Source organism: Bradyrhizobium sp. SZCCHNR1017, from assembly GCF_032381375.1.
In the GTDB taxonomy this organism is placed as follows: Bacteria; Pseudomonadota; Alphaproteobacteria; order Rhizobiales; family Xanthobacteraceae; genus Bradyrhizobium.
In genome coordinates this window covers 907,546-964,097 of record NZ_JAUHIR010000001.1, presented here as the reverse complement: position 1 = coordinate 964,097, position 56,552 = coordinate 907,546, and the positions used below count along the sequence as shown (strand labels likewise).

Genomic DNA, 56,552 nt, shown 5'->3' with positions numbered 1-56,552 from the left:
TTGCCGATCGCCGACGATGTGATCCGCCAATGCGCAACGGTCTCGGCCACGAGCGGATAGTCCTGCTCGTTCGCGGGCGGCACCACCACCGGTTCGGGCGCCTCGGTGTAGTTGGCGTAGAGATCCTGCTTGAGGCGCGGCAGGATCGGCGTGCCGGCGAAGGCCGGCAGATGGCAGAAATTGGTGAAGCGTGAAAACCGCCGGCGGAAGTCGATGGGAATCGAGAACGCGTGATTGTCCTCGGACAGCCAGGCGCGGTCGAACTGCTTCAGGCTGTCCTTCGGCTTCTCGACCACCCAGGGCGAGAACGAGGCGACGTCGATCTTGTTGGCCGTGAAGTCGAACTCGTACAGCCGCATCAGGCCGTTGCCGCCCTGATAGGCCATCTGATAGTCGACCACCATCTGGTGGACGGGGTTGTGGAAGTCGTTGATCTTCGTCAGCAGCGCGCCACCGTGATAGTGGCCGTTCAGGGTCATGAAGATCTGGTCGTTGCTGCGGATCAGCTTCTCCCACAGGTACTGGCCGTAGGCGACCTCGAGCGGGCTGACACCGTCATTGGCGATGTTCAGAAGCTGATGGTTGGCGAGGATCACCGGCAGCATCGGATGCCGCGCGATCATGCTGCGCGCCCAGGCGATCGCATCGTCCGAGGCGCGCCAGGACAGCGACAGCACCATGAAGCTGACGCCGCAGGCGTGGAACACATGCGCCTCGTGCCAGCCGCTCGGATGGCGCTCCAGGAAGGTCCGCTGCTTCGCCGCGCGGCTGGTCGGAAACCATGAGAGATAGGGCTCGGATGAAGCGCGCTGCGCATCGGTGCCCGCGCCCTGGCTCGCCGCGCTCTCGAACTCCAGCGCCGACAGCACGTCGTGATTGCCCGCGAGCACCGAATAGGGCCGGCCGGCATTTTCCAGCAGCTTCATCGCGGCATCGGCGACCACCCATTGCTGCGGATGCTTGGACTGGTCGACGACGTCGCCGAGGTGGATCGTGAACGGGATGTGGTACTTCGCGGCGTTGTCGACGATGAACTGCGTCTGCGCGGGGTAGGGCGTGCTGCCATATTGGCGCTGATAGGACTGGCCTTCTTCTGACGTCGCATAGCGCGAGTAGAACTGCGTATCGGGAAGGACGGCGAGCGCGAAGCTGGTCGTGACGTGACGATGGTGATGGTGCATGCGCCAATGCGCGTGCGCCGCCTGGCCGGGCAGCAGGCTGGCGCCGAGGCCGAGCGCCGAGACGCCCATGGCATTGCGCAGCAGGGTGCGGCGATCGACGCCCTGCGCCGGCTGCGGATCACGCGCCGGATGATCGCCTGCGGCCGCCTTGTTGTTCGATGAATCGTCTTCGAAAGACATCCTTGTCCCCACCTCGAGCGGCGGATCGCGCCGCGGTCGGGACGTGTTAGGGAGAGATGATCTCAAATTTGAGAAGGTTTCTTATCGTTTCGATGAGTGTTCGCCGCAGGACGGGAAACCATTGATTCCGCACGATGGGGCGCACAACTATCAATGAATGACGCTGTGCCGTGTACAATCAGGGCGGGCGGTCGCGCGGATTGCCCCGGCATTTTTGAATCCTGTTTGCAGATTTCTTGCGCAGCAATTTGCTGACGAGTTGTGCCGAGCTTTTCGAGAAAACTTGGTATCCCAGGCAAACCTCTTTCCAACAAACCGCCCGCTAGGTTGATCGCGATAAGGCCGCGCTAACCCTGAATTTCCGCGCCGCCGCAGCAAGCGAGGTGATCGATGGCGCTTGATAGCATGACGCTCGACATCGTAGCGACCATGGTCGCAGCGCTGCTTGGCGCTATGTTGCTCCACTTCGGCCGGCAGGAGAACACGCCGGCGCTGCGCTGGTGGGGCGCGGCCTACGTCCTCGGCGCGGTCGCGATCGCGCTGTGGACCTTGATCGGCGAGCTCTACGGCGAGGTGGTGTCGCTGTTCCTGAGCTCCATCGGCCTGATCGCCACCGCCATGGTGTGGAACGCCGCGCGCGTGTTCCACGGCAAGCCGGCGAGCGTGCCCGGGCTCGTGCTCGGCGCGACGGTCTGGATCGCCAGCGGCATGCTGCTCGATGCGTCGGCGCAGGCGCTGCGGCTGACGATCGGCGCAGCGATCGTCGTGATCTACGCCATGCTGACCGCGGCCGAGCTGTGGCAGGAGCGGCGGCGGACCCTGCACAAGCGCTGGCCGGCGCTGATCGTACCGGTGATGCATGGCTTCGTGCTGATGTTGCCGATCCTGCTCGGCAACATGCTGCGCGATTCCGACGGCGCCTTCGCCGCCGCCTGGGTCACGATCTTCTCGATCGAACTCGTGCTGTATGCGGTCGGCACCGTGTTCGTGATCTTCATGCTGGTGTCCGAGCGCATCGTCAGCGCCCACAAGCGCGCGGCGACCACCGACCCGCTGACGGGCCTGCTCAACCGCCGCGGCTTTGCCGAGTCCTGCGCGCAGCTGATCGAGCGCGAGGCGCGCGAGCAGCGCCCGGTCAGCGTGCTGATCTTCGACATCGATCATTTCAAGTCGATCAACGACCGCTTCGGTCACGCCGAGGGCGACGAGGTCCTGAAGCTGTTCGCAAACGTCGTGGTCAACAATCTACGCCTCACCGATCTCTCGGGCCGGATCGGCGGCGAGGAGTTCGCAGCACTTCTGCCCTGTTCCATCGAAGAGGCCATGGTCGCCGCCGAGCGTGTCCGCGAGGCGTTCGCGGCCTCCGGCGTGGTGTGCGAGGACAAGCCGGTCGATACCACCGTCAGCATCGGCGTTGCCGGCGGGCCGGGCGGGACCGATCTCGACGTGCTGCTCGCGGCCGCCGATACCGCGCTCTACAAGGCCAAGCGCTCCGGTCGCAACCGGGTCGAGGCCTCGGCGGAGCTGCCGCTGTCGCTCGACCGCTACCGCCGCCAGCGCGCTGCCGCGGCTGCCAGCCTGCCGCAGTCGGGAGAGGCGGTGTTGTCCAGCTGAGGTGCGGCTTTCGCTCTCCCGAGGTCTGGGCTAGACAAGCGGCCCACACCAGGGGAGGCCGACAGAACATGATCACGGAAATCGCCCAGATCGACGTCAAGCCGGGCACGGAGAAGGATTTCGAGGCCGCGGTCGCGAAAGCACGCGCCGCCTTCGGCCGCTCCAAGGGCTTTCACGGCTTCGAGCTGCACAAATCGATCGAGAAGCCGCAGCGCTACCGCCTGATGGTGAAGTGGGAAACGCTCGAGAACCACACGGTCGATTTCCGCGGCTCGGAGAACTTCACCGAATGGCGTGGCCTGGTCGGGCAGTATTTTGCCAATCCTCCGGATGTCGAGCACACCGAGACGGTCCTGACCTCGGCCGGCTGAGGCAGCGCGTCAGCGCTGCTCCGCCACGGAACACAACATGACGCACGACGATCTGGTCGAAGCCTACTCTGCCGGGGGACGGCACTACCACGATCTTCGCCACGTCCAGGATTGCCTGGACCAGCTCGATCGCGTCGCGGACCTCAGCGTCCGCGAGCGCGAGGTCCTGACGCTGGCGATCTGGTGGCACGACGCCGTGTATGATCCCACGCGGTCCGACAATGAAGAGCAGAGCGCCATCCTTGCCGAGCGTCACGTCGCGCCCGAGCTGCGCGACGAGGTCGGACGCCTGATCCGGCTGACCCGGACGCACCATGTCGCGCCCGACGATCGGCTTGGCGCGCTGCTCGTCTCGATCGATCTCGCCATTCTCGGCGCCGACGAGGCCAGCTACGACGTCTACGCGGATGCGATCCGGCGCGAATATGCGCATGTGCCGGACGACGCCTACCGCGCCGGGCGCGCGGCGGTGCTGGAGCGGTTCGCGCGGCGCCCCGTGATCTATCCAGATGCGGGCTTTGCCGCTGCGCTCGACCAGAAGGCGCGGGCCAACCTCGCGCGCGAGCTGCGCGGCCTTCGATCATAAGCAGGATCGGCTCAGGCGTTTCGCGCGGCCGCGTCGCCGCGGCAATGCAGGCTGCGCAGCATCGCATGTGCTGATAGCGCTTGTCTTTTGCCGTGGCCCGACATGCAATGGGATGACATGCGCGTCGCCATGACGTGCTCCTCATTTTCTGGAACTCCGTCATGCCGATCATCAACCGCGCCGCCGAGCTGGCGGAAGACGCCAAGGTCTGGCGCCGCGATTTCCACCAGCATCCCGAGCTCCAATATGAGGTGCATCGGACGGCCGGGCGCGTCGCCGAGCTCTTGACCTCGTTCGGTGTCGACGAGGTTGTCACCGGCATCGGCCGGACCGGCGTCGTCGGCGTCATCCGCGGCCGCGAGTCGTCGCCGCGGGTGATCGGCCTGCGCGCCGACATGGACGCGCTGCCGCTGCAGGAGGTCAGCGACATCCCGCACAAGTCCACCATTCCCGGCAAGATGCACGCCTGCGGCCATGACGGCCACACCGCGATGCTGCTGGGCGCGGCGCGCTATCTCGCCGAGACGCGCAACTTCGCCGGCACGGCCATCGTCATCTTCCAGCCAGCCGAGGAGGGTGGGGCCGGTGGCCGTGCGATGGTCGAGGATGGCCTGATGGAGCGCTTCGGCATCGAGGAGGTCTACGGCCTGCACAATGCGCCGGGCCTGCCGCTCGGAACGGTCGCGACGCGCACCGGCGCCGTGATGGCCGCGGCCGACACCTTCGAGGTGCGTCTGAAGGGCCTCGGCGGCCACGCCGCGCGGCCGAACAAATGCGTCGATCCGATCATCGCCGGCGCGCAGATCGTGACCGCGCTGCAGACGATCGTGGCGCGCAACGTCGATCCGGTCGAAAGCGCGGTGCTGTCGATCACGCGCTTTCACGCGGGGACGACCGCCGACAACATCATTCCGCAGACCGCTGTCATTGGCGGCACCGTGCGCACGCTCGATGAGGACATCCGCCGCTTGATGGACGAACGCTTCAAGGGCCTGGTGACGGCGCTCGCGAGCGGCATGGGCGTGGAGGCGGAGATCGACTACGAATGGGGCTATCCGGTCGTCATCAACCATGCGGAGCAGACTGCGTTCGCGGCCGACGTGGCGCGCAGCGTCGTCGGGCCGGAACAGGTCATCACCGACATGCCGCCCCGGCTCGGCGGCGAGGACTTCGCCTACATGCTGCAGGCGCGGCCCGGCGCGTTCGTCTTCATGGGCATCGGCGATGGGGCCGGCGTGCATCACCCGGAATATGATTTCAACGACGACGTGATTCCGCACGGCATCAGCTATTGGGCCAAGCTGGTCGAGACCGCGATGCCGGCCGGCTGAGCGGGCTCTGACCGGGCCTCAGATCGCGGCCGCGGCGTCCTCGGTGCGGCGGTCGCTCTTGAAATAGTCGATCATGACCTTGGCGATCGCCATCAGCGGCAGCGCCAGGGTCAGGCCCCAGACGCCGAACACGATGCCGAGCAGAATCTGGAACGCAAACAGCGTGGCCGGCGGGATGTCCAGCGCCTGGCGCTGGATCAGCGGCGTCAGCACGTAGCTCTCCATCGCGTGCACGCCGAGGAACAGCACGAAGGCGCTGACCGCAGCGACCCAGCCGGAGGCGAGGCTCGCCAGCACCACGATGACGCCGGCGATGATGGCGCCGACGGTCGGAATGAAGGCCAACAGGCCGGCCTGGATGCCCAGGATGAACGAGCTCTGCACGCCGATGATGGCGAGGCCGATCCAGGTGACGAGGAACACGGCGAACATCGTCGTGATCTGGGCGATCAGCCAGCGCTCCAGCGTGTAGCTGATGCGGTCCACGATCACGGTGGCCTGGTCGCGGTACTTCGCCGGCGCCAGGAAAAGCAATCCGCTGCGGTAGACCGCCGGCTGGGCCGCGAAGGCCAATCCCAGGAACAACACTATGAAGAAGTTGCCGACGGCGCTGACGGTGCCGAGCAGCAGCTTGAAGGTCTGGCTGACGATGGCGCCGCCGGAGGAGGCCAGCGCGCTCGGCGAGGGCAGGCCGCCCGGCAGGCCATGGGACGGCGTCTGGGTCGGTGTGGTCGAGCCGCCATCAGGCGCGGCAGTGGCCGTGCTCGCGGCGTTGAAGTCGAAGAAGCTGGTGTCGATGCCGTTGCGGTCGAGGAAGCCCTTGATGTTGCCGAGCTGCGACTTGATCGTATCGCTCAGCACCTTGGCCTGGTCCGCGATGGTGGTGCCGCCGAGGAAGACGATGCCGACGAGCACGGCCGCGAGCGCCAGGCAGACGATGACGAGCCGCGCCGGATGCGGCCAGGGCAGGACGCGGCCGAGCAGGCTGGTCATCGCGTTGAGCGCGACGCCGAGCAGCATGCCCGCGAACAACAGGAAGATCGCAGCCGCGTAATACCAGGTGAAGGCCATGCCGGCCATGAACAGGGTTACCCCGATGCCGCCCACGGCAATGGCCCAGGCCAGGTCGCTGCGGGCCTGGAGGCGTGGGTCGGCGGGGGCGGTCATGAGGCATCCTCTGTGCTGATCGGCCCCCACACATTGGCGAAAACGGCTGGCGGATCAAGCGCAGGCTTGGGGAAGCGGGGCGCTGCAGGACGCTTGCGGGGGTGTCCGGAATTGGCATTGGGGACCCGCGTGGCCATATGTTGATCCTGCCGTGCGACGCAGGCATGATTTGTGCCTGCCACACTGGCGGACGCGGCCGCCAACGGCCACATAAGAGGGGAGAGAAACAAAAACAATGAAACGTCCGGTGGTCGGCGTGATCGGCAACAGCCATCGCGTCGAGAACAGGTTCACCGTGCAGATGGTGGGCGAGCGCAACCTGAGCGCCGTGGCCGAGGTCGCGGGCGCGCTACCGCTGATGTTTGCCGGTGTTCCCGAGATCACCGACATCGCCGCGCTGCTCGATGTCGTCGACGGCGTGGTGCTGACCGGCGCCCGCGCCAACGTGCACCCGACCCGCTTCAACACCGAGCCGAGCCTCAAGCACGAGCCCTACGACGTCCACCGCGACGAGGTCGCGCTGCAGTTGTCGGAAGCCTGCGTCTCCAGAGGCATCCCGCTGTTCGGCATCTGCCGCGGCTTGCAGGAGATGAACGTCGCCTTCGGCGGCTCGCTGCATCCGGAGATCCGCGAGATTCCCGGCCGCATGAACCACCGCATGCCCAGGTTGGAGAACGGCGAGATCCATCCCGATCCCAACGTCGTGTTCGCCGATCGCCACGAGGTGCGGCTCACGCCGGGCGGTGCCTTCGCCAGCATCCTCGGTTGCGACAGCATCAAGGTCAATTCGCTGCATGGTCAGGGCATCCTGGAGCCGGGCGACCGCGTCGTGATCGAGGGCATCGCCGAGGACGGCACCATCGAGGCCATCCGCATCGCGGACGCGCCATCCTTTGCGCTCGGCGTGCAATGGCATGCCGAATATGACCCGCAGAAGAACCCGATCAATCGCAAGCTGTTCGAGGCGTTCGGTAAGGCGGTGAGGAAGCGGCATCTGTCATCCTGACGTCGGGGCTGAACCGGGTTTCCAAAACGGCAGACGAAGCTGCAGAGACGGCTCATCGTGAGCTCGTCACAAGGAAACCGTGATGCGCCACGTCCTGACTGTCGCCATTGTGCTCCGCGCCGCTCCGGCCTTGGCCCAAGGCACGCCGCCGATGGAAGGCCCGATCACCTGCTCGTCGCCGGTCGCGGCCACCGATTCGGCAAACAGCCTCAAGCAGCGCTATGGCGACGAGGCCGTGGTTCAGGATCTGCCGGGCGCCGAGGGCGAGACCTACAAGGGCCTCGTGCTGTTTCCGCGGGCGATGGACCGGCGCATCGAGGTCGGCTTCATCGACGATAAGGTCGCGACGGTGTCCGGGCTCACCTTGCGCGATACGGCCAAGACGAGCCGCTGGAGCGTGGCCGGCATCACCATCGGGGCCAGCCTCGTCGAGGTCCAGAAGGCCAATGGCAAGTCGTTCGTCGTGAGCGGCTTCGGCTGGGACTATGGCGGCTTCGTCACCGACTTCAAGAACGGCGCGCTGGGACGCATCCTGCCGGGCGGCTGCTCGATCACCGTGCGCTTCGGCAAGGACAAGGACCCACCGCGAGCGCTCTCGGGCGATGGCGTGAAGGTGTCGTCCGACAATCCGGCGCTGGTGAAATTCGCGCCCGTCGTCACCGAGATCGGCATCAATTTCGCCGCGAAGTGATGGCTTCATAGTCGCAGGACTGACCGGGATGAGCATGCGCCGAACGAGCTTGTTGTTGATGCTTCTGGCTGCGCCGGCATGGGCACAGACCGCGCCGCCTGCCGATGGGCCGATCACCTGCACCTCGCCGGTGTCGGTCACGGACTCCGCCAAGAGCCTGATGCAGCGCTACGGCCAGGAGGCGGTGACAGACGACCAGTTGTTCACCGGGGTGGAGGACATCACCTATCAAGGCGTCGTGCTGTCGCCAAAAGTGCCGGACTGGCGTATCGAGATCGGCTTTGCTGACGAGACGATGCGGCGGGTGTCACGTCTCACCTTGATCGCCTCCAAGACGAGTCATTGGAACGTTGCCGGCGTGACGCTCGGCTCCACTTTGGCCGAGGTGCAGAAGATCAATGGCAGGCCGTTTCTGATCCGCGAGTTCTTCACCGATGGTGGCGGCTTCGTTGTCGACTGGAAAGGCGGCACGCTGAGCCGTCCTTTGCCGGGTGGATGCTCCGTCAGCGTTCGCTTCGGCAGTGACGACCACGAGGGAAATCCGATCGGTGATCGCATCGCATCCGACAAGGCGGAGTTGCGCAAATGGGGACCGGTGGTCGAGCAGATCGTGGTGAGGTTTCCCGAGAAATAGCGGCTGAGTGCGCCCTCGGGCCTCATGGTTCGAGACGGCGCGCACTTCTGTCGGATGATCTCATTGACTCATGGGCGCGCGCCTCCTCACCATGAGGAGAAACCACGGCCTCGCGCGACCTCCATCTCCTCATCCTTAAGGAGCTTGGCGATAGCCGAGCGTCTCGAAGGACGAGTCCCGTTGGATCATCGCAGATGAGCAGCCACCAACAAAAGGCGCCCGGTGAAGGGCGCTGGGGGCAGGGGTGGTGCGGCAAGATCTCCATCAGGAAAGCTTGCCGCGTTTCTCGATAGCCACGACAACGCAGCGCTCGTCAATGGGCGCCGGTCGCAGGCGCGTCCGGCGGATTCTCCGAGAGCGGCCGTCTCCTACGGCCAAGCCCAATCCGTGCAGTTCGTCCCGCGCGTGGCGAGAGCGCAGCTCCGCTCAGGGCTTTGCGAGATGCCAGGCGTTGTTCAGGAAGCCGTCGCCTGTGATGTCGCCGGGCTTCTGATCCTTGGCGAAGGTGTAGAGCGGCTTGCCCTTGTAAGCCCACTGCCTGGAGCCGTCGTCCCGGGTGATGATGGTGTAGTTGGCGTCGGCCTTGTCGCTGGCTTCGGCTTTCAGGACCGGCCAGTTGGTCGCGCAGGGACCGTTGCAGGCTGATTTGCCGTCGACGTCCTTGTCGAACGTGTAGAGCGTCATGCCCTTGTTGTCGGTGAGGATGTCACCCTTCGTGCTGCTGCCGCTCTTGGTTGGAGGCGCCGCGCTGGCGGACGAGATCGCCGCGAGTGAGATTGCGGCGGTCAGGAAGAGGCGCGAGATCGAAAGCCTGGTCATTCGAAATCTCCCAATGCATGTGGATCACAGGGATAGAAACTCATTCCGGCCCGATCTATTCCTTGCGCCTGTCCCTATTCGTCATTGGGAGGAATGTCGTACCGCCGTTCTGGCGCTCATGCCGGCCTTGGCATTCGCAGCACGGCACTGCGACACCAATGAAAAGGGCGCCCCGTGAGGGGCGCCCTGGTGTCGTCATCCGCCGATCAATCGGGCTGTCAGCCCGAGTAGTACATGTCGAACTCGACCGGGTGCGGGGTCATTTCGAAGCGCTCGACCTCGGTCATCTTCAGCGCGATGTAGCTGTCGATGAAGTCGTCGTCGAACACGCCGCCGGCCTTCAGGAAGGCGCGGTCCTTGTCGAGGTTCTCGAGCGCCTCGCGCAAGCTGCCGCAGACGGTCGGGATCTGCTTCAGCTCTTCCTTCGGCAGGTCGTAGAGGTCCTTGTCCATCGCCGGGCCCGGATCGAGCTTGTTCTTCACGCCGTCGAGGCCGGCCATCAGCATCGCGGCAAAGCCGAGATAGGGATTGGCGAGCGGATCGGGGAAGCGGACCTCGACGCGCTTGGCCTTCGGCGACGAGGTGTAGGGGATGCGGCAGGACGCCGAGCGGTTGCGCGCGGAGTAGGCGAGCAGCACCGGCGCCTCATAGCCCGGGACCAGACGCTTGTAGGAGTTGGTCGACGGGTTGGTGAAGGCGTTGATGGCCTTGGCGTGCTTGATGATGCCGGCGATGTAGGACAGGCAGGTCTCCGACAGGTCGGAATACTTGTTGCCCGCGAACACCGGCTTGCCGTCCTTCCAGATCGACTGGTGGACGTGCATGCCCGAACCGTTGTCGCCATAGACCGGCTTCGGCATGAAGGTGGCGGTCTTGCCGTAGATGTGGGCGACCTGATGGATGCAGTATTTGTAGATCTGCATCTGGTCGGCCATCAAGGTCAGCGTGTCGAACTTCATGCCGAGCTCGTGCTGGGCCGAGGCGACCTCGTGATGGTGCTTCTCGACCTTGACGCCCATGCGGGCCATGGCGCCGAGCATCTCCGAGCGCATGTCCTGCACCGAGTCCTGCGGCGGCACCGGGAAGTAGCCCGCCTTGGTGCGGATGCGGTGGCCGAGATTGCCGCCCTCATATTCGGTGTCGGAGTTGGTCGGCAGCTCCGAGGAGTCCAGGCGGAAGCCGGTGTTGTAGGGCGACGAGCTGTAGCGCACGTCGTCGAATACGAAGAACTCGGCTTCGGGGCCGACGAACACGGTGTCGCCCACGCCCATCGACTTCACCATCGCCTCGGCCTTCTTGGCGATGCCGCGGGGGTCGCGGTTGTACGGCTCGCCGGTGGTCGGCTCGAGCACGTCGCAGGTGATGATCATGGTGGTTTCGGCGAAGAACGGATCGATCGTCGCGGTCACCGGGTCGGGCATCAGGCACATGTCGGATTCATTGATCGCCTTCCAGCCGGCGATCGAGGAGCCGTCGAACATCGTGCCTTCGGCAAAAATGTCTTCGTCGATCATGCTGACGTCGAAGGTGACGTGCTGCCACTTGCCCCGCGGGTCGGTGAAGCGGAGGTCGACGTATTTGACGTCATTGTCCTTGATTGCTTTCAAGACGTCCTTGGCGGTCTTCATGAATACCCCTCTTGGCTTATAACGTCACGGCCCGGCGCGGGACGGCGTCCGCGGGTCATGCTCCATAGCCTCGTGCGGGAGCCAAGACAACATCGGAAACGGCAAAACGGCCGCGTGCAAGCGCCTCGCAGAGGACACTCGAGCTGCCGTGGGGGCTGCTGGCGCAGCAAACGTTCCGTGGGGGGCCCGGAGCGGACGGTCCGTTGAGGCCCCCCGGTCAGGCTAGATCGCGTCCAGCCCGGATTCTCCGGTTCGGATGCGGATGGCTTCCTCGATGTTGGACACGAAGATCTTGCCGTCGCCGATGCGGCCGGTCTGGGCGGCGCGGCGGATCGCCTCGATCGCGCGCTCGACCAGGTCGTCGCCGATCACGATCTCGATCTTCACCTTGGGCAGGAAATCAACGATGTATTCGGCGCCCCGGTAAAGCTCGGCATGGCCTTTTTGCCGGCCGAAACCCTTCGCTTCGGTAACGGTGATGCCCTGAAGTCCCACCTCCTGAAGCGCCTCCTTCACCTCGTCGAGCTTGAACGGCTTGATGATGGCTTCGATCTTCTTCACTGAGCGCCTCCCGGGCATTCCGCTATAAACAACATGTGGGTCATCGTCAGGCTGCGCCCACGCGCAAGTCGTTCGATCATTTCGTTACCGGGCCCAACACTCTCCGGCGGAGGCCCGGTGATTGATTGCCCGACTTGCCCCGTGCCGAAGTGGCTCCACAAAAGCAGGGTCTATGCCAAGTCGTTAACGGGCCCAAATGGAGCCGATATTCAGGCATTTCACCAGCACCCGACGATTCCCTCAAGGAACGTCTAGAATACCGGAGCCTTGAGATTAGGCAAACAGATCAAACATTGTGCAAGTCTTGACGGCGGAGCCGCGCGCTGTCCGAAATGCCCAGGGAAAAGGCGACGTGCCGGGTTTCGTCGCGTCTTGCCAGATGTGCAGCGCCCTTGGAAGTTGCGGGCTGGCGCGGCAATAGGGAGCGCGGGATTCGCCCGCACCGGCTCCGAGGGACGGGGCGCCGACGTCCGCTGCGAGGCGACGGGGACGACATCACGCAGCCGGCGCAGGACGGCGGCTGGGGACGAGAGCGGTAATGGACATCTTGACCACGAGCGAAATGGAGCGCGCCGACCGGCTGACCATCGCGGCCGGCACGCCGGGCTTTTCGCTGATGCTGAGCGCCGGACAGGCGGTGGCCGAGGCGGCCATGGACCTGGTCGAGACCGGGCCGATCGTGGTCGTGTGTGGGCCGGGCAACAATGGCGGCGACGGCTTCGTTGCCGCGGCCGAGCTCGCCGCGCAGGGCAGGGACGTGTCGGTCATCCTGATGTGCGAGCGCGACGCGCTGCACGGCGACGCGGCCTCCGCCGCCAAGGGCTGGAAGTTTCCGGTGCTGCCGTTCACGCCGCAGGCGATCGGCAAGCCGGCGCTGATCATCGACGCGCTGTTCGGCGCAGGTCTCAGCCGGCCCGTCACCGGCGAGCCCCATGACGTCATCGCAGCGATCAACGGCAATGGCGCGCCGGTGCTCGCCGTCGACCTGCCGAGCGGCATCAACGGCACCACGGCCGCGGTGATGGGCATCGCGGTCCGCGCCACCGAGACGGTGACCTTCTTCCGCAAGAAGCCGGCGCACCTGCTGCTGCCGGGCCGCCAGCATTGCGGGCGCGTCCGGCTCGCCGACATCGGCATCGATCCCCAGGTGCTCGCCGAGATCAGGCCGCAGGCCTTCGAGAACGATCCCGAGCTGTGGCAGGGCCATTTTCCGGTGCCACGCATCGACGGCCACAAATACGCCCGCGGGCACGTGCTGGCGATGTCCGGCGACGTCACCGCCACGGGCGCGGCGCGGATGGCCGCGCGGGCCGCATTGCGGGCGGGCGCCGGCCTGGTCACGCTGGCCTCGCCGCGCGATGCGCTGGCGGTCAATGCTGCGGCGCTGACGGCGGTGATGGTGCGCGCCGCTGACACCGCGATCGAGTTCGGCGAGCTGCTCGGCGACAAGCGCTACAACACCTGCATCATCGGACCCGGCACCGGCGTCAGCGAGCGCACGCGCGACCTCGTCTACACCGCGCTGACGGCGCAGCGTCATCTCGTGCTCGATGCCGACGCATTGACGAGCTTCGCCGATGCGCCGGAGCGGTTGTTCGAGCAGATCAGGGCGATGACCGAGGCGCAGATCGTGCTGACGCCGCACGAGGGCGAATTCCCGCGGCTGTTCTCGGATCTCAGCAACAAGCATCCCGGCCGCTCCAAGCTGGAGCGCGTCCGCGCGGCGGCCGCGCGCTGCGGCGCCGTGGTGCTGTTGAAGGGCGCCGACACGACGGTGGCCGCGCCCGACGGCCGCGCCGCGATCGCCGCCAACGCGCCGCCCTGGCTCGCCACCGCCGGCGCCGGCGACGTGCTCGCCGGCATCATCGCCGGCTTGCTGGCGCAGGGTGTGCCGGCGTTCGAGGCCGCCTGCATCGGCGTCTGGATGCATGGCGAGGCGGGCAACGAGGCGGGACCGGGGCTGATCGCGGAGGATCTGACGGAGACCTTGCCTGCGGTGTTCCGGCGGCTCTATGACCGGTTCGGCGTCGAGTATTGATTAGGGGCGAGTCGTCGCCTCAACCACGCTGTCATGCCCGCGAAGGCGGGCATCCAGTACGCCGCGGCCTATCGATTTAGCCACCGATGTCTCGGCGTACCGGATCGCCCGGTCGCGGGTACGGGTGATGACAGTTGAGGGTGAGGCGGCGACGGCGCGTCCTGCTCTTGGCTGTGCTCACGTCACCTGATATTTCGCCACCGCGCTCTCGTTCCAGGCGAGGCCGAGGCCGGGACCTTTGGCTGTCACCTTGCCATCCACCACCCGCAGCGGCTCGGCGAGAATGGCGCCGGCGAAGTCCAGCACCTCGAGCCAGTGCGCCGTCGGCGTCACTGCCAGCACATGGGCGCTCGCCTCGGGCAGGATGTGGCTCGACATCGGGATCGAGGCGGCGTCGGCTTGCCCCGCGACGTTGAGCCAGCCGGTGATGCCGCCGACCTTCATCAGGTCGGGCATGATGAAGTCGGAGGCGCCGGCGGCGATCGCCTCGGCAAAGCCGCGCGGAAACCACCAGTTTTCGCCGGCCTGGATCGGGATCTCCGAGCGCTCGCGCACCCGGGCATGGCCGGAGAGGTTTTCCTGCGGCACCGGCTCCTCGATCCAGGTCAGGTCGTAGGCGGCAAGGTTGGTAATTCGACGTGTCGCCTCAGCGGGATCGAGCGACTGGTTGAAGTCGAGCATCAGCGCCATGTCCGGGCCGAGCAGGGCGCGCAGGCCCTTGATCATCGCTTCGTCGGTCGCGAGATCGCCATGACCGCCCTTGGTCTTGATGGCGCGGAAGCCGTGCTCGTCGCGCGCGGCGCGCAAGGTGCGCTCGTCGTCCTTGGCATCGAGCACGCCATAGCTGTCATAGGCCGGAATCGGCCGCGCCGTGCCGCCGAGCAGCTCGACGACGGGCTTGCCCGCGAGCTGACCGAGCGCATCCCAGAACGCCATGTCGAGGCCCGAGACGGCCATGCCGACGAGGCCCTGCCAGCCGAGCAGGCGGAATTTGGCGTCCATGAGTTTCATCAGGTCGAACGGGACCAGGGCTTGGCCCTTGAGCTCTCGGCCGATCTCCTCGACCAGATGTAGCAGCGGTTTCAAGGCGAGCCTGGTGTAAGCGAACAGGTAGGAATGGCCGGTAACCCCCTGATCGGTTGCGACGTCGATCAGCACCAGCGGTCCGGAGTCGATGATCCCGAACGCGTTGCGCAGGGGGCGGTTCATGGGCGTGATCACGGCGCGCGCCGTGACCCCGGTGATGGCGGCAGTGGTCATGGGGACTGTTCCCTCAGGTTCGTTTCCTCACCTGATCTCATACCACCGCAGCAGCCGCGGCGCCGCCCAGTTGGTCGCCATGCTCTCGACCAGGAACCGGCCGGATTGCTCGGCAAGGAATGCAATGCGCTGGGTCTGGCCGGCCTCCAGCGCCAGCGTGTCGAGCCAATAGGGCTTCCAGCCGTCGTCGAGCCGGTCGAGCAGCCGAAACGGCTGGCCATGAAGGTGGACCACATGGGTGCCGGCGGTCTTGTTCGCCAATGCCAGCACGACCACTTGGCCGGCCTTGGCCTGGAAGGTGGGGGCGCCGGCGGCGTTGAACGCGGCGGGCGGTTGCCAGCCGGCGCCGTCGAGCGCGAGCTCGGCCCGAGCGGCGGTCCTCAGGTCCAGCTTGTCCGGCAACCCGTTCGACGGCAAAGGCGGCGCCGGCAGCAGTGGGGCGGCACGGAGCGGCGGCTCGCTCGACGCCACCAGCCGGGCGAGGGGACGCGGATTGCTGCCGTCGTGCAGCAGCACGGCCAGCACCGTCTTGGCGGCGGGCATATCGATGAAGACGTCGGTGCGGCCGCCGGGCGGCAGCGCCACCGCGCCATTTCGAGCCAGGAAAGGCTCGGCCGGCTGGCCGTCGATGGCCATCACGCGAACGGCGTCGAGGTCGGCGATTTTGATCGCGATCACAGCGCGTTGACAGCCGTTGATGAACCGCAGCCTGACTCGCTCATGGGTCCGCAGCGCGATCTCGGGCTGGACGTGCCCATTGACGGTGAAGATGAGCTCGGTGTCTTGCGCTTCGGTTCCTGGCGCAACCGCGGTGCCGTCCGCCTTGAGCCTGAAATCCTCGACCAGGAAAATTTCGTCGCGGTCGACAGTTACCGTCGCGGCCTCATCGACGATGACAGGCAGCGGGCGGATCGGCACGGCGTCGGCGAGCAGCCGCAGGTCGAGCAGGCCGGTCCCGGCGCGCGACGCCAGGGCTGGAATGGTGGCCCGGCCGCCGGGGCCGATCTCCGCCTGCGCCAGCAGCGGTGCGGGCAAAGCGAGGCCGCGGCTGGACAATGCGGCCGGGATCGAAAGGCCATTCGAAAGGTCAAGATCGAGCGCCGTGCCGCGGGCGAGCCGGACCACCGGGGCCGGTGCAGCCAGCCGCCAGAGCGGGCTGGCCGAGCGTCCCTGGGCCAGCACCAGAGATTCGCCGCGAGCGTTCAACGAAACCGAGATTCGGCCACCGGCCCGAGCCGAGCGGGTAAACGAGGCCGCGCCGGCTGCCGCAAGGCCGCCGAGCAGGGCGCGGCGGCTGAGCCCCTCCGACGGTTCCGTCATGCGACAAAACATCGTGCGATGAGGGGGATGCGGATCATGCTGTTTTCCCTTATCTGTGCGTGCGACACGGTCGATCGGCCTGCCGGTGGTGCTTTCGACAGCCCATTTTTTTGCTGCGGACGGTTTCGTGCGTGGTATAAGCCGCGCCGCCCGCGGCACCGCGGCCGGGCTATCGATGCAGTTCACGCGGGCGTGGCGGAACTGGTAGACGCGCTGGATTTAGGTTCCAGTGACGAAAGTTGTGGGGGTTCGAGTCCCTCCGCCCGCACCAAGCGCTTCTCCGGCGTTTGCCCCAAGTTTTACCGGCAGACCCGCTCTCTCGCACAGAGAAGCGGGGCCGCCGATCCCACCGGCGCAAAGCCTTTTGCTGCGCGTCGTCCACAATTGAGTCAGATGTGTCCGGATCGCAAGGGTTCGGACCGAAGCGGAAGAAGATTGACGCCATGCAGGTCACAGAAACCTTGTCGGAAGGCTTGAAGCACGAGTTCCAGATCAGCGTTCCGGCGGCGGATCTCGACGCCAAGGCGGACGCCAAGCTGGTCGATCTCAAGGACAAGGTCCGCATCAACGGCTTCCGCCCCGGCAAGGTGCCGGTCGCGCATCTGAAGAAGATCTATGGCAAGTCGGTCATGGCGGAGACCATCGACCAGACCATCCGCGACACCAACACGCAGATCTTCACCGAGCGCGGCTTCCGGCTCGCCACCGAGCCGAAGGTGACGATGCCGACGGAGGAGGCCGAGGTCGAGAAGATCCTCTCCGGCCAGTCGGACCTGACCTACACCGTGGCCGTCGAGGTCGTGCCGGCGATTGCGCTCGCCGACTTCAAGACCTTCTCGGTCGAGAAGCCGGTGGCCGACATCACCGATGCCGATGTCGACGAGGCGATCAAGCGCCTGGCCGATGCCAACCGCAGCTACGCGGCGAAGGCCGAGGGCGCGAAGGCCGCGAGCGGTGACCGCGTGAAGATCAACTTCAAGGGCACGATCGACGGCGTCGCCTTCGAGGGCGGCACGGGTGAGGGCATCGACGTCGTGATCGGCTCGAACACCTTCATTCCCGGCTTCGAGGACCAGCTGATCGGTATCGGCGTCGGCGAGACCCGCACGCTGAAGGTCACGTTCCCGACCAATTATCTCAACAACGAGCTGGCCGGGAAGGCGGCGGAGTTCGAAACCACCGCCACCGCCATCGAGGCGCCCGAAGACAAGGTGGTGGACGATGAGTTCGCCAAGACGCTCGGCCTCGAATCGCTCGACAAGCTGAAGCAGTTGATGCGCGATCGTCTCGCCGGCGAGTTCAGCCAGGCGACCCGCCAGCGCGTCAAGCGCGCGCTGCTCGACCGTCTCGACGAGACCCACAAGTTCGATGCGCCGCCGTCGCTGATCGACGAGGAGTTCAACCTGATGTGGAACTCGGTCAAGGCCGAGATGGATTCCAGCGGCAAGACCTTCGCCGACGAGAACACCACCGAGGACAAGGCGAAGGAGGAGTACCGCACCATCGCCGACCGCCGCGTGCGCCTCGGCCTCGTGCTGTCGGAGATCGGCGAGAAGAACAAGATCACCGTGACCGACGACGAGGTCAGCCGCGCCGTGATCGAGCGTGCGCGCTCGATGCCGGGCCGCGAGAAGGAGGTCTGGGACTTCTATCGCAGCAACCCGCAGGCGCTCGCGCAGCTGCGCGCGCCAATCTACGAGGACAAGGTCGTCGACTTCATCCTCGAACTCGCCAACGTGACCGAGAAGAAGGTCTCCAAGGACGAGCTGTTCAAGGACGACGACAGCGACAAGGCGGCCTGATCAGGCTGTCCATCGTAGGGTTCGCGACATAAGCGCGAGATTAAGGTTGACCGGCGAAAGCGCCGGTCGTCCAGGTTCCGGCGCTGGCCGCCGCCGCGGGAATCAGCTTGAACAGGGCAACGACCTCGCTTGCGGCGGGCCAGGGCACCCGGTCTTGTCACCGGCAAATTGGTCCATATCTGTGGGCTCGGTCTTGAAGTTCTGCATCACGGGACACCTGTCCGTCGCTGCTCGTTGAAATGAGCCTCACCTGCGGCGGCCGGTCGTCTCAACTGCTGGTCCAACCCTTGGGTGATTCATGCGCGATCCCGTCGAAACCTATATGAACCTTGTGCCTATGGTGGTCGAACAGACCAACCGCGGCGAGCGCGCCTACGACATCTTCTCGCGCCTCCTGAAGGAGCGCATCATCTTCGTGACCGGTCCGGTCGAGGACGGCATGGCGACCCTGATCGTCGCTCAGCTCCTGTTCCTCGAGGCCGAGAACCCGAAGAAGGAAATCGCGATGTACATCAACTCGCCCGGCGGCGTGGTGACGTCGGGCCTCGCGATCTACGACACGATGCAGTTCATCCGTCCGGCGGTGTCGACGCTGTGCACCGGCCAGGCGGCCTCGATGGGCTCGCTGCTGCTCTGTGCCGGCCACAAGGACATGCGCTTCTCGCTGCCGAACTCGCGCATCATGGTGCATCAGCCGTCCGGCGGGTTCCAGGGCCAGGCGACCGATATCATGCTGCACGCCCAGGAGATCCTGAACCTGAAGAAGCGGCTGAACGAGATCTACGTCAAGCACACCGGCCAGCCCTACAAGGCGATTGAGGACGCCCTGGAGCGCGACAAGTTCCTCACTGCGGAAGCCGCCCAGGAGTTCGGCCTGATCGACAAGGTCATCGACAAGCGGCCGGAAGATCCGGCGGCGATGGGCAAGTGAGCCACCAGTAAGCGACGCGGGGCCCGATGGACGGGCCTCGGGGATGTAACGGCGGCTCCTTTACCGGCTTCGGTCGGCAAAGGTGCTGAGGTAGGGTCCCAAAAGAGCCGCAACCTTGCCGTGCGGCCGGCAAATAGGCGTGGCAAACACGCAACGCTCCGCTGATTTCGCGTGTTATTGCCGTGTCAAGCCCCAAAATCACGGTAATGTCACGGTCTAGGGTCTGTGCTCCGATTAGCGAATTCTTGATAGTCGGATGACAGCATGATTGGCTAGAGTGTCGAGTTATGGATCGTGGGGGATTCGCGTAGGTCGTGGGTGCACGACAGGTGAAGAACAAGGTGTTAATTTTGGTACGAAATTTGCTCTTTCACCAGTCTGGTCCGGCCCGTGCCGGATCGGGACGAACGAGCGGACAAGAGCGAACCGCGGACGGAGACAGGAATGAGTAAGGTCGGCACGAGCGACTCGAAGAACACGCTATATTGCTCGTTCTGCGGCAAGAGCCAGCACGAAGTCCGCAAACTGATCGCAGGTCCAACCGTCTTCATCTGCGACGAGTGCGTCGAACTCTGCATGGACATCATCCGCGAGGAGAACAAGTCCTCGCTGGTCAAGTCGCGCGACGGGATTCCGACCCCGAAGGAGATCTGCAAGGTCCTGGACGATTACGTCATCGGCCAGAACCATGCAAAGAAGGTGCTCTCGGTCGCCGTCCACAACCACTACAAGCGGCTGAATCACCAGACCAAGCACTCGGACGTCGAACTCGCGAAGTCGAACATCCTGCTGATCGGTCCGACCGGCTCGGGCAAGACGCTGCTCGCCCAGACGCTCGCCCGCATCCTGGACGTGCCGTTCACGATGGCGGATGCGACGACCCTGACCGAGGCCGGCTATGTCGGTGAGGACGTCGAGAATATCATCCTGAAGCTGTTGCAGGCGGCCGACTACAATGTCGAGCGCGCGCAGCGTGGCATTGTCTACATCGACGAGATCGACAAGATCAGTCGCAAGTCGGACAATCCCTCGATCACCCGCGACGTGTCGGGCGAGGGCGTCCAGCAGGCGCTGCTCAAGATCATGGAGGGTACGGTTGCGTCGGTTCCGCCGCAGGGCGGCCGCAAGCATCCGCAGCAGGAGTTCCTGCAGGTCGACACCACCAACATCCTGTTCATCTGCGGTGGTGCGTTCTCCGGCCTCGAGAAGATCATCTCGGCGCGCGGCCGGTCGACCTCGATCGGCTTCGCCGCCCAGGTTCTGGCGCCGGAGGACCGCCGCACCGGCGAGATCTTCCGTCACGTCGAGCCTGAGGATCTCCTGAAGTACGGCCTGATCCCCGAGTTCGTCGGGCGTCTGCCGGTCGTTGCGACGCTCGAGGACCTCGACGAGAACTCGCTGAAGAAGATCCTGACCGAGCCCAAGAACGCGCTGGTGAAGCAGTATCAGCGGCTGTTCGAGATGGAGAACATCGAGCTCACCTTCGCCGACGAGGCGCTGGGCGCGGTGGCGCGAAAGGCCATCGAGCGCAAGACCGGCGCGCGTGGTCTGCGGTCGATCCTCGAGAGCATCCTGCTCGAGACGATGTTCGACCTGCCGGGTCTCGAGGGTGTCGAGGAAGTGGTCATCTCGCGCGAGGTGGTCGAGGGCACCGCCCGCCCGCTGTACATTTACGCCGATCGCTCCGATCGCGCGGTGGAAAGCAGCGCCAGCGCGTGAGGCGCGCTGGTACGAGCGACAGAAGACCTCGATTTATTAGATCGGCGATCGCCGCGGACGTCATGTTCGCGGCATCGCAGCGTTTCAGCGTCCCGCCGCGTAAAGCCATTTTTGGCGGGTGTTTACCGATACTTGACACCCCCCGGGTCGATAGCCACCTAATGTCGCGTGGCGATACAAATCTCAATCCCGGGATTCGCCTCAACAACGATCCGAAACAAGCGGGCGATATCGACGCGTCAGTGATGTCCGGATCAGATCGCACCTTGTGGCGGTTGCGCACGATGGCGGACTGCGTGCAAGGGGGCTAAACAAAAGGAACAGGCCATGACGACCCCCAAACCCCGGCCGACCATCGTTTACGGCGAGAGCCACGCCTATCCGGTTCTGCCGCTCCGCGACATCGTCGTCTTCCCGCACAACATCGTTCCGCTGTTCGTCGGCCGCGAGAAATCCATCCGCGCCCTCGAAGAGGTGATGAAGAACGACGCGCTGGTGATGCTCGCGACGCAGAAGAACGCGTCCGACGACGATCCAGCTCCGGATGCGATCTACGAGACCGGGACGCTCGCCAGCGTGCTGCAACTCCTGAAGCTGCCCGACGGCACCGTGAAGGTGCTGGTCGAGGGCCTGGAGCGCGCGCGCGTCGAGAAATACACCGATCGTGCCGACTACTACGAAGCCACTGCCGTTGCGCTCGAGGACACCGACGCCAAGTCGGTCGAAGCCGAGGCACTCGGGCGCTCCGTTGTGTCGGATTTCGAGAGCTATGTGAAGCTGAACAAGAAGATCTCTGCAGAGGTCGTCGGCGTCGTTCAGTCGATCACCGATTTCGGTAAGCTGGCCGACACCGTCGCCTCGCATCTCGCCGTCAAGATCGCCGATCGCCAGGGCATCCTGGAGACGCTGTCCGTCACCACGCGCCTGGAGAAGGTGCTGGGCCTGATGGAGAGCGAGATCTCGGTGTTGCAGGTCGAGAAGCGCATCCGCTCGCGTGTCAAGCGCCAGATGGAGAAGACCCAGCGCGAGTACTACCTGAATGAGCAGATGAAGGCCATTCAGAAGGAGCTGGGCGACGAGGACGGCCGCGACGAGCTCGCCGATCTGGAAGAGCGCATCAACAAGACCAAGCTCTCCAAGGAAGCGCGCGAGAAGGCCCAGCACGAGCTGAAGAAGCTGCGCCAGATGTCGCCGATGTCCGCGGAAGCGACCGTCGTGCGCAACTATCTGGATTGGCTGCTGTCGATCCCGTGGAACAAGAAGTCCAAGGTGAAGAAGGATCTGGAGGCCGCGCAGGCGGTTCTGGATGCGGATCACTATGGGCTGGAGAAGGTCAAGGACCGTATCGTCGAGTACCTGGCGGTGCAGTCGCGCGCCAACAAGCTGACCGGCCCGATCCTGTGCCTGGTCGGACCTCCCGGCGTCGGCAAGACCTCGCTCGGCAAGTCGATCGCGAAGGCCACCGGCCGCGAGTTCGTTCGCGTGTCGCTGGGTGGCGTGCGCGACGAGGCGGAGATCCGCGGTCATCGCCGGACCTATATCGGCTCGATGCCCGGCAAGATCATCCAGTCGATGCGTAAGGCCAAGACCTCGAACCCGCTGTTCCTCTTGGACGAGATCGACAAGATGGGCTCGGACTTCCGGGGTGACCCGTCGTCGGCGCTGCTGGAGGTTCTGGACCCCGAGCAGAACACGACGTTCAACGACCACTATCTGGAGGTCGACTACGACCTGTCGAACGTGATGTTCATCACGACCGCGAATACGCTGAATATTCCCGGACCGCTGATGGACCGCATGGAGATCATCCGCATCGCGGGCTACACCGAGACCGAAAAGCTCGAGATCGCCCGCAAGCACCTGATCCCCAGCGCGATCTCCAAGCACGGACTGGACTCGAAGGAGTGGTCGATCGACGACGACGCATTGCTGCTCGTGATCCGGCGCTACACCCGCGAAGCGGGCGTACGTAATCTGGAGCGTGAGATTTCCACACTGGCCCGCAAGGCCGTGAAGGAGCTCATGATGTCCAAGAAGAAGTCGGTGAAGATCACCGAGAAGACCGTCGAGGAATTCTTGGGTGTTCCGAAGTTCCGCTTCGGTGAGATCGAGAGCGACGATCAGATCGGGATCGTCACGGGTCTGGCATGGACCGATGTCGGCGGTGAGCTGCTCACCATTGAAGGCGTCATGATGCCCGGCAAGGGCAAGATGACGGTGACGGGCAATCTGCGCGACGTCATGAAGGAGTCGATCTCGGCGGCGGCGTCCTACGTCCGCTCGCGGGCGATCGTCTACGGCATCGAGCCGCCGATGTTCGACCGCCGCGACATCCACGTCCACGTTCCGGAGGGGGCGACCCCGAAGGACGGTCCGTCGGCGGGCGTCGCGATGGCAACCGCAATCATCTCGGTCATGACGGGCATTCCGATCCGTCACGACGTCGCGATGACCGGCGAGATCACCTTGCGTGGTCGCGTGCTGCCGATCGGCGGTCTGAAGGAGAAGCTCCTGGCCGCGGCCCGCGGCGGCATCAAGACGGTGCTGATCCCCGAGGACAACGCCAAGGATCTCACGGAGATTTCCGATGCGATCAAGGGCGGCATGGAGATCATCCCGGTCTCCCGTCTCGACGACGTCGTCGCCCGGGCCCTGGTCCGCAAGCCGGTGCCGATCGTCTGGGAAGAGGACACCAAGGTCCCGGTGAAGGCCGATGGCGACGAAGCCGCCGGCGGCCTGACCGCCCACTGAGGTCCGAACTGATCCAAGGAAACGGCGCCCCCACGGGCGCCGTTTTCGTTTGGGGGATCGAGCCACTGACTCTTCGAGCGTGCGTGGTCTGCCCCCACCGTTCCCGCTGCGGCGGTTTCTCGCTGCCGCCGCGTGGTTCCGGCGTTGATTGAGGATCGGGCAGGGGGTAAAGAAGCGCGACGTGAGGGCGGCTAGCTCAGCTGGTTAGAGCATCTCGTTTACACCGAGAGGGTCGGGAGTTCGAATCTCTCGCCGCCTACCATTAGCATCCGCTGGGACGCACCCTCGCAATGGTGACGCTGCTATTGTGGTGCGTCGATTTTCCAAGCTGATGGCGATACTCTCCAGAAGCGCGTTTGTGCGTCGGGTTTCATCGATCTGCTGCTCTCCAAGCTGAGCCACCTTGCCATCGAGCCTCGGCGGCTGAGCCAAACCCACGTCCCGATCACGATGATGGCGCCGCCGAGTGCTCAATTCGGACAGGGGTTTAAAATCCTTTGCGACAGCTGGTGCGAAGCGCCCGGACGATTTCGCGTGGCGATGAACCGTTCTTCGGCTAGCTTGGCGCGCGGAGTGAAACATCGCGGGCGAACCGATGACCGACTTCCTGCGCCACTGCACCGGCGGACATGAGCGCGCCATTCCAGCGGGCACCATGCTGCTCGAGGAGGGGCACAGCACTGGGCATCTCTACATCCTGCTCGACGGAGAGCTGGAGGTGATCAAGGCCGGCGCCACGGTGGCGGTCGTGTCGGAGCCGGGCGCGCTGTTCGGCGAGATGTCGCTCCTGCTGGAGCAGCCGCACACGGCGACCGTGCGGGCGCTCGTCGATTGCCGGATCTACGAGATCCCGGATGCGCCACGCTTCCTCAGTGAAAATCCCGAGGCGACGCTCGCGATTGCGCGCATGCTTGCGCAGCGCCTCAACGTCGCCAACAGCTATCTCGCCGACCTGAAGCGGCAATATGCCGGCCATGGCACCCATCTTTCGATGGTCGGCGAGGTGCTGCAGAGCATGATCAACCTGCCGCCGCAGCAGGTTTCGCCAGGAACGGATCTGGAATCCGATCCACGACTCTGAGCCAGTCCGGCGCCGCCGTCACGGGCTGCGCCGGGCGTTGCAGGGGGCCGGCGAGATCGATCCATTCGGCTTGCCCCGCCGCCAACCAGAAGGCGCGCCCTTCGTCGGTGTCGAGCACCATGTAGGTCGGCGGTCGCCCGGGTTGCCGCCCGGTGTTGAAGACCCAAGTCTCACCGACGCGATCGAACCAGGACCCATCCGTGATGAAGGGCGACTGGTGGACGTGGCCGGAGATCACCATCGCCGGGCGGTGCCGCGCGATGAAGCCTTCGGGCTCGGTGTCGCCGAAGAAGCGCTTGCCGCCCCAGCTCACCGGCGAGTTGGCCGGCGGCGCATGATGCACCCAGATCCAGCGGGCTGTGTCGCGCGTCGCGGCGGCATCGAGCTGGCTTGCGATGGCGGCCTTGACGATGGGGCCGTCCCACCACGGGCAAACCGAGAACAGCGTGTCGCCGATCAGAAGGTCATCGCCGTCGGCTGCGATGCCGAGCTCGCGGACCGTCCTGATCCAGGCCGCGATCTTCTCGCCATCCGGGTTGCGCTCCTCCAGGTCATGATTGCCCGAGCAGATCATGACCCGCGTCTTGGCCGCCAGGAGCGCGAGATATGTCTTCACGACCACGATCTGGGCGCGAATGTCGACGATCGAGGCGAGATCGAGCGCATCGCCGGCGAACACCACCGCATCAAAATGATCGGCAGCCGCCACCAGCCAGTCGAACTGCGGCAGCGAGTAATGAAGATCGGCAACGATGAGAGTGCGCATGTGGCTCCTGACGCGCCTGATCGAAGCAAGAGCGAGACCAGACCCGGCGACACCAGAGGCTGTCCCGCTATTGCATTGCGCTACGGCGCTCGCCAGCAGGTCCGCGTGCATCTATCGATCCCTCACCCGCGGCGGTATGATTGGGCCGTTGTTCAGCCGCAGCTGCCAATTGCGAGTGTCCCATGTCTCGTCGTCCGCGACCGCCAATGACTGTTTCCTTCGTCCGCACCGGAGAGCGCCGCTACGCGGTGCGCGCGATGCTCGGTGATGGACGCACCCTCGAAATGAGCCCGGCGCCTGGCTTCGATCCCTGGATGCCGCATGATCTGCAACACTTCATCGTCGAAAAGCATCTCGGGATTGACGGCGCCGTATTCGGGCGGCTCGCGGCCGGCGGCACGGCCGGGACCTTTCATTTGGTCCCGCATGCGACCTCGTCCCGCGAGGCCGCGCGGCTGCGTCGCAGGCATGAGACCAGGGACCAGCGCCTGATGCCGGAACGCAGCGAGGACTATGCCCGCTCCGAGCGCGCTACATATGTGTGCTGGCAGGACTGGCTGCAGCAGGCTGACGATCCGGCGCTGCGGGCGCGCGGGGCCGAGATGGCACCGTCGGCGCGCAGCCTGCTGGACGGGATGTCAGCGGAGGAGCGCGCGGCCTACACGCCGGCGCGGCGCGACGCCATCCGACAGGAGTTCGCGCGTCTGAGCCGACGTTGGAGCGCTCTCGCCATCGGCGAAAGTCTCTCCGAACCGTGGTGAGGACCGGCCCATTTTCTTCCTCAAGCGCATCGCGGCCTCGTGCCTTGACAGGACAGGCGGCTGCATGCGCCATGCCGGCTCTTGCGATGACCTCAATCAGACAGGGCACATCATGCAATTGCCGGCAGGGGACGACCGCAACGCCGACCAGATCGCCTATTGGAACGGGCCCGGCGGCCAGCGCTGGTCCGATCGCCAGGAGGCCCAGGACATCCTGCTCGCGCCGGTGTCGCAGATCCTGATCGAGCGTATCGCCGCGAAGCCGGGTGATCGCATTCTCGACATCGGCTGCGGCTGTGGTGGTTTGTCGATCGCACTGGCCGGGCAGGTGGCGCCCGGCGGCTCCGTTCTCGGCGTCGACATCTCCGCACCGATGCTCGAGCGGGCGCGCGCGGTGGCGCCGGCCGGGCTTCCCGCCGAGTTCGTGCTGGCCGACGCGACCGTGTATCCGTTCGCGCCGGCGAGCTTCGATCTGCTGGTGTCGCGGTTCGGGGTGATGTTCTTTGCCGATCCGGTGGCGTCGTTCGCCAACATCCGCCGCGCGCTGAAGCCGAGCGGCCGGGTCGTGTTCGCCTGCTGGCGCGAGCCGAAGGCCAATCCCTGGATGATCGCGCCGCTGCAGGCGGTCTATCGTCACGTCCCGAAGCTGCCGGAGATGGCGCCGGAGGATCCTGGCCCGTTCGCCTTCGCATCCGAAGCGCGAGTGGCGCGGATCCTCGGCGAGGCCGGCTTCAGCGACGTCGCGCTGGAGGCGCATGCGCTGTCACTCGACATCGCCCGCGGGCAGGGTCTCGAGGCGGCAGTGGAGTCGGCGTTCGAAATCGGCCCCGCCAGCCGCGCGCTGGAGGGGCATCCCCAGGAGACGCGCGAGGCGGCGCGGCAGTCGGTCCGCGAGCTGCTGACGCAGTATGTACGCGGCGACAGCGTGACGCTCGCCGGCTCGATCTGGCTGGTGACGGCGCGCGTCTGACGCGCGCCGGACGGCGCTCAGGATCGCTCTTCCCAGATCATCGCCAGATGGACGATGGTCTGCGCCGCCTTCTCCATGTCCTGGACGCTGACCCATTCGAGACGCGAGTGGAAGGCATGCTCGCCGGCAAAGATGTTGGGGCAGGGCAGGCCCATGAACGACAGCCGCGAACCGTCGGTGCCGCCGCGGATCGATGTCCTGACCGGCGTCAGGCCGGCGCGGCGGATCGCCTCCTCGGCATAGGTCACGATCTCCGGATGCAGATCGATGACCTCCTTCATGTTGCGGTATTGCTGCCGAACCTCCATCCGATAGCTCGAGCGCGGATAGTCCTTCAGGACATCCCTGACGATGTCCTCGAGCAGCGCTTCCTTCTGCCGCAGGCCCTGCTCGCTGAAATCGCGCACGATGAAGTCGAGTCGCGCCTGTTCGAGCGCGCCGGAGATCCCGACCGGATGCAGGAAGCCTTCCTTGCCCTCCGTCGTCTCCGGCGAGCAGCCATCCTTCGGGAGCCGATCGACGATTGCGGACGCGATCTTGATCGCGTGCTCCATCTTGCCCTTGGCAAAGCCGGGATGGGCGCTGACGCCGTTGATGAGGATGGTGGCGCCGTCGGCGGCAAAGGTCTCGTCCTCGATGTTGCCGGCGGTTTCGCCATCCATCGTGTAGCCGAAGTCGGCGCCGAGCTTCTTCAGGTCGACCCGGTCGACGCCACGGCCGATCTCCTCGTCCGGCGTGAACAGGATCTTGATGGTGCCATGCTTGATCTGCGGATTGCTGATCAGGAACTGCGCCGCGTCCATGATCTCGGCGATGCCGGCTTTGTTATCGGCCCCGAGCAGGGTGGTGCCGTCGGTGGTGACGATGTCGTTGCCGATCTGGTCCTTCAATGCAGGATGCTCAGCCGCACGGATGATCTGGCTCGGGTCCCCCGGCAGCACGATGTCGCCGCCCTGGTAGTTGCGCACGATCTGCGGCTTCACGTTGGCCCCGGAGCAATCGGGCGACGTGTCCATGTGCGAGCAGAAGCAGATCACCGGCACGGCCTTGTCGGTGGTGGCGGGGATGGTCGCATAGACGTAGCCATGGTCGTCCAGGTGGGCGTCCGAGAGGCCCATTGCCTGCAGCTCGGCTGCGAGCATCCGGCCGAGATTCTTCTGTTTGAGCGTCGAAGGACAGGTCGGCGACGTCGGGTCCGACTGGGTGTCGATCGCGGCGTAGCGGAGCAGGCGCTCGGTGACGGAGTGGGTGTAGCTGCGAAGCGGGTCGGACATGGGCACCAAGAGAGAGAGAGGGAGACGTTACTGGAGGTATCAGTATACTAATATATCAGTTATTGCATGCCAGATACCAGGGGGTGGCAGGCTATCAAGGGTTTCCGCTCTGATCAAAGATCGTCCGCCAGCTCCCGTGCGGAATACGGCGGGTCGCGGGCCGGCGTTGATCAGCACCGCCTCGCCGACAGCAGGATTGCGCACTCCGGCGCGCGCCACCTGCAGGATACCGACTCCGGCGATTCGAAGCTCATCTTCCTCGCACCGGTGGCGGGCGATTCGTGGGCAGCGTCCGCGAGGATTCTCCTCTCACTCGCTTCCTGGTCAGCAAGTGCGCCTCGGTGGGGACCGCGGCCGGAAATTTCAATGCCCGGTCGGAAGCATGCGCGGTCGGACTTGGCGCCCATTTTGCCATATCCGGCCTGCGACGTCGTCGCGAAGCGACCGCCAGCGCCGCCGCCGCGGGGCGGGGTTGCTGCGGTCCGGAAGGAGAGACGCGGGACAGGTCGATCTGGCCCATCATCGTGCGGCGACTAACGTCGGCTGCCTGGGCCCAGCCAAGGAGATCGGGCGTCCTGCATTGCTCCCCCATCAAGGACTTCGCACAGCTGTCGGTTCATTGTCCTTGACTTCGAAACATCGCCCCTTTAAGTCGCACTCCTCCGCGGATTTCGCGATCACGCGGGAGTAGCTCAGTTGGTTAGAGCGCCGGCCTGTCACGCCGGAGGTCGCGGGTTCGAGCCCCGTCTCTCGCGCCATGTTTTCAATGGCTTAGCTTTTGATGTGATCTGTCCGCTGGCGCAATCAGCGCCGCCGCGCGATCCCCTCCCGTCTACGACCTGGCGCTCCGCCGGACTGCAAGTGCTCCGTCGCCGATTTTCCGATCGGGCATGAAAAAGGCCACCCGGCGGGTGGCCTGCGATTGCTGTCAGATGGCAGCGGAGCAGTGGCCTCAGCGGACGACCATCGAGTCGCTGGAACTCGTCATGGTCACCGGCTTGCCTGCCTTCACGACGTGCGATGCCGTCTGGCTGTAGTCGACGTTGGCGCGGGTCGCGATGCCGAAAGCGGTCACCGCGATGCCGGCGACCAGGGCAACGACGACGATCTTCAGATGGGTCGATCGGTCTGCGGAATGCAGCGAGTGGTTCATGTCAGCCTCCCGGCGTCTCAGAGCGCCACTTTGTTGCCTGGACATGTACCCCCGCTTTGTTTCGATCCCGTTTCTTCGTTTCCTCAAAATGGTTTCATCGGTTGCAGCCGACGCGGCGGCAATCGGGAGTATGCGGCCGGGGCTAACAGCGCGCGGCGGTGCCGGTATCGACGGCGGCCGTGGATGATCTTGATCCGGCGGCCCTTCGTGACCATCTCCCGCGGTAACGGAAGCCTATCGGGTGACGGTCCCGTCGCCTCGTTTGGATCTCCCGATCGAGCGCTGATCCGCATCCGTCTCCGACCAGCCAGCCTGCGCACACCGGCGTGCGTCCTCGCGATTGCTGATCGCCTCAGCGTCCTGCGTTGGACCGTGCGGCACCGTAATGCTGCGGGTCTGCAATGCGGCTCCTGCACGCGTCATCCGCGGCGCCGTTGCTCGGTGTGTCCGGGTTTCCGCAATGTGGGGAGGGATGACACCGGCGAGACGGCTTGTCTTGCGCGGCTTGGTGCGCTGCGCTAAGGCTTCGACCAATTCCAATGCAACGAGTCTGCGGTTTGCACCGAAACCGCAGAGGAAAGTGGCGCCGATGACCGGCATCCTTCAGAACTATCTCCCCCTCGTCGTTTTCATAGGTGTCGCAGCCATCATCGGGGTGGTGCTGCTGATCGCGCCGTTCCTGGTCGCCTACCAGCAGCCCGATCCCGAGAAGCTCTCCGCGTACGAGTGCGGCTTCAATGCGTTCGACGACGCCCGCATGAAGTTCGACGTCCGCTTCTATCTGGTTGCCATCCTTTTCATCATCTTCGACCTCGAAGTCGCCTTCCTGTTCCCCTGGGCAGTCGCATTCGGCAAGCTCGGCGCGGCCGGCTTCTGGTCGATGCTGGTGTTCCTGGCCGTGTTGACGGTCGGGTTTGCCTACGAATGGAAGAAAGGCGCGCTTGAATGGGATTGAGCCCGACCACGTCCTCGACCGGGCCGGCGATCGCTCCGGCCCCGAAGGGCATTCTCGATCCCGCGACCGGCAGGCCGATCGGTGCCAACGACCCGTATTTCCTCGAGGTCAGGCACGAACTGTCGGACAAGGGATTCTTCGTCGCCACCGCTGACGATCTCATCACCTGGGCCCGCACCGGCTCGCTGATGTGGATGACGTTCGGCCTGGCCTGCTGCGCCGTCGAGATGATGCAGGTCTCGATGCCGCGCTACGACGTCGAGCGGTTCGGCTTCGCGCCGCGCGCCTCGCCGCGCCAGTCCGACGTGATGATCGTCGCCGGCACGCTGACCAACAAGATGGCGCCGGCGCTGCGCAAGGTCTACGACCAGATGCCGGAGCCGCGCTACGTCATCTCGATGGGGTCGTGCGCCAATGGCGGCGGCTACTATCACTATTCCTATTCGGTGGTCCGCGGCTGCGATCGCATCGTTCCCATTGACATCTACGTGCCCGGCTGTCCGCCGACCGCCGAAGCGCTGCTGTACGGTGTGCTGCTGCTGCAGAAGAAGATCCGGCGCACCGGCACCATCGAACGCTGAAGGTTTTTCGTTATGGACGACGGCAGGCTCGACACCCTTGGGCAGACGATCGTAAGCGCGCTCCCGGGCGCCGCGATCGGCCATACGGTCGCTTTCAATCAGCTCACGGTGAACGTGGAGCCCGCCCGGATCGTCGAGGTCGTGACACATCTGCGCGACGATCCGGCTCTCCGCTTCGTCAACATCACCGACATCACGGCGGTCGACTATCCTGAGCGCGCCAAGCGTTTCGATGTTGTCTATCACTTCCTGTCACCGACGCTGAACGCGCGCATCCGGCTGAAGGCCGAGGCCGACGAGACGACGCAGGTGCCGTCGCTGATCGATGTCTTTCCGGGCGCCGATTGGTTCGAGCGTGAGGCCTACGACCTCTACGGCGTGATCTTCGTCGGCCACCCGGACATGCGCCGCCTGCTGACGGATTACGGATTCGACGGCCATCCGCTGCGCAAGGACTTCCCGACGACGGGGTTCGTCGAGGTGCGCTACGACGATCAGGAGAAGCGGGTCATCTACGAGCCGGTGCGGCTCAACCAGGAATTCCGCAAGTTCGATTTCCTGTCGCCCTGGGAAGGTGCGGACTATCCGCTGCCGGGCGATGAGAAGGCGACGAAGTGAGTGGGAGCGCGAGCATGAACGAGCAGAGCCCGGCACTCCGCAACTTCACGATCAATTTCGGTCCGCAGCATCCGGCGGCCCACGGCGTGCTGCGCCTGGTGCTGGAGCTGGACGGCGAGGTGGTCGAGCGCGTCGATCCGCATATCGGCCTGCTGCATCGCGGCACCGAGAAGCTGATCGAGACCAAGACCTACATGCAGGCGATGCCCTATTTCGATCGGCTTGACTACGTCGCGCCGATGAATCAGGAGCATGCCTTCTGCCTCGCCGCCGAACGCCTGCTCGGCATCGAGGTTCCGCGCCGCGGCCAGCTGATCCGCGTGCTCTACTCCGAGATCGGACGGCTGCTGTCGCATCTGCTCAACGTCACCACCCAGGCGATGGACGTCGGCGCGCTGACGCCGCCGCTGTGGGGCTTCGAGGAGCGCGAGAAGCTGATGGTGTTCTATGAGCGCGCCTCCGGCTCGCGCATGCACGCCAACTACTTCCGCATCGGTGGCGTCCACCAGGACCTGCCGCCGAAGCTGATCGACGACATCGACGCATTCTGCGATCCGTTCCTGAAGGTGGTCGACGATCTCGACCGGCTCCTCACCGGCAACCGCATCTTCAAGCAGCGTAACGTCGACATCGGCGTCGTGACCCTGAAGCAGGCCTGGGAGTGGGGCTTCTCCGGCGTGATGGTGCGCGGCTCGGGCGCGGCCTGGGACCTGCGCAAGTCGCAGCCCTACGACGTCTATGCCGAGATGGAGTTCGACGTTCCGATCGGCAAGAACGGCGACTGCTACGACCGCTATCTGATCCGCATGGAAGAGATGCGCCAGTCGGTGCGTATCATGAAGCAGTGCATCCAAAAGCTGCGAGCACCGGACGGGCAGGGCCCGGTGATGATCACCGACAACAAGATCGCTCCGCCGCGCCGTGGCGAGATGAAGCGCTCGATGGAAGCGCTGATCCACCACTTCAAACTCTACACCGAGGGCGTGCACGTGCCGGCAGGCGAGATCTATGCGGCCGTCGAGGCGCCGAAGGGTGAGTTCGGCGTCTATCTCGTCGCCGACGGCACCAACAAGCCGTACAAGTGCAAGATCCGCGCTCCGGGCTTCGCGCATCTACAGGCGATGGATTTCATCTGCCGCGGCCATCTGCTCGCCGACGTCTCGGCCATTCTCGGCTCGCTCGACATCGTGTTCGGAGAGGTGGACCGCTGATGGGCCATGCGCCGATCCAGTTCGATCGTGCTTCCGGAGCGCTCGAAGGAGCGAACCTCTGGGAGCGCACGGCTGCATTGGCGCTGTCGACCGGCTCGAAGATTTCCTCGCATTTCTCGCATCGCGGCTACAACCGCTGTGCCAATCTGCTGCGGCTGGCGCTGCCCGAACGCGACATCGCGGTGAAGCTCAACCCGGACGCCGTGTTCGAGTTTCCCTATGGCGACGGCTATTGGAGCAAGCTGCTCAACCGCGACTATCACTATGAGGACGAACTCGAGTTCCTGTTTCTCGGCACTGTCGATGTCGACTACACCTTCATCGACGGCGGGGCCAATTACGGCTACTGGTCGGTGCTGGTGTCGAGCACGCCCTACGGCGCGCACAAGGCGATCGCGATCGAGCCGTCCTCGGCGAACTTCGCCAAGCTCGCGAACAATGCGCAGATCAACGGCGGCCGCTTCGAAGTGATGAAGTGCGCCATCGGCGAACGCCGCGGCGTCGCGCATCTCACCGGTACCAAGCACGAGGCCTTCAGTATCGCCGGCGACAACGCCGGCGGCGAGCAGGTGCCGGTGATGGCGCTCGACGATCTGATCGACGACGGCAAGGTCGCCGCTTCCGGCAAGTACCTGATCAAGCTCGACGTCGAGGGCGTCGAGATCGAGGCGATCAAGGGCGGGGCGCGGCTGCTCGCGACCGACAGCATGATCCTGTGCGAGGAGCACGGCCAGGATCGCAACCATACGGTCTCGCGCTACATCCTCGATCAGACGCCGATGCAACTGATGGTCTACGACCCCGCAAGCGGCCGCCTTGAGACCGTGACAGAGCTGTCGATCCTCGACCGGATCAAGGCGTCCGCCCACGTCGGCTATAACGTGTTCGGAACTGCAAGTGCCTTCTGGCAGAATCGCGTCGCAGCGCTCAATGCAAGTGCCGCGCGCCGCATGCAATGAAAGATTGAAGAGCCATGTCCGTCCGCCGTCTTGCCCCGAAGGAAGTCCAGCCCGCGAGCTTTGCGTTCACGGACGAGAACCTTGCCTTCGCCAAAGCGCAGATCGCGAAATATCCGGAAGGCCGCCAGGCCTCGGCCGTGATCGCGATCCTGTGGCGCGCGCAGGAGCAGAACGAGGGCTGGGTGTCGGAGGCGGCCATCCGCGTCGTCGCCGACATGCTCGGCATGCCCTACATCCGCGTGCTCGAAGTCGCGACCTTCTACACGATGTTCCAGCTGCAGCCGGTCGGCAAGAAGGCGCATGTGCAGGTGTGCGGCACCACGCCGTGCCGTCTGCGCGGCGCCGAAGAACTGATCGAGGTCTGCAAGCATCGCATCCATCACGATCCCTTCCACCTGTCGAAGGACGGCGACTTCAGCTGGGAAGAGGTCGAGTGCCTGGGCGCCTGCGTGAACGCGCCGATGGTGCAGGTCTGGAAGGACACCTATGAGGACCTGACGCCGGAGAGCTTCGGCAAGGTGCTCGACGGCTTCGCGACCGGCAACCTGCCGACGCCGGGTCCGCAGAATGGCCGCCAGTTCTCGGCGCCGGCGGGCGGGCCGACCACGCTGAAGGAGAAGACATGAGCCGCAATCGCACCCGCGTTGCGGCCCTGACCGAAGAGGGCGCCGCAATGAAGAACTGGCGCTACGTGGCACTGCATACGCTCGCAGCCGCCGCTTTCATTTTCGTGCTGCAGCGGTTCGCGCTCAATGCGACGCTGGAGTCCAGTCTGCTGTGGGCCTTGGTGTTCGGCGGCTGCGCCGCCTTCATCGCCACCATGCAGTCGAACCGCTGACACCCGAGGAAGCCGTCTGATCATGCTCGACGACAAGGACCGCATCTTCACCAACCTCTATGGCCTGCATGATTGGGGCCTCGAAGGCGCACGCCGGCGCGGCAGCTGGGATGGCACCAAGGCGCTGATCGAAAAAGGTCGCGACTGGATCATCAACGAGATGAAGGCTTCCGGCCTGCGCGGCCGCGGCGGCGCCGGCTTCCCGACCGGCTTGAAATGGTCGTTCATGCCGAAGGAATCGACCGACGGTCGGCCGAGCTACCTCGTGGTCAACGCCGACGAGTCCGAGCCCGGCACCTGCAAGGATCGCGAGATCATGCGGCACGATCCGCATCATCTCGTCGAGGGCTGCCTGCTGGCCAGCTTCGCGATGAACGCGCATGCCTGCTACATCTATGTGCGCGGCGAGTTCATCCGCGAGCGCGAGCGGCTGCAGGCGGCGATCGATCAGGCCTATGAGGCCAACCTGATCGGCAAGAACAACATCCATGGCTGGCCGTTCGATCTCTATGTCGCGCATGGCGCCGGCGCCTATATCTGCGGCGAGGAGACCGCGCTGCTGGAGAGCCTCGAAGGCAAAAAGGGCCAGCCGCGGCTGAAGCCGCCTTTCCCAGCGAACGTCGGCCTCTATGGCTGCCCGACCACCGTCAACAACGTCGAGTCGATCGCGGTGGCGCCGACCATCCTGCGCCGCGGCGCCGCGTGGTTTGCCGGCATCGGCCGTCCGAACAATGTCGGCACAAAACTGTTCTGCATCTCCGGTCACGTCGAGCGGCCTTGCAACGTCGAAGAGGCGATGGGCATCCCGTTCCGCGAGCTGATCGAGAAGCATTGCGGCGGCATCCGTGGCGGCTGGGACAATCTGAAGGCGGTCATCCCCGGCGGCTCGTCCGTGCGCATGGTGCCGGCCGAGCAGATCATCGATACGCCGATGGATTTCGACAGCCTGTCGAAGCTGCGCTCCGGCCTCGGCACCGCGGCCGTGATCGTGATGGACAAGTCGACCGACCTGATCCGGGCGATCGCGCGCATTTCCTACTTCTACAAGCATGAGAGCTGCGGCCAGTGTACGCCGTGCCGCGAGGGCACCGGCTGGATGTGGCGCGTGCTGACGCGCATGGCCGAGGGCCGGGCGCACAAGCGCGAGATCGACATGCTGCTCGAAGTCACCAAGCAGATCGAGGGCCACACGATCTGCGCGCTGGGCGACGCGGCAGCTTGGCCGATCCAGGGGCTGATCACGCATTTCCGTCACGAGATCGAGGCGCGCATTGACCAGTATTCGCACAAGGCCGATGTCGACGACGTGGGCGTGCGCGATCCCGCGCACATGGTAGCGGCGGAGTAGGTGATGGCGGCCCGGTTCGCCAGCAACGTTTTCCCCGCGCTCGCGCCCTCACGGTGCGCAGCGGCGCGGTGGTCCGTGGTTTGAGAGAGATGTGAGGCAATGACCAAGATCATCATCGATGGCAAAGAGATCGATGTGCCGCCGGAGTACACGCTGTTGCAGGCGTGCGAGGCGGCGGGCGCCGAGATCCCGCGCTTCTGCTATCATGAGCGGCTGTCGATCGCCGGCAACTGCCGGATGTGCCTCGTCGAGGTGAAGGGCGGACCGAAACCGGTCGCGAGCTGCGCCTGGGGCGTGCGCGACTGCCGGCCGGGCCCGAAGGGCGAGCCGCCGGAGATCTCGACGCGGTCGCCGATGGTCAAGAAGGCGCGCGAAGGCGTGATGGAATTCCTTCTGATCAACCATCCGCTGGACTGCCCGATCTGCGACCAGGGCGGCGAGTGTGACCTGCAGGACCAGGCGATGGGCTATGGTGTGGACACCAGCCGCTTCGCCGAGAACAAGCGCGCCGTCGAGGACAAGTATCTCGGCGCATTGGTCAAGACCTCGATGAACCGCTGCATCCAGTGCACGCGTTGCGTCCGCTTCTCGGCGGAAGTCTGCGGCGTGCCGGAAATGGGCGCGATCGGCCGTGGCGAGGACATGGAGATCACGACGTATCTCGAGCAGGCGCTGAGTTCGGAGCTGCAGGGCAATCTGGTCGACATCTGCCCGGTCGGTGCGCTGACCTCGAAGCCCTACGCTTTCGCCGCACGCCCCTGGGAGCTCGGCAAGACGCAGTCGATCGACGTCATGGATGGCGTGGGCTCGGCGATCCGTGTCGACACCCGCGGCCGCGAGGTGATGCGCATCCTGCCGCGCATCAACGATGCCGTGAACGAGGAGTGGATCTCCGACAAGACCCGCCATGTCGTCGACGGCCTGCGCACGCAGCGGCTCGATCGTCCCTACGTTCGCGAGGATGGCAAGCTGCGCGCCGCCTCCTGGCCGGAGGCGTTCAAGGCGATTGCCACCAAGCTGTCGCGCATCGACGGCAAGCGCATCGGCGCGATCGCCGGCGATCTCGCCGCGGTCGAAGAGATGTTCGCGCTCAAGGATCTGCTCGCCAAGCTCGGCTCGACCAACGTCGCGGTGCAAGGCGGTGACAGCTTCGATGCCAAGCTCGGCCGTGCGTCCTATCTGTTCAATCCGACCATCGCGGGTATCGAGCAGGCCGACGCGATCCTGATCATTGGCGCCAATCCGCGCAAGGAAGCGGCCGTGCTCAACGCCCGCATCCGCAAGCGCTGGCGCTCGGGCCAGCTCAAGGTCGGCGTGGTCGGTCCCAAGGCCGACCTGACCTATGCCTATGAGCACATCGGCGCGGGCACGGACTCGCTGAGCGACGTCGCCGCCGGCAAGCACTCGTTTGCGACCACCTTCCGCAACGCCAAGAACCCGATCGTGCTGGTCGGTGCCGGCGCCGCGGCGCGCCACGATGGCGGCGCGATCCTGTCGCTGGCCGCCAAGATCGCGATGGACGTCAACGCCGTGCGCGACGACTGGAACGGCTTTGCCGTGCTGCACGACACCGCCTCGCGGGTCGGCGCCCTCGACATCGGCTTCAACGGCACCGGCCTCACGGCTGCGCAGATGACGACGTTCGGCACCATGGACGTGATGTTCCTGCTCGGCGCCGACGAGGTCGATGTGCCCGAGGGCGTTTTCGTCGTCTACATCGGTACCCATGGCGACCGCGGTGCCCATCGTGCCGATGTCATCCTGCCGGGGGCTGCCTACACCGAGAAGTCCGGGCTCTACGTCAACACCGAGGGCCGGGTGCAGATGACGGGCCGGGCGTCATTCCCGCCGGGCGAGGCACGCGAGGACTGGGCGATCATCCGGGCGCTGTCCGACGTGCTCGGCAGGAAGCTCGGCTACGACTCGCTGGCCGCGCTGCGCGTTGCGATCATCAAGGCCGTGCCGCATCTTGGCCGCGTCGACCAGATCGAGGCGGGCAAGATCGCCGACATCAAGACCCTGGCTGGCAAGGGCGGCAACCTCGAGAAGGCACCGTTCAAGCCGCTGATCGACGACTTCTATCTCACCAATCCGATCGCGCGCGCATCGGCGGTCATGGCGGAATGTTCCCGTCTGGCTTCCGGGCAGATGCTGACGGCAGCGGAGTGAGCGTGACCTGATGGCTGATTTCTTCGCAAGCTCGTTCTGGACCGGCTTCCTCTGGCCGCTGATCATCATGGTCGCGCAGAGCGTCCTGCTGCTCGTCGTCCTGCTGGTCGCGATCGCCTACATCCTGCTGGCCGACCGGAAGATCTGGGCGGCGGTGCAGATCCGCCGGGGTCCCAACGTGGTCGGGCCCTGGGGCCTGTTCCAGTCGTTCGCAGACCTGCTGAAGTTCGTGCTCAAGGAGCCGATCATTCCGGCCGGCGCCAACAAGGGCGTGTTCCTGCTGGCACCGCTGGTCTCCTGCGTGCTGGCGCTGGCGGCCTGGGCGGTGATTCCGACCAATCTCGGCTGGGCGATCGCCGACATCAATGTCGGCATTCTCTTCATCTTCGCGATCTCGTCACTGTCGATCTACGGCATCATCATGGCCGGCTGGTCGTCGAACTCGAAGTATCCGTTCCTGGCGGCGCTGCGCTCGGCGGCGCAGATGGTGTCCTACGAGGTCTCGATCGGCTTCGTCATCATCACCGTGCTGCTCTGCGCCGGCACCTTGAACCTGTCGGCGGTGGTCGAGGCGCAGCATGCCCGCGGGCTTGCGAGCCTGATCGGCCTGCCGCAGCTGACCATCCTGAACTGGTACGTCTGGCCGCTGTTCCCGATGTTCGTGGTGTTCTACGTCTCGGCGCTGGCCGAGACCAACCGTCCGCCCTTCGATCTCGTCGAGGCGGAATCGGAGCTCGTTGCCGGCTTCATGGTGGAATACGGCTCGACGCCGTATCTCCTGTTCATGCTCGGCGAGTATGTCGCGATCACCACGATGTGCGCGCTGGCGACGATCCTGTTTCTGGGCGGCTGGCTGCCGCCGATCGACCTGCCGCCGTTCAACTGGGTGCCGGGCGTCATCTGGTTCTCGCTCAAGCTGTTCTTCATGTTCTTCCTGATCGCGATGGCGAAAGCGATCGTGCCGCGCTACCGCTACGACCAGTTGATGCGACTGGGCTGGAAAGTGTTCCTGCCGCTGTCGCTGGCCATGGTGGTCATCGTCGCAGGCGTGCTGCACTTCGCCGGCATCGCGCCGAAATGAGGCTGTCATGAACATTTCCGCCACCGCACGGTCGCTGCTGCTGCAGGAGTTCGTCTCCGCATTCTTCCTCGCGATGCGCTACTTCTTCCAGCCGAAGCCGACCCTGAACTATCCGTTCGAGAAGGGCCCGATCTCGCCGCGCTTCCGCGGCGAGCACGCGTTGCGGCGCTATCCCAACGGGGAGGAGCGCTGCATCGCCTGCAAGCTGTGCGAGGCGGTCTGTCCCGCGCAGGCGATCACGATCGAGGCCGGTCCGCGCCGCAACGACGGCACCCGCCGCACGGTGCGCTACGACATCGACATGGTGAAGTGCATCTATTGCGGCCTGTGCCAGGAAGCTTGTCCGGTCGACGCCATCGTCGAAGGACCGAACTTCGAGTTCGCGACCGAGACCCGCGAGGAGCTGTATTATGACAAGGCCAAGCTGCTCGCGAATGGCGACCGCTGGGAGCGCGAGATCTCCAAAGCCATCGCGCTCGACGCGCCGTACCGCTGAGGCCGTCCGATGATCCTTCCTGCGCTCTTCTTCTATCTCTTCGCGGCGGTCTGCGTGGCCTCGGCCGTGATGGTGATCGTCTCGAAGAACCCCGTTCACTCGGTGCTCTATCTGATCCTCGCCTTCGTCAACGCCTCCGGCCTGTTCGTGCTGATGGGCGCCGAATTCCTGGCGATGATCCTCGTGGTCGTCTACGTCGGCGCGGTCGCGGTGCTGTTCCTGTTCGTGATCATGATGCTCGATGTCGACTTCACGGAGCTGCGCGAGGGCTTCCTGCAGTACATGCCGATCGGACTGGTCATCGGCGGCATCTTCCTGTTCGAGCTGCTGCTGACGGTGTCCTACTGGGTCATCAACCCGACGACGCCGAAGGCGATCACCGCGGCGATCCCGACCAACGTCACAAATACCGAGGCGCTCGGCCTCGTGCTCTATACGAAGTACATCCATTACTTCCAGCTCTCCGGCATGATCCTGCTGGTGGCGATGATCGGCGCGATCGTGCTGACGCTGCGCCACAAGGCGAGCGTCAAGCGCCAGGACATCAACGTCCAGAACGCGCGCACGCCGGAGATGGCGATGGCGGTCCGCAAGGTCGCGGTCGGGCAGGGGCTGCAGGACACGGACGCGGCGGAGTGGGTGAAATGACCATCGGATTGGGGCACTATCTCGCCGTCGCGGCCATGCTGTTCACGCTCGGCATCCTCGGCATCTTCCTGAACCGCAAGAACATCATCGTCATCTTGATGTCGGTCGAGCTGATCCTGCTTGCGGTGAACATCAATCTGGTGGCGTTCTCGACATTCCTGGGCGACATCGTCGGGCAGGTGTTCGCGCTGCTGGTTTTGACAGTTGCGGCGGCGGAAGCCGCGATCGGCCTTGCCGTGCTGGTGGTCTACTTCCGCAACCGCGGCTCGATTGCGGTCGAAGACGTCAATATGATGAAGGGCTAAGGGCGCATGATCCGCACAGATGGGGGCCGGCTCGCCGGCAAGGTCATGCGTAAGGGAACGGGCGAATGATCCAGGCCATTGTCTTTCTGCCGCTGCTGGGCGCGATCCTGGCCGGCCTGATCGCGCTGCTCGGCGCGCATGCGCGCCATCCGAGCGGTGATACGGTCGAGCATCATCACGACGACGGTCATCACCACGGCGCCGCCGACGCTCACGCTCACGCGCATGACGATCACGGCCACGGACACGACGACCATCATGTCGCCGAGCCGCCGGCCTCCGGCACTTGGGCGGCGCAGGTGATCACGACGGCGCTGCTGTTCGTGTCGGCCGGCCTGTCCTGGGCGATGCTGATCAGCGTCGGCTTCATGCACCACGAGGCGGGCGTGAAGGAGCTGTTGCCCTGGATCAATTCCGGCGAGCTGCAGGTGTCCTGGGCGCTGCGCGTCGACACGCTCACGGCGGTGATGCTGGTCGTTGTGACCAGCGTGTCCTCGCTCGTCCACCTCTATTCGATCGGCTATATGGACGAGGATCCGAACCGTCCGCGCTTCTTCGCCTATCTGTCGCTGTTCACCTTCGCGATGCTGATGCTGGTGACCGCGAACAACCTCGTGCAACTGTTCTTCGGCTGGGAGGGCGTCGGTCTGGCGAGCTACCTGCTGATCGGCTTCTGGTTCCAGAAGCCGTCGGCCAACGCTGCCGCCATCAAGGCCTTCGTCGTCAACCGCGTCGGCGATTTCGGCTTCGCGCTCGGCATCTTCGCCGTGTTCCTGCTGGCGAAGTCGACCGACTTCGAGACCATCTTCGCCGCCGCGCCGAGCTTTGCCGGCAAGACCATCAACTTCCTCGGCTGGCATGCCGACGCGCTGACCCTGACCTGCCTGCTGCTGTTCATGGGCGCCATGGGCAAGTCGGCGCAGTTCCTGCTGCACACCTGGCTGCCGGACGCGATGGAAGGTCCGACCCCGGTCTCGGCGCTGATCCATGCCGCGACCATGGTCACCGCCGGCGTCTTCATGGTCGCGCGCCTGTCGCCGCTGTTCGAGCTCGCCCCGAACGCCCAGGCCGTCGTGATGTTCTTCGGCGCGACCACGGCGTTCTTCGCAGCGACCGTCGGCCTCGTGCAGAACGACATCAAGCGCATCGTCGCCTACTCGACCTGCTCGCAGCTCGGCTACATGTTCGTGGCGATGGGAGCAGGGGCCTATTCGGTCGGCATGTTCCATCTGTTCACGCATGCCTTCTTCAAGGCGCTGCTGTTCTTGGGCTCTGGCTCGGTGATCTACGCGATGCATCACGAGCAGGACATCCGCAACATGGGCGGCCTGTGGCGCAAGATCCCATACACCTTCGCGGTGATGACGGTCGGCACCCTGGCGCTCACCGGCTTCCCCGGCTTCGCAGGCTTCTTCTCCAAGGATGCGATCATCGAGGCCGCGTACGCCGCGCACAATCCGTTCGCGACCTACGCGTATTTCCTCACCATTGTCGCCGCCGGCCTGACCTCGTTCTATTCCTGGCGCCTGGTGTTCAAGACCTTCTTCGGCACGCCGCACGATCAGCATCATTATGATGCCGCACACGAGAGCCCGATCTGGATGCTCATCCCGATCGGCGTGCTCGCGGCAGGCTCGATCCTGGCCGGCCTCCCGTTCAAGGGCGTGTTCACCGATCCCCATGGCGTCGAGCACTTCTTCGGCGAGTCGCTGAAGATGAACCCGCACATCCTCGAAGACATGGAGCACATGCCGGCTTGGCTCGCTCAGCTTCCCTTCGTCATGATGGTGCTGGGATTTGTGGTCTCGTACATCTTCTACGTCAGACGTCCGGACATCCCGGAGGAGCTCGCCGCGCAGCAGCCGCTGCTCTACAAGTTCCTGCTCAACAAGTGGTACTTCGACGAGCTGTATGACGTGATCTTCGTCCGTCCGGCGAAGTGGCTCGGCCGCTTCCTCTGGAAGAAGGGCGACGGCTTCGTCATCGACGGCTTCGGTCCGGACGGCGTTTCGGCGCGGGTGCTCGACATCACGCGCAACGTCGTCAAGATCCAGACCGGGTACCTCTATCATTACGCCTTTGCCATGCTGATCGGCGTCGCCGGCCTGATCACCTGGTTCATGTTCATGGGGGGCCAGCAATGACCACCTGGCCAATTCTCTCCGTCGTCACCTTCCTGCCGATCGTCGGTGCGCTGCTGATCTATCTGGTCCGCGGCGACGACGAGGCGGCTAGGCGCAATGCGCGCTGGATCGCGCTGTGGACCACGCTGATCACGTTCGGGGTGTCGGTGATCCTGGTGCTGCGCTTCGATCCCGCCCAGACCGACTTCCAATTCGTCGAGAAGTCGAACTGGCTGGCAGCCGGCATCAGCTACCACATGGGCGTCGACGGCATCTCGCTGCCGTTCGTGATCCTGACCACCGCCCTGATGCCGTTCTGCATCATCGCGAGCTGGAAGTCGGTGACCAACCGGCTACGCGAATACATGATGGCGTTCCTGATCCTGGAAACGCTGATGGTTGGCACGTTCTCGGCGCTCGACCTCGTGCTGTTCTATCTGTTCTTCGAGGGCGGCCTGATTCCGATGTTCCTGATCATCGGGGTCTGGGGCGGTCCGCGCCGGGTCTACGCCTCGTTCAAGTTCTTCCTCTACACGCTGCTCGGCTCGGTGCTGATGCTGCTCGCCATCATGGCGCTGTACTGGAACGCCGGCACGACCGACATTCCGACCCTGATGCATACGGCGGTGCCGCGGTCCTTGCAGACCTGGGCGTGGCTGGCGTTCTTCGCCTCCTTTGCGGTGAAGATGCCGATGTGGCCGGTGCACACCTGGCTGCCGGACGCGCACGTCGAGGCGCCGACCGCGGGCTCGGTGATCCTGGCCGCGATCCTCTTGAAGATGGGTGGCTACGGCTTCCTGCGCTTCTCGCTGCCGATGTTCCCGCTGGCCTCGCACGACTTCGCGCCGCTGGTGTTCACGCTCTCGGCGATCGCGATCATCTACACCTCGCTGGTCGCGCTGATGCAGGAGGACATCAAGAAGCTGATCGCCTACTCATCGGTGGCGCATATGGGCTTCGTCACCATGGGCATCTTCGCGGGCACCATGCAGGGTGTCGCCGGAGGCGTGTTCCAGATGATTTCGCACGGTATCGTCTCGGGCGCGCTGTTCCTTTGCGTCGGCGTGGTCTATGACCGCATGCATACCCGCGAGATCGCGGCCTACGGCGGCCTCGTGAACCGGATGCCGGTCTACGCGCTGGTGTTCATGGTGTTCACGATGGCCAATGTCGGCCTGCCCGGCACGTCCGGCTTCGTCGGCGAGTTCATGACCCTGCTCGGCACTTTCAAGGTGTCGATCCCGACCGCGTTCTTCGCGACATCAGGCGTCATCCTCTCGGCGGCCTACGCGTTGTGGCTTTACCGCAAGGTGGTGTTCGGTGCGCTGACCAAGCCGTCGCTCGCCAGCATCAAAGATCTCACCCTGCGTGAGGGCGTGATCCTGTTTCCGCTGGTGGCGCTGACCATCCTGTTCGGCGTTTATCCGAAGCCGATCCTCGACATGTCGGCGGCGTCGGTGCAGCAGCTCGTCAACAACTACAATACCGCCGTGACGGCCGTGAAGGCCGCCGCGCTGCTCCAATGATGAGACCTTGAGGGGTCGGGACACAGACGATGATCGAGAATCTTGGGCCTCAGCTTTGGGTGGTGCTGCCGGAGCTGCTGTTGGCCGTGGGGGCCATGGCGCTGTTGATGCTGGGCGCGTTTCGCGGGCAGGAGACGACGGGGCTCGTCACCTGGTTGGCGGTCGCTCTGCTGATCGTGGTCGGCATCCTCGTGCTCAGGCAGCCGGGCGGCCAGGCCTTCGGCGGCAGCTTCATCGCTGACAGCTATGCGCGCTTCCTGAAGATCCTGGCGCTGATCGGTTCGATCGCGACCCTGATCATGTCGGCGGAGTTCCTGTCGAAGCCCGATCGTCGCATCTTCGAATATGCGATCCTCGTGCTGCTCTCGACCTTGGGCATGCTGGTGCTGATCTCGGCCGGCGACCTGATCACGCTCTACCTCGGCCTCGAACTGATGTCGCTCGCGCTCTACGTCGTCGCGGCCAGCCATCGCGACAACGTCAAGTCGACAGAGGCAGGCCTGAAGTACTTCGTGCTGGGCGCGCTGTCCTCCGGCATGCTGCTCTACGGCGCCTCGCTGATCTACGGCTTCACCGGCACGGTGAGCTTTGCCGGGATCGCAGCGGCGACGAAGACCGGCAGCGTCGGCATCATTTTCGGCCTCGTCTTCCTGTTCGCCGGCATGTGCTTCAAGGTCTCGGCGGTGCCGTTCCACATGTGGACGCCGGACGTCTATGAAGGCGCGCCGACGCCGGTGACGGCGTTCTTCGCCTCCGCGCCCAAGGTCGCGGCGATGGCCGTGTTCGCGCGCGTCGCGCTGACGGCGTTTCCCGGCATCACCTTCCAGTGGCAGCAGATCATCGTGTTCGTCTCGATCGCCTCGATGGCGCTCGGCTCGTTCGCCGCGATCGGCCAGACCAACATCAAGCGCCTGATGGCCTATTCGTCGATCGGCCACATGGGCTTCGCGCTGGTCGGTCTCGCCGCCGGTACGGTCGAGGGCGCGCAGGGCGTGCTGACCTACATCGCGATCTATGTCGCGATGACGCTCGGCTCGTTCGCCGTGATCATGGCGATCAAGCGCAACGGCCAGTCGTTCGAGAAGATCAGCGACTTCTCGGGGCTGTCGCGCACCAATCCGCTGCTTGCCTTCTTCTTCGCGATGCTGCTGTTCTCGCTGGCCGGCGTGCCGCCGCTCGCGGGCTTCTTCGCCAAATGGTACGTCTTCGTCGCTGCCATCAAGGCCGGGCTGTTCACGCTGTCGGTGATCGGCGTGCTCACCAGCGTGGTCGGCGCCTACTATTATCTCCTGATCGTCAAGACGATGTATTTCGACGAGCCGCTGCCGACGCTCGATCCGGTCCGTATCGAGCTGCGCACGGTGCTCGCGATCTCCGGCGTCTTCAACATCCTGTTCTTCGCCTATCCCGGCCCGCTGGTCAGCGCGGCCGCGGCCGCGGCGAAGTCGCTGTTCTAGATGACGTTTGCGCTAGGGTCCCAGGCTGACAAGGCTGGCTACCGACTCGTCACGTTCGACCAGACCGGCTCAACCAATGTCGAGGCGCTGAAGTCGGCCCGAGAGGGCGGCAAGGCGCCGTGCTGGTTTGTCACATCTGAGCAGACGGCCGGGCGCGGCCGGCGCCAGCGCCCGTGGATCGCCCCGCGCGGCAATCTGGCCTCGAGCGTGCTGGAAGTGCTGAACGTGGCTCCTGCGATCGCAGCCACACTCGGCTTCGCCGCCGGTCTCTCCATCGAGAGCGCGTTGCGCCAGGTGAGCATCGAGGCCGCGCTGCGGTCCGGAGCACGCGCGTCATTCGCGCTGAAATGGCCCAACGACGTGCTGGCTGACGGCCGCAAGATCGTCGGCATGCTGCTCGAGGCGGAGCAGGTGGCTCAAGGGCTTGCGGTGGTTGCCGGTATTGGAACCAACGTGGTCGCGGCGCCGCTGGATACCCCGACACCGGCGGTGTCGTTGGCGGACCTCGGCATCCAGGTGACCGCCGAGGACCTGTTCTCGGCGCTGTCGGATGCCTGGGTCGAGTATTTCGGCATCTGGAACGAGGGACGGGGCTTCGGTGACATCCGGAAACTCTGGCTCGAGCGCGCCGCAGGCCTCGGCCAGCCGGTCGCCATCAGGTCCGGACATGCTATCATCGAGGGGATTTTCGACACGATCGACGAACAGGGTTGTATGCTGGTGCGGACCGCGGAGGGACGATTGGAGCCGATCACGGCCGGTGATGTTCATTTCGGCTCGGTCGCATCCAAAGGAGCGGTCTAGATGGCACGTCCCGACGAACTGACATTTGCGCCGCTCGGAGGTGTCGGCGAGATCGGCATGAACCTGTCGATCTACGGGCTCGGCAATCGCCACCAGCGCTCGTGGCTCGCGATCGATCTTGGCGTCTCCTTCGGCGACGAGGAGCATCTGCCGGGCATCGACCTGATCATGCCCGACGTCGCTTTCCTGGAGAAGGAGCGCAACAATCTCGTCGGCCTCGTGCTGACCCACGCGCATGAGGATCATTTCGGCGCGATCATAGACCTGTGGCCGCGGCTGAAATGCCCGATCTACGCGACCAAGTTCAGCGCCGCACTGTTCGAGGCCAAGTGCGAGGCCGAGCGCCTGCCAGCCAAGATCCCGGTCAAGGTGATCCCCTCCGGCGGCCGCGTCGACATCGGTCCGTTCAACGTCGAGTTCATTCCGGTCGCGCATTCGATCCCTGAATCGCACGCGCTGGCGATCCACACCGAGGTCGGCACTGTCCTGCATACCGGCGACTGGAAGATCGATCCGACGCCGGTGCTGGGCGCGCCGACCGACGAGAAGCGGCTGCGCGAGCTCGGTGATGCCGGATTGCTCGCACTGATCGGCGATTCCACCAATGCCGTGCGCGAGGGACGCTCGCCGTCCGAGGCCGAGGTTGCCAAGACGATCGCGGCTTTGGTGAAGGAAGCAAAGGGCCGCGTGGCCGTGACCACCTTCGCCTCCAACGTCGCGCGTATCCGCGCCGTTGCCGAAGCGGCGCGCGAGGCCGAGCGCGAGGTCGTCATCGTCGGCCGTGCCATGGAACGCGTGGTCCAGGTCGCGCGTGAGACCGGTTATCTCGACGGCGTGCAGAACTTCCGCGGCATGGATCTCTACGGCCATTTCCCGGCCGACAAGGTGCTCGCGCTCTGCACCGGCAGCCAGGGCGAGCCGCGCGCCGCGCTCTCGCGCATCGCCAATGACGATCATCCGCTGGTCACCTTGAACAAGGGCGACACCGTCATCTTCTCGTCGCGCACCATCCCCGGCAACGAGAAGGCGGTCGGCGCCGTCATCAACGGGCTGGTGCAGCAGGGCATCGAGATCATCACCGACCGCAACCATCTCGTCCATGTCTCCGGCCATCCGCGCCGCGACGAGCTGCGTGACATGATCGCGTGGACGCGGCCGCAGCTCCTGATCCCCGTGCATGGCGAGGCGCTGCATCTGCACGAGCACGCGAGGCTGGCGCGCGCCTGCGGCGTGCCCAAGGTCATCACCTGCCGCAATGGCGACCTCGTCAAGCTCGGCCCCGGTGATCCCGGGATCATCGACCAACTGCCGGCGGGGCGGCTCTACAAGGACGGCAGCATCGTCGAGGATTCGAAGTCGCGCGCCGTGGTCGAGCGTCGCAAGATGGCCTTTGCCGGCTGCATCTTCGTGGCGCTTGCCATCACCGAGAAGGGCGAGCTGGCCGACGATCCCGAGGTCGACATGGTCGGCATCCCCGAGAAGAATGCGGCGGGCGAGGAGATGGACGACATCGTCTTCGATGCTGTCGTTTCCACCTTCGAAGGTCTGCCGCGGGCGCGTCGGCGCGATTCTGACGCAGCGGCAGAATCCGTCCGGCGGGCCGTGCGTTCGGCGGTCAATGAGCAGTGGGGCAAGAAGCCGATCTGTCTCGTCCATGTGTTGGAAGTCTGACGCGGGCCTGCTGAACGGCCGTTCAAAAAGAAGAAGTGGAGGATGTCATGCTGGGCCGGCTCAACCACGTCGCCATCGCGGTCAAGGACGCCGAAAAGGCCGCCAGGATTTATGGCGCGGCATTCGGTGCTGAGATTTCGGCGGCGGTACCGCTGCCGGAGCATGGCGTGATCACGGTGTTCGTCACTCTGCCCAACACCAAGATCGAGTTCATCCAGCCGCTGGGCGAGGCGTCACCGATCGCCAAATTCCTCGAGCGCAACGCGGACGGCGGCATCCATCACGTCTGCTACGAGGTGGCCGACATCATCGCCTCGCGCGACACCCTGATCAAGGAGGGTGCCCGCGTGCTCGGCGACGGCCAGCCGAAGATCGGCGCGCATGGCAAGCCGGTTCTGTTCCTGCATCCGAAGGATTTTTCCGGCGCGCTCGTCGAGATCGAGCAGGCCTGAGGCAGCGGGGCGACCATGGCCTATACGATCTCCACCTGGCTCGCGATCTACTTCGTGATGTGGTGGGTCACGCTGTTCGTGACCCTGCCGTTCGGCATCCGCAGCCAGCACGAGTCCGGCGGAGGCCCGCTAGGCACCGACCCCGGTGCGCCGACGATCAGCCGAATGGGGCGGCGCCTGATCTGGACGACGCTGCTGTCGGCCGCGATCTTCGCCCTGTCACTCGTGGCCTATCAGGCCGGCTATCTCAGCGTTGAGCGGCTTTCGCGGCTGATGGGGATTCCGTTCTAGCCCCGCTCGCATCGCACAACGTTCTCTCGAAGCCGATGCGCGGACGTGCGTCGGCTTTTTTGCTATAGGAGGTCAAAACAAGACCGACAGGGAGGTTGCGCGTGATGACATCGGCCGAGGCCCGGAACGGGACGCAATCGGGCTATCGCATTCTGAACGAGGTTGATCTTCGAAACTATCTCGCGGGGATCCCTTCAGTTGCAGGGCAACTCGGCGGACCGGCCGAGCGCTGGTCAATCACCGAGGTCGGCGATGGCAACCTCAATCTGGTCTTCATCGTCAAGGGATCGTCCGGCGGTCTCGCGGTGAAGCAGGCGCTGCCTTACGTGCGGCTGGTCGGCGAGAGCTGGCCGCTGCCGCTGTCACGCGCCCACTATGAGCATCTGGCGCTGACGCATCAGAACCGCCTTGCCCCCGGCCTCGTGCCGGCCATCGTTCATCATGATCCGGCGCTGGCGCTGACGGCGATGGAGTTGCTGGAGCCGCACATCATCATGCGCAAGGGGCTGGTCGCGGGCACAACCTATCCGGCCTTCGTCGATCACATCACGACCTTCATGGCGCGGACGCTGTTCTTCTCGTCCGACCTCGCACTGTCTGCCGCCGAGAAGAAGGAGGCGATCGCAAGCTTTGCCGGCAATCATGCGCTGTGCAAGATCACCGAGGATTTGATCTTCACCGATCCCTATCGCATCGCCGAACAGAATCGCTGGACGTCACCGTGGCTCGACGCGACCGCGGCCGACATTCGCGCCGACCTCGATCTGCACGTCGCGATCTCCAGGCTCAAGCTGAAATTCCTGTCGTGTGCCGAGGCGCTGATCCATGGCGACCTGCACACCGGGTCGATCATGGTGACGGACACCGAGACCAAGGTGATCGACCCCGAATTCGCCTTCTACGGTCCGATGGGATTCGACGTCGGTGCGGTCCTCGCCAATCTTCTGATGGCCTATTTTGCGTCCGAAGGACACGAGCAGCGGGCGGGCGAGCGGGAGCACTTCGAGGGATGGGTGCTGGCGGCAGTCGATGAGGTCTGGAACGGTTTCGCGGACAAGTTCCTGGCGCTTTGGCGCAGCGAGGCGACAGGCGATGCGTATCCGCGGTCACTGTTTCCGGGTGAAGCGGGCGCCGCACGCCTGGAGACCGAGCGTCAGGCCTACGTGGCGAGATTGTTCCAGGACGCCATCGGTTTCACCGCGGCCAAGATCATTCGTCGCATCCTCGGCCTCGCGCACAACATCGATTTCGAACTGATCGAGGACGCCAAGCGGCGCGCGACCTGCGAGGTGCGGGCACTGCGGTTGGCACGGACGCTGATGGTGGAGACGACGACGTTCACGACGATCGGGGCGGTGACGCGGGCTGCCCGCGAGTTGCGCCACTGGCAGCCGGGGCTTTAATTCCGTCGCCTCGGCCTTCTACGTCGTTATGAGGGGCGAGCTGCGCTCGCAACGTTGCGGAAGAGCTCGTAGCCCGGATGAAGCGACATCCGGGTTTTCCGATACGGCTCGTGTGATCGCGGATGTCGCTTCCGGGCTACGGCAGCGCGCGTCGCAGCACGCTCAATCCGCCGCCTTCGCCCGCAGCCGCTGGGCATAGACGTTGATCACCAGGGCGGCGAGCAGGATCAGGCCGCGGATCAGGATCTTCAGGAAACTGTCGATGTTGACGTGGTCGAGGCCGTTGTTGAGCACGCCGAGCACGAACAGGCCGACGATGGTGTTGCCGATGCCCCCGCGGCCGCCGAACAGGCTGGTGCCGCCGACCACGACGGCGGCGATCGAATCCAGCAGGTAGGTGTCGAACTCGTTCTGCTGCGCGCTGCCGAAATGCGCTACGCCGAGCATGCCGCCGATCCCCGAGCAGACGGCTGAGATCACCATCACGCTGCCGAGGATCAGCTTGACGTTCAGCCCCGAATACTCCGCCGCCTCGCGGTTGCCGCCGACCATGTAGACGTAGCGGCCGAACCGCGTGTAGGTCAGCACGAGGTGACCGAGCAACAGCATCAGGGCGGCCACGATCACGATCCAGGGCACCCCCGCCACGGAACTGGAGCCGAGCGTCGTGATGATGGGGGGAACCTTGTAGGCGATCTGGCCGCGCACCAGCATCGCCGAGATGCCGGCGGCGATCTGCATCATCGCGAGCGTCATGATGAAGGAGGGAATGCCGATCACGGTCAGGCCGAAGGCGTTGACCAGGCCGAGCAACGCGCACAGCGCCAGCGCGAGCAGGATGGCGACAAAACCGGGCATCGGCACGTTGGCGATGTTGACGTAGGACTCCTGCATCGTGAAGTAGGCAACGGCGATGCCGGTCACGTTGGCGATGGCGGCGATCGACAGGTCGATCTCGGCGCACAGGATCACGAAGGTGAGGCCGACCGCGATGATGCCGGTGACCGACACCTGGGTCAGGATGTTGCCGACGTTGTCGAGCGTGGCGAAGGACGGACTCGCGATCGCGAAGAACGCCGTGAGGAAGATCAAGGTCAGGAACGGCGCGATGTTGCGCATCTGCGAGCGCAGCAGCGATGCGACCCCGCCTGCGCGCCGCGACGGCGCCTCCGGCATCGGAACGGTCTCGCCATGCGCCATGACAATCTCCCTACGCCGCCTCGAGCAGACGGTCTTTGCTGATGGTTTCGCCGGCAAATTCGCGCACGACCTCGCCGCGCTTGAGCACGATGACACGGTCGGCCATCGACAGCACGGTCTCTGGCTCGGTCGAGAGCACGATCACGGCGATGCCCTGGTCGCGCAGCTGCCGCACGATTCCGATCACGTCGCTCTTGGCGCCGACATCCATGCCGCGGGTCGGCTCGCACAGCACCAGCAGCCGCGGCGGATGGCTGAGCCATTTAGCAAGCGCGACCTTCTGCTGGTTGCCGCCCGAGAGCAGGCCGAGGTCGATCTCGACATCCGCGGGCCGGATCTGCAGCTGCTCGACCTGGCGCTTCGCCAGCGCACGCTCATGTGCCGGCTTCAGCAGCACGGCGTTGATGCGGTCGAGGATGCTGATCGAGATGTTCTTGTAGACGGGCTCCTGCAGGAACAGCATGTCGCGCCGGCTCTCCGGCACGAAGGCGATGCCGGCGCGGCGCGCATCCGCCGTGCTCTTGAAGCGGTTGCGCTGGCCTGATACGCGCAGCTCGCCGGCGTCGGGCGCAAGCTTGCCGAACAGGATGCGCGCCAGCTCGAGCTGGCCGCAGCCCATGAAGCCGTAGATGCCGAGCACCTCGCCGGCACGCACGGCGAACGAGACGCGCTTCAGATTGCGCGCCAGCGACAGGCCCTCGGCTTCGACGACCACGGGCTTGTCGGCCGTCGGCGCGGGCAGGGTGATGTCGTGGGTGTAGCTGTCCTCCAGCGCATCGCGTCCCTTGCCGATCATGGCCTCGATCAGCGCGGCCTTGCTGGTGTCGGCGGCACGCGTCTCCATGATCTTGCGGCCGTTGCGGAACACCGTGACCTCGTCGGAGATCAGCAGGATGTCCTCGATGAAGTGTGAGATGAAGACGATCCCGGTGCCCTGCTCGCGCAGCTTGCGCAACGCCGCGAACAGCCGCTCGACCTCGGGCGGCGACAGCGCCGAGGTCGGCTCGTCCAGGATGATGATGCGCGCGCCGGAGAACAGCACCCGCGCGATCTCGATCAGCTGCTGAACGCCGATCGGAAGATCGCCGAGCCGGCTCGTCGGATCGGCGTCGATGCCGAGCCGCTTGAGCTGCTCGGCGGCCTCGCGTGCCATGCGACGCCACTGCACGATGCCCAGCGCATTGGTCGGCTGGTTGCCGAGAAACACGTTCTCGGCCACGGTGAGGTCCGGCGCGACGCTGAGTTCCTGGTGCACCATCGCGATGCCGGCCGCGCGGGCGTCGCGCACGGAGTTGAAATGAACCTCGCGGCCGTCGAGCAGGAAACGGCCGGAGAACCCGGTGTGCACGCCGGCGATGATCTTCATCAGCGTGCTCTTGCCGGCGCCGTTCTCCCCGACGAGACCATGGATCTCGCCGGGGCGAAGAGTGAAGTCGACGCCGCGCAACGCGGTGACGCCGCCGAACGACTTGGTGATGTCCTGCAATTCCAGAAGAGGCGGGCGGCTGTTCGACATGGGGAGGGACTTCAGATCAGGAAGTGATCCTCCATCCATTGCATGCCGGCGGCATTGGCCTTGGTCACGACGGGCCCGTCGGTGATGACGTGCTTCGGAATGCCCTGGCCGCTCTTTTCGCCGGCGGTGACCGCGGCGACGCCCGCGACGATCGCGCCGCCATGAATGCGGCAGGACGGATTGCGCACGGTCGCGAACATGCGACCCTCGCTGACGGCCTGGATCGCCGGCGGCATGGCGTCGACGCCGCCGATCAGGATGTTGGTGCGGTTGCGCGCCTTCATGATGTTGTAGGCGGCGAGGGCCATGTCGTCATTGTGGAAGAACGCCGCGTCGATCTGCGGATATTTCGTGAGATAGGTCTCCCACAGCCGTGCCGCCTTGGACACGTCCCAATCGGCCGGCTGCGTGTCCAGCACCTCGATGTTCGGGAACTGCTTGATCACCGAGTTGAAGCCCTTGGCGCGGCCCTGCGCGCCGGTGTGGCCGAGCGCGCCCTGCGTCATGATGATCTTGCCCTTGCCGCCCATCGCAGTCGCCAGAGCCTGCGTGACCGATGCGCCCATGAACTCGTTGTCGGGTGCGAGGAAGGAGTGGACGTTGATCTGATCGAGCGGCGCGATCAGCGTGTCCATGTCGATCACGGGAATGCCGGCATCGATCATCTTCTGCACCGGCTGAGTCAGGGTTCCGATGCCGAACGCCTGGATCGCGACGAAGTCCCACTTCTGCGACGCCATGTTGTCGATCGCGGCGCGCTGCTTCACCGCATCGAGCTGGCCGTCGAACCAGGTCACCTCGACATTGAGCAGCTTGCCCCACCATTCCGCGGCCTGCTTGCCCTGGGCGCACCAGGTCGCCTGCAAGCCGGCATTGGAGAAGGCTGCCTTGAGCGGCTTTTCGGAGCGGCCCATCTCGGCAGCCATCGCCGGATTGATGCCAAAGCCGGCGAGAAGGGCCGCCGCAGAGCCCGCGGCCGTCGCCGCCTGGAGAAGATCGCGCCTCGTCGTGGACGTTTTCTTAGTGCCGGACATCCCGTGCTCCCTGTCCCATCGTTGTCCGGCGGCGTCATTGATCGCGCCGCCGAGAGCAGCAGTGTTTCACAACCCCATTGATCACGCCACAGCCGGATGTTGTGCGTTGCACCGAGTGACCTTCGCGCTGCACGCGCGATGTCAGAAAACCGTGATGCGCCCGTGGTACGCGGCAGCGCAGCTTTGGGAGAGAGCCTTTGGCAACGACGCGCATCGCCGTGATCGCCGACATCCATCACGGCCGGGATACGCCCACGAAGCGGGGATCGGTGGCGCTGCAATTGCTCGAGCGCTTCGTCACGGAAGTGAATGCCGAAGACATCGATGCGGTCATCGATCTCGGCGACCGGATTTCTGACGAAGATCCCGAGCGCGATCGGCTGCTGCAAAGCGATGTCGCGATGTGCTTCGCGAAGCTGGCACCGACGCATCATCACGTCAGTGGCAATCATGATGTCGCATTGCTCAGCCTCGCCGACAATGAAGCGATCCTCGATCGTCCGAGCGGGTCGCGCGCGGTGATCGTCGGTGATGTCAGATGTGTGTTCTGGCAGCCCGACGTGAGTCTGACTCCGACGCGCGGCTTTCGCCTGTCCGCGGGCGATCTCGACGCGCTGGTCCAGCTGCTCGCCCAGGATGACCGGCCGACCTTGCTCGTCAGCCACGTGCCGTTGTCAGGACATGCTCAGACCGGCAACTACTACTTCGAAGCCAGTCCGGGACACGCGGCCTATGCCGAGACCGACGCGATCCGCGCGGCGATCGCGGATGCGCCGTGCCCGATCGTCGGGCTCGCCGGCCATGTTCATTGGAATACGCTGACAACGGTCGATGGCACACCGCATCTGACCTTGCAGTCGCTGACAGAGACGTTCATCTCGGGCGATCCAGCCGAAGCGGCGGGCATGCTCACGATCGGCGATGGTTCGTTGCGCTGGACCGTGACTGGCCGCGAACCGCTGTCGGTGACACTGCCATGGCCGAGGGCCAAGGCGCGGTGGTGCGCTCCGTTGTCGTGTTTTGCGACGGCTGCGATGGCCTGAGGTGATTGCGTGTTCAGACAGCGTTCATGCGGCCCGCGATACCGTCAGCGGGAAATATTGTGGCGCGCTGCGACGACTGCCAAAAAAATAGAGCAGGGCAGCGGGCCCTGCTCGGAAATTGTGTCGACCCTTTAGATATCCCGCAAGTTCAGATTTGATCTTGTTAAGCGGGGTGACGCTGCTTGTTGCGCGCCAGGGCTCCTCCCGAGACTTGGACCACCAGACTTCCGCAAGCGATAGCCTGAGGCCCGAATTCGTAGACGATCTTTTTGCGTTTGTCATCCTTTTCGGCAACGATTGTTCAAATTTCGCGCACTTCCTGAAATGATCGGTAAGTGCTTGCAATTGACGAGTTTTGTTTTCGAGTCTTCTCGCGATAGGTGCTGGATTACCTTGGAGGCTGGCGTCCCGCGAAGGCCCATCCGGGCGTAGCGGATTGTTCTTAATCAACGACCGCTGGCGAAATGTGCTGACTGTGCCCTGGGCGACCTCGACTCTGGGCGTTCGCTCGGGCACAACAATTCAGTTCATTTGGCAGGCTTTCATGCGGCAGCGGCTGCAGGCGTTTCTCCCGATCATGCTGATCGCACTGATGGTGCAGATCCTGGCGCCGATCGGCGTTGCCTGGGCGGCCGCGTCAGCCGTGGCTGATCCCTTGCACGGCCTCGAAATCTGCCACAGCCAGCCCGGTTCCCAGTCGGTGGACGACGAGTCGCCGGCCAAGCCCGCGCTCCACGGCTGTTCGCTGTGCTGCCTGGCGCAGCCGGTCACCCTGGATGGGCCGGAGCTGTCCGTCATCGCTACGCCGCAACGGGATTCGGGCGAGGTCGTGTGGCGGGCCGGTGATCCGGCCGGCCGGATGACCAAGGCCTTCTCAAACGCGCAGGCAAGGGCTCCGCCCGCAGCGTGACGCGCTGGCCGCTGTGCGGCCCTCATCTCCCAAATCGCAAGATTACGACCTGCGTTGTCTGCTCGGCCCTAGCCGTGCGGATACGCGCCAATCGATCAAGCTGGCGCATCGCCGCCAAGAAAAGGATGACGACATGACCTTCCTCGGACGCTCTCTGCTTGCATTCGCTCTCCTGTTGGGAGGATCTTCTGCCGCCTTCGCCGCGGACGTGAAGGCCGGTGACCTCGTCATCACCCAGCCATGGAGCCGCGCAACGCCGGGTGGAGCCAAGACGGGCGCCGGTTATCTGACCATCGAGAACAAGGGCAGCGCGCCGGA

52 protein-coding genes and 3 tRNA genes (2 of these 55 only partly in view) are annotated in these 56,552 nt (G+C 64.9%); 42 read left to right on the top strand and 13 right to left on the bottom strand.

Translation table 11 applies throughout. The features are described 5' to 3' along the window. A protein-coding gene (locus tag QW863_RS04480) for a LamG-like jellyroll fold domain-containing protein (protein WP_315711514.1) crosses the window boundary here: on the bottom strand, positions 1–1,361 show its 5' portion. It extends 739 nt beyond the left edge of the window; 1,361 of the gene's 2,100 nt are visible here — the first part of the coding sequence; the start codon lies at positions 1,359–1,361; its stop codon lies beyond the left edge, outside the window. Between the two features lie 390 nt (positions 1,362–1,751). On the opposite strand from QW863_RS04480, the gene QW863_RS04475 reads away from it, so the two are divergent. The 4 genes from QW863_RS04475 to QW863_RS04460 all read left to right on the top strand — a co-directional run bounded on the left by QW863_RS04475 (position 1,752) and on the right by QW863_RS04460 (position 5,263). Beyond that, a complete protein-coding gene (locus QW863_RS04475; RefSeq protein WP_315711515.1) occupies positions 1,752–2,975 on the top strand; it encodes a GGDEF domain-containing protein in 1,224 nt (407 codons plus the stop codon). A 68-nt stretch (positions 2,976–3,043) separates the two neighbouring features. Then, positions 3,044–3,346 (top strand): antibiotic biosynthesis monooxygenase family protein, encoded by a 303-nt coding sequence (locus QW863_RS04470; RefSeq protein ID WP_315711517.1) that lies wholly within the window; start codon positions 3,044–3,046, stop codon positions 3,344–3,346. 37 nt (positions 3,347–3,383) lie between these two features. Next, entirely contained in the window at positions 3,384–3,932 is a 549-nt protein-coding gene (locus QW863_RS04465; protein ID WP_315711519.1) for a phosphohydrolase, read from the top strand. 161 nt (positions 3,933–4,093) lie between these two features. After that, entirely contained in the window at positions 4,094–5,263 is a 1,170-nt protein-coding gene (locus tag QW863_RS04460; protein WP_315711520.1) for a M20 aminoacylase family protein, read from the top strand. An 18-nt stretch (positions 5,264–5,281) separates the two neighbouring features. On the opposite strand, the gene QW863_RS04455 is transcribed toward QW863_RS04460, so the two are convergent. After that, positions 5,282–6,430 (bottom strand): AI-2E family transporter, encoded by a 1,149-nt coding sequence (locus QW863_RS04455; protein WP_315711522.1) that lies wholly within the window; start codon positions 6,428–6,430, stop codon positions 5,282–5,284. A 235-nt stretch (positions 6,431–6,665) separates the two neighbouring features. Here QW863_RS04455 and QW863_RS04450 point away from each other — a divergent pair, with 235 nt between their 5' ends. The 3 genes from QW863_RS04450 to QW863_RS04440 all read left to right on the top strand — a co-directional run bounded on the left by QW863_RS04450 (position 6,666) and on the right by QW863_RS04440 (position 8,761). Then, on the top strand, positions 6,666–7,436 hold the full coding sequence (locus QW863_RS04450) for a gamma-glutamyl-gamma-aminobutyrate hydrolase family protein (RefSeq protein WP_315711523.1): 771 nt from the start codon (positions 6,666–6,668) through the stop codon (positions 7,434–7,436). Positions 7,437–7,518: 82 nt separating this feature from the next. Continuing rightward, a complete protein-coding gene (locus tag QW863_RS04445) occupies positions 7,519–8,127 on the top strand; it encodes a hypothetical protein (RefSeq protein WP_315711525.1) in 609 nt (202 codons plus the stop codon). A 58-nt stretch (positions 8,128–8,185) separates the two neighbouring features. After that, entirely contained in the window at positions 8,186–8,761 is a 576-nt protein-coding gene (locus tag QW863_RS04440; RefSeq protein ID WP_409977887.1) for a hypothetical protein, read from the top strand. A gap of 426 nt (positions 8,762–9,187) precedes the next feature. Here the strand turns inward: QW863_RS04440 and QW863_RS04435 are convergent, their stop codons facing one another. From QW863_RS04435 to QW863_RS04425, 3 genes are all read right to left on the bottom strand, one after another. After that, positions 9,188–9,580 (bottom strand): hypothetical protein, encoded by a 393-nt coding sequence (locus QW863_RS04435; RefSeq protein ID WP_315711527.1) that lies wholly within the window; start codon positions 9,578–9,580, stop codon positions 9,188–9,190. 218 nt (positions 9,581–9,798) lie between these two features. Then, positions 9,799–11,208 carry a type I glutamate--ammonia ligase gene (gene glnA / locus QW863_RS04430; RefSeq protein ID WP_006611030.1) on the bottom strand — a complete coding sequence of 470 codons (1,410 nt, stop codon included), beginning with the start codon at positions 11,206–11,208 and terminating at the stop codon, positions 9,799–9,801. A gap of 222 nt (positions 11,209–11,430) precedes the next feature. Next, complete coding sequence (locus tag QW863_RS04425) at positions 11,431–11,769, bottom strand: P-II family nitrogen regulator (protein WP_009027873.1); 339 nt, start codon at positions 11,767–11,769, stop codon at positions 11,431–11,433. Between the two features lie 538 nt (positions 11,770–12,307). Here QW863_RS04425 and QW863_RS04420 point away from each other — a divergent pair. Next, positions 12,308–13,807 carry an NAD(P)H-hydrate dehydratase gene (locus QW863_RS04420; protein WP_315711528.1) on the top strand — a complete coding sequence of 500 codons (1,500 nt, stop codon included), beginning with the start codon at positions 12,308–12,310 and terminating at the stop codon, positions 13,805–13,807. 177 nt (positions 13,808–13,984) lie between these two features. On the opposite strand, the gene QW863_RS04415 is transcribed toward QW863_RS04420, so the two are convergent. Both QW863_RS04415 and QW863_RS04410 read right to left on the bottom strand, forming a co-directional pair. Continuing rightward, entirely contained in the window at positions 13,985–15,067 is a 1,083-nt protein-coding gene (locus QW863_RS04415) for an enolase C-terminal domain-like protein (RefSeq protein ID WP_315711529.1), read from the bottom strand. Positions 15,068–15,094: 27 nt separating this feature from the next. Continuing rightward, entirely contained in the window at positions 15,095–16,399 is a 1,305-nt protein-coding gene (locus QW863_RS04410) for a multicopper oxidase family protein (RefSeq protein ID WP_315712600.1), read from the bottom strand. 174 nt (positions 16,400–16,573) lie between these two features. Here QW863_RS04410 and QW863_RS04405 point away from each other — a divergent pair. The 7 genes from QW863_RS04405 (at position 16,574) to QW863_RS04375 (ending at position 24,671) form a co-directional block, all read left to right on the top strand. Next, positions 16,574–16,658 (top strand) — tRNA-Leu (locus QW863_RS04405). A 172-nt stretch (positions 16,659–16,830) separates the two neighbouring features. After that, positions 16,831–18,189 (top strand): trigger factor, encoded by a 1,359-nt coding sequence (tig, locus tag QW863_RS04400; protein WP_315711530.1) that lies wholly within the window; start codon positions 16,831–16,833, stop codon positions 18,187–18,189. 298 nt (positions 18,190–18,487) lie between these two features. Beyond that, positions 18,488–19,120 carry an ATP-dependent Clp protease proteolytic subunit gene (locus QW863_RS04395; RefSeq protein WP_315711531.1) on the top strand — a complete coding sequence of 211 codons (633 nt, stop codon included), beginning with the start codon at positions 18,488–18,490 and terminating at the stop codon, positions 19,118–19,120. Between the two features lie 444 nt (positions 19,121–19,564). Then, positions 19,565–20,839 carry an ATP-dependent Clp protease ATP-binding subunit ClpX gene (clpX, locus tag QW863_RS04390; RefSeq protein WP_012044595.1) on the top strand — a complete coding sequence of 425 codons (1,275 nt, stop codon included), beginning with the start codon at positions 19,565–19,567 and terminating at the stop codon, positions 20,837–20,839. A 327-nt stretch (positions 20,840–21,166) separates the two neighbouring features. After that, a complete protein-coding gene (gene lon / locus QW863_RS04385) occupies positions 21,167–23,590 on the top strand; it encodes an endopeptidase La (RefSeq protein WP_315711533.1) in 2,424 nt (807 codons plus the stop codon). Positions 23,591–23,775: 185 nt separating this feature from the next. Further along, positions 23,776–23,852: transfer RNA gene (locus QW863_RS04380), tRNA-Val, on the top strand. A 333-nt stretch (positions 23,853–24,185) separates the two neighbouring features. Further along, positions 24,186–24,671, top strand: a complete 486-nt coding sequence (locus QW863_RS04375) for a cyclic nucleotide-binding domain-containing protein (RefSeq protein WP_315711535.1) — start codon at positions 24,186–24,188, stop codon at positions 24,669–24,671. Here the strand turns inward: QW863_RS04375 and QW863_RS04370 are convergent. Next, positions 24,610–25,437: a metallophosphoesterase gene (locus QW863_RS04370; RefSeq protein WP_315711536.1), complete on the bottom strand. Its 828-nt coding sequence runs from the start codon at positions 25,435–25,437 to the stop codon at positions 24,610–24,612. The two genes, QW863_RS04375 and QW863_RS04370, sit on opposite strands and share 62 nt — an antisense overlap. Positions 25,438–25,643: 206 nt before the next feature. Between QW863_RS04370 and QW863_RS04365 the strand changes: the two genes are divergently transcribed. Continuing rightward, positions 25,644–26,198 carry a hypothetical protein gene (locus tag QW863_RS04365; RefSeq protein WP_315711538.1) on the top strand — a complete coding sequence of 185 codons (555 nt, stop codon included), beginning with the start codon at positions 25,644–25,646 and terminating at the stop codon, positions 26,196–26,198. A gap of 112 nt (positions 26,199–26,310) precedes the next feature. Next, the gene (locus QW863_RS04360) at positions 26,311–27,168 is read left to right on the top strand and encodes a class I SAM-dependent methyltransferase (RefSeq protein ID WP_315711540.1); all 858 of its coding nucleotides are present in this window, start codon (positions 26,311–26,313) and stop codon (positions 27,166–27,168) included. A 17-nt stretch (positions 27,169–27,185) separates the two neighbouring features. On the opposite strand, the gene pepT is transcribed toward QW863_RS04360, so the two are convergent. After that, positions 27,186–28,442, bottom strand: coding sequence for a peptidase T (pepT, locus tag QW863_RS04355; protein ID WP_315711541.1), 1,257 nt, complete (start codon positions 28,440–28,442; stop codon positions 27,186–27,188). Positions 28,443–29,123: 681 nt separating this feature from the next. On the opposite strand from pepT, the gene QW863_RS04350 reads away from it, so the two are divergent. Next, positions 29,124–29,200: transfer RNA gene (locus QW863_RS04350), tRNA-Asp, on the top strand. Between the two features lie 194 nt (positions 29,201–29,394). Here the strand turns inward: QW863_RS04350 and QW863_RS04345 are convergent. Continuing rightward, positions 29,395–29,595 (bottom strand): hypothetical protein, encoded by a 201-nt coding sequence (locus QW863_RS04345; protein WP_315711542.1) that lies wholly within the window; start codon positions 29,593–29,595, stop codon positions 29,395–29,397. Between the two features lie 589 nt (positions 29,596–30,184). On the opposite strand from QW863_RS04345, the gene QW863_RS04340 reads away from it, so the two are divergent. The 21 genes from QW863_RS04340 (at position 30,185) to mtnK (ending at position 50,531) form a co-directional block, all read left to right on the top strand. Next, a complete protein-coding gene (locus tag QW863_RS04340; RefSeq protein WP_008964559.1) occupies positions 30,185–30,550 on the top strand; it encodes an NADH-quinone oxidoreductase subunit A in 366 nt (121 codons plus the stop codon). Further along, positions 30,547–31,131: a NuoB/complex I 20 kDa subunit family protein gene (locus QW863_RS04335; RefSeq protein WP_173424458.1), complete on the top strand. Its 585-nt coding sequence runs from the start codon at positions 30,547–30,549 to the stop codon at positions 31,129–31,131. Before QW863_RS04340 ends, QW863_RS04335 begins: the two co-directional genes overlap by 4 nt. A 12-nt stretch (positions 31,132–31,143) precedes the next feature. Continuing rightward, positions 31,144–31,749, top strand: a complete 606-nt coding sequence (locus QW863_RS04330; protein ID WP_315711544.1) for an NADH-quinone oxidoreductase subunit C — start codon at positions 31,144–31,146, stop codon at positions 31,747–31,749. 14 nt (positions 31,750–31,763) lie between these two features. After that, positions 31,764–32,960: an NADH-quinone oxidoreductase subunit D gene (locus QW863_RS04325; RefSeq protein ID WP_315711546.1), complete on the top strand. Its 1,197-nt coding sequence runs from the start codon at positions 31,764–31,766 to the stop codon at positions 32,958–32,960. Continuing rightward, complete coding sequence (locus QW863_RS04320; RefSeq protein WP_315711548.1) at positions 32,960–33,919, top strand: FkbM family methyltransferase; 960 nt, start codon at positions 32,960–32,962, stop codon at positions 33,917–33,919. Before QW863_RS04325 ends, QW863_RS04320 begins: the two co-directional genes overlap by 1 nt. A gap of 14 nt (positions 33,920–33,933) precedes the next feature. Beyond that, positions 33,934–34,545 carry an NADH-quinone oxidoreductase subunit NuoE gene (nuoE, locus tag QW863_RS04315; protein ID WP_172109602.1) on the top strand — a complete coding sequence of 204 codons (612 nt, stop codon included), beginning with the start codon at positions 33,934–33,936 and terminating at the stop codon, positions 34,543–34,545. Then, positions 34,542–34,757 (top strand): hypothetical protein, encoded by a 216-nt coding sequence (locus tag QW863_RS04310; protein ID WP_315711550.1) that lies wholly within the window; start codon positions 34,542–34,544, stop codon positions 34,755–34,757. Before nuoE ends, QW863_RS04310 begins: the two co-directional genes overlap by 4 nt. Positions 34,758–34,779: 22 nt before the next feature. Further along, positions 34,780–36,105, top strand: a complete 1,326-nt coding sequence (gene nuoF, locus QW863_RS04305) for an NADH-quinone oxidoreductase subunit NuoF (RefSeq protein WP_315711552.1) — start codon at positions 34,780–34,782, stop codon at positions 36,103–36,105. Positions 36,106–36,204: 99 nt separating this feature from the next. After that, positions 36,205–38,274 carry an NADH-quinone oxidoreductase subunit NuoG gene (nuoG, locus tag QW863_RS04300; RefSeq protein ID WP_315711555.1) on the top strand — a complete coding sequence of 690 codons (2,070 nt, stop codon included), beginning with the start codon at positions 36,205–36,207 and terminating at the stop codon, positions 38,272–38,274. A gap of 10 nt (positions 38,275–38,284) precedes the next feature. Further along, positions 38,285–39,355, top strand: a complete 1,071-nt coding sequence (nuoH, locus tag QW863_RS04295) for an NADH-quinone oxidoreductase subunit NuoH (protein ID WP_315711556.1) — start codon at positions 38,285–38,287, stop codon at positions 39,353–39,355. Positions 39,356–39,362: 7 nt separating this feature from the next. After that, a complete protein-coding gene (gene nuoI / locus QW863_RS04290; protein WP_006611003.1) occupies positions 39,363–39,851 on the top strand; it encodes an NADH-quinone oxidoreductase subunit NuoI in 489 nt (162 codons plus the stop codon). A 9-nt stretch (positions 39,852–39,860) separates the two neighbouring features. Next, on the top strand, positions 39,861–40,499 hold the full coding sequence (locus tag QW863_RS04285; RefSeq protein WP_015666525.1) for an NADH-quinone oxidoreductase subunit J: 639 nt from the start codon (positions 39,861–39,863) through the stop codon (positions 40,497–40,499). Further along, a complete protein-coding gene (gene nuoK, locus QW863_RS04280) occupies positions 40,496–40,804 on the top strand; it encodes an NADH-quinone oxidoreductase subunit NuoK (protein WP_315711558.1) in 309 nt (102 codons plus the stop codon). Before QW863_RS04285 ends, nuoK begins: the two co-directional genes overlap by 4 nt. A 65-nt stretch (positions 40,805–40,869) precedes the next feature. After that, positions 40,870–42,948, top strand: coding sequence for an NADH-quinone oxidoreductase subunit L (nuoL, locus tag QW863_RS04275; protein ID WP_315711559.1), 2,079 nt, complete (start codon positions 40,870–40,872; stop codon positions 42,946–42,948). Then, entirely contained in the window at positions 42,945–44,453 is a 1,509-nt protein-coding gene (locus QW863_RS04270) for an NADH-quinone oxidoreductase subunit M (RefSeq protein WP_315711560.1), read from the top strand. Before nuoL ends, QW863_RS04270 begins: the two co-directional genes overlap by 4 nt. A 29-nt stretch (positions 44,454–44,482) precedes the next feature. Then, positions 44,483–45,910, top strand: coding sequence for an NADH-quinone oxidoreductase subunit NuoN (gene nuoN / locus QW863_RS04265; protein WP_315711561.1), 1,428 nt, complete (start codon positions 44,483–44,485; stop codon positions 45,908–45,910). Beyond that, positions 45,911–46,714: a biotin--[acetyl-CoA-carboxylase] ligase gene (locus QW863_RS04260; RefSeq protein ID WP_315711562.1), complete on the top strand. Its 804-nt coding sequence runs from the start codon at positions 45,911–45,913 to the stop codon at positions 46,712–46,714. Further along, positions 46,715–48,385 carry a ribonuclease J gene (locus tag QW863_RS04255; RefSeq protein ID WP_315711563.1) on the top strand — a complete coding sequence of 557 codons (1,671 nt, stop codon included), beginning with the start codon at positions 46,715–46,717 and terminating at the stop codon, positions 48,383–48,385. Between the two features lie 47 nt (positions 48,386–48,432). Next, positions 48,433–48,837 carry a methylmalonyl-CoA epimerase gene (mce, locus tag QW863_RS04250; RefSeq protein ID WP_315711564.1) on the top strand — a complete coding sequence of 135 codons (405 nt, stop codon included), beginning with the start codon at positions 48,433–48,435 and terminating at the stop codon, positions 48,835–48,837. 15 nt (positions 48,838–48,852) lie between these two features. Then, entirely contained in the window at positions 48,853–49,128 is a 276-nt protein-coding gene (locus tag QW863_RS04245; RefSeq protein ID WP_315711565.1) for a DUF1467 family protein, read from the top strand. Between the two features lie 101 nt (positions 49,129–49,229). Continuing rightward, a complete protein-coding gene (gene mtnK, locus QW863_RS04240; RefSeq protein WP_409977880.1) occupies positions 49,230–50,531 on the top strand; it encodes an S-methyl-5-thioribose kinase in 1,302 nt (433 codons plus the stop codon). A gap of 162 nt (positions 50,532–50,693) precedes the next feature. Here the strand turns inward: mtnK and QW863_RS04235 are convergent, their stop codons facing one another. From QW863_RS04235 to QW863_RS04225, 3 genes are read right to left on the bottom strand one after another with little or no spacing between them, the layout of a single operon-like run. Further along, positions 50,694–51,731, bottom strand: coding sequence for an ABC transporter permease (locus QW863_RS04235; protein ID WP_315711566.1), 1,038 nt, complete (start codon positions 51,729–51,731; stop codon positions 50,694–50,696). 10 nt (positions 51,732–51,741) lie between these two features. Continuing rightward, positions 51,742–53,247: a sugar ABC transporter ATP-binding protein gene (locus QW863_RS04230; protein ID WP_315711568.1), complete on the bottom strand. Its 1,506-nt coding sequence runs from the start codon at positions 53,245–53,247 to the stop codon at positions 51,742–51,744. A gap of 11 nt (positions 53,248–53,258) precedes the next feature. Next, a complete protein-coding gene (locus QW863_RS04225; protein ID WP_315711569.1) occupies positions 53,259–54,281 on the bottom strand; it encodes a sugar ABC transporter substrate-binding protein in 1,023 nt (340 codons plus the stop codon). 197 nt (positions 54,282–54,478) lie between these two features. Between QW863_RS04225 and QW863_RS04220 the strand changes: the two genes are divergently transcribed. From QW863_RS04220 to QW863_RS04210, 3 genes are all read left to right on the top strand, one after another. Continuing rightward, positions 54,479–55,324, top strand: coding sequence for a metallophosphoesterase family protein (locus QW863_RS04220; RefSeq protein WP_315711570.1), 846 nt, complete (start codon positions 54,479–54,481; stop codon positions 55,322–55,324). A gap of 544 nt (positions 55,325–55,868) precedes the next feature. After that, the gene (locus QW863_RS04215) at positions 55,869–56,234 is read left to right on the top strand and encodes a DUF2946 family protein (protein ID WP_315711572.1); all 366 of its coding nucleotides are present in this window, start codon (positions 55,869–55,871) and stop codon (positions 56,232–56,234) included. Positions 56,235–56,367: 133 nt separating this feature from the next. After that, positions 56,368–56,552, top strand: partial view of a copper chaperone PCu(A)C gene (locus tag QW863_RS04210; RefSeq protein ID WP_315711574.1) — the 5' portion only. It continues 334 nt past the right edge of the window; the window shows 185 of its 519 coding nt (coding positions 1–185); its start codon is at positions 56,368–56,370; its stop codon lies off the right edge, out of view.

Excerpts from the sequence above, each read along its gene's own strand:
- QW863_RS04475 (WP_315711515.1), top strand. The coding sequence starts at position 1,752 with ATGGCGCTTGATAGCATGACGCTCGACATCGTAGCGACCATGGTCGCA.
- QW863_RS04470 (WP_315711517.1), top strand. The coding sequence starts at position 3,044 with ATGATCACGGAAATCGCCCAGATCGACGTCAAGCCGGGCACGGAGAAG.
- QW863_RS04465 (WP_315711519.1), top strand. The coding sequence starts at position 3,384 with ATGACGCACGACGATCTGGTCGAAGCCTACTCTGCCGGGGGACGGCAC.
- QW863_RS04460 (WP_315711520.1), top strand. The coding sequence starts at position 4,094 with ATGCCGATCATCAACCGCGCCGCCGAGCTGGCGGAAGACGCCAAGGTC.
- QW863_RS04455 (WP_315711522.1), bottom strand. The coding sequence starts at position 6,430 with ATGACCGCCCCCGCCGACCCACGCCTCCAGGCCCGCAGCGACCTGGCC.
- QW863_RS04450 (WP_315711523.1), top strand. The coding sequence starts at position 6,666 with ATGAAACGTCCGGTGGTCGGCGTGATCGGCAACAGCCATCGCGTCGAG.
- QW863_RS04445 (WP_315711525.1), top strand. The coding sequence starts at position 7,519 with ATGCGCCACGTCCTGACTGTCGCCATTGTGCTCCGCGCCGCTCCGGCC.
- QW863_RS04440 (WP_409977887.1), top strand. The coding sequence starts at position 8,186 with ATGCTTCTGGCTGCGCCGGCATGGGCACAGACCGCGCCGCCTGCCGAT.
- QW863_RS04435 (WP_315711527.1), bottom strand. The coding sequence starts at position 9,580 with ATGACCAGGCTTTCGATCTCGCGCCTCTTCCTGACCGCCGCAATCTCA.
- glnA (WP_006611030.1), bottom strand. The coding sequence starts at position 11,208 with ATGAAGACCGCCAAGGACGTCTTGAAAGCAATCAAGGACAATGACGTC.
- QW863_RS04420 (WP_315711528.1), top strand. The coding sequence starts at position 12,308 with ATGGACATCTTGACCACGAGCGAAATGGAGCGCGCCGACCGGCTGACC.
- QW863_RS04415 (WP_315711529.1), bottom strand. The coding sequence starts at position 15,067 with ATGACCACTGCCGCCATCACCGGGGTCACGGCGCGCGCCGTGATCACG.
- QW863_RS04410 (WP_315712600.1), bottom strand. The coding sequence starts at position 16,399 with ATGTTTTGTCGCATGACGGAACCGTCGGAGGGGCTCAGCCGCCGCGCC.
- tig (WP_315711530.1), top strand. The coding sequence starts at position 16,831 with ATGCAGGTCACAGAAACCTTGTCGGAAGGCTTGAAGCACGAGTTCCAG.
- QW863_RS04395 (WP_315711531.1), top strand. The coding sequence starts at position 18,488 with ATGCGCGATCCCGTCGAAACCTATATGAACCTTGTGCCTATGGTGGTC.
- clpX (WP_012044595.1), top strand. The coding sequence starts at position 19,565 with ATGAGTAAGGTCGGCACGAGCGACTCGAAGAACACGCTATATTGCTCG.
- lon (WP_315711533.1), top strand. The coding sequence starts at position 21,167 with ATGACGACCCCCAAACCCCGGCCGACCATCGTTTACGGCGAGAGCCAC.
- QW863_RS04375 (WP_315711535.1), top strand. The coding sequence starts at position 24,186 with ATGACCGACTTCCTGCGCCACTGCACCGGCGGACATGAGCGCGCCATT.
- QW863_RS04370 (WP_315711536.1), bottom strand. The coding sequence starts at position 25,437 with ATGCGCACTCTCATCGTTGCCGATCTTCATTACTCGCTGCCGCAGTTC.
- QW863_RS04365 (WP_315711538.1), top strand. The coding sequence starts at position 25,644 with ATGACTGTTTCCTTCGTCCGCACCGGAGAGCGCCGCTACGCGGTGCGC.
- QW863_RS04360 (WP_315711540.1), top strand. The coding sequence starts at position 26,311 with ATGCAATTGCCGGCAGGGGACGACCGCAACGCCGACCAGATCGCCTAT.
- pepT (WP_315711541.1), bottom strand. The coding sequence starts at position 28,442 with ATGTCCGACCCGCTTCGCAGCTACACCCACTCCGTCACCGAGCGCCTG.
- QW863_RS04345 (WP_315711542.1), bottom strand. The coding sequence starts at position 29,595 with ATGAACCACTCGCTGCATTCCGCAGACCGATCGACCCATCTGAAGATC.
- QW863_RS04340 (WP_008964559.1), top strand. The coding sequence starts at position 30,185 with ATGACCGGCATCCTTCAGAACTATCTCCCCCTCGTCGTTTTCATAGGT.
- QW863_RS04330 (WP_315711544.1), top strand. The coding sequence starts at position 31,144 with ATGGACGACGGCAGGCTCGACACCCTTGGGCAGACGATCGTAAGCGCG.
- QW863_RS04325 (WP_315711546.1), top strand. The coding sequence starts at position 31,764 with ATGAACGAGCAGAGCCCGGCACTCCGCAACTTCACGATCAATTTCGGT.
- QW863_RS04320 (WP_315711548.1), top strand. The coding sequence starts at position 32,960 with ATGGGCCATGCGCCGATCCAGTTCGATCGTGCTTCCGGAGCGCTCGAA.
- nuoE (WP_172109602.1), top strand. The coding sequence starts at position 33,934 with ATGTCCGTCCGCCGTCTTGCCCCGAAGGAAGTCCAGCCCGCGAGCTTT.
- QW863_RS04310 (WP_315711550.1), top strand. The coding sequence starts at position 34,542 with ATGAGCCGCAATCGCACCCGCGTTGCGGCCCTGACCGAAGAGGGCGCC.
- nuoF (WP_315711552.1), top strand. The coding sequence starts at position 34,780 with ATGCTCGACGACAAGGACCGCATCTTCACCAACCTCTATGGCCTGCAT.
- nuoG (WP_315711555.1), top strand. The coding sequence starts at position 36,205 with ATGACCAAGATCATCATCGATGGCAAAGAGATCGATGTGCCGCCGGAG.
- nuoH (WP_315711556.1), top strand. The coding sequence starts at position 38,285 with ATGGCTGATTTCTTCGCAAGCTCGTTCTGGACCGGCTTCCTCTGGCCG.
- nuoI (WP_006611003.1), top strand. The coding sequence starts at position 39,363 with ATGAACATTTCCGCCACCGCACGGTCGCTGCTGCTGCAGGAGTTCGTC.
- QW863_RS04285 (WP_015666525.1), top strand. The coding sequence starts at position 39,861 with ATGATCCTTCCTGCGCTCTTCTTCTATCTCTTCGCGGCGGTCTGCGTG.
- nuoK (WP_315711558.1), top strand. The coding sequence starts at position 40,496 with ATGACCATCGGATTGGGGCACTATCTCGCCGTCGCGGCCATGCTGTTC.
- nuoL (WP_315711559.1), top strand. The coding sequence starts at position 40,870 with ATGATCCAGGCCATTGTCTTTCTGCCGCTGCTGGGCGCGATCCTGGCC.
- QW863_RS04270 (WP_315711560.1), top strand. The coding sequence starts at position 42,945 with ATGACCACCTGGCCAATTCTCTCCGTCGTCACCTTCCTGCCGATCGTC.
- nuoN (WP_315711561.1), top strand. The coding sequence starts at position 44,483 with ATGATCGAGAATCTTGGGCCTCAGCTTTGGGTGGTGCTGCCGGAGCTG.
- QW863_RS04260 (WP_315711562.1), top strand. The coding sequence starts at position 45,911 with ATGACGTTTGCGCTAGGGTCCCAGGCTGACAAGGCTGGCTACCGACTC.
- QW863_RS04255 (WP_315711563.1), top strand. The coding sequence starts at position 46,715 with ATGGCACGTCCCGACGAACTGACATTTGCGCCGCTCGGAGGTGTCGGC.
- mce (WP_315711564.1), top strand. The coding sequence starts at position 48,433 with ATGCTGGGCCGGCTCAACCACGTCGCCATCGCGGTCAAGGACGCCGAA.
- QW863_RS04245 (WP_315711565.1), top strand. The coding sequence starts at position 48,853 with ATGGCCTATACGATCTCCACCTGGCTCGCGATCTACTTCGTGATGTGG.
- QW863_RS04235 (WP_315711566.1), bottom strand. The coding sequence starts at position 51,731 with ATGGCGCATGGCGAGACCGTTCCGATGCCGGAGGCGCCGTCGCGGCGC.
- QW863_RS04230 (WP_315711568.1), bottom strand. The coding sequence starts at position 53,247 with ATGTCGAACAGCCGCCCGCCTCTTCTGGAATTGCAGGACATCACCAAG.
- QW863_RS04225 (WP_315711569.1), bottom strand. The coding sequence starts at position 54,281 with ATGTCCGGCACTAAGAAAACGTCCACGACGAGGCGCGATCTTCTCCAG.
- QW863_RS04215 (WP_315711572.1), top strand. The coding sequence starts at position 55,869 with ATGCGGCAGCGGCTGCAGGCGTTTCTCCCGATCATGCTGATCGCACTG.